General features: G+C 72.0%; 48 protein-coding genes (1 of these 48 cut by a window edge). 16 read left to right on the top strand and 32 right to left on the bottom strand.

The annotated features are described in order from the left end of the window. The 4 genes from IG78_RS51670 to IG78_RS0128010 all read left to right on the top strand — a co-directional run. Nucleotides 1-460, top strand: partial view of a phosphatidate cytidylyltransferase gene (locus IG78_RS51670; protein ID WP_030568062.1) — the 3' portion only. The gene continues 440 nt to the left of window position 1, outside the view; the window shows 460 of its 900 coding nt (coding positions 441-900); its start codon lies off the left edge, out of view; the stop codon is at nt 458-460. After that, entirely contained in the window at nt 457-1,323 is an 867-nt protein-coding gene (locus IG78_RS0128020) for a lysophospholipid acyltransferase family protein (RefSeq protein WP_030568060.1), read from the top strand. Before IG78_RS51670 ends, IG78_RS0128020 begins: the two co-directional genes overlap by 4 nt. Nucleotides 1,324-1,514: 191 nt before the next feature. Next, nucleotides 1,515-2,141, top strand: coding sequence for a nitroreductase family protein (locus IG78_RS0128015; RefSeq protein ID WP_037686558.1), 627 nt, complete (start codon nt 1,515-1,517; stop codon nt 2,139-2,141). Between the two features lie 131 nt (nt 2,142-2,272). Further along, a complete protein-coding gene (locus IG78_RS0128010) occupies nt 2,273-3,274 on the top strand; it encodes an alpha/beta fold hydrolase (RefSeq protein WP_078965656.1) in 1,002 nt (333 codons plus the stop codon). On the opposite strand, the gene pruA is transcribed toward IG78_RS0128010, so the two are convergent. Next, nucleotides 3,222-4,862 carry an L-glutamate gamma-semialdehyde dehydrogenase gene (gene pruA, locus IG78_RS0128005; protein ID WP_030568054.1) on the bottom strand — a complete coding sequence of 547 codons (1,641 nt, stop codon included), beginning with the start codon at nt 4,860-4,862 and terminating at the stop codon, nt 3,222-3,224. The two genes, IG78_RS0128010 and pruA, sit on opposite strands and share 53 nt — an antisense overlap. Before the next feature lie 48 nt (nt 4,863-4,910). Continuing rightward, complete coding sequence (locus IG78_RS0128000; RefSeq protein ID WP_030568052.1) at nt 4,911-5,837, bottom strand: proline dehydrogenase family protein; 927 nt, start codon at nt 5,835-5,837, stop codon at nt 4,911-4,913. Between the two features lie 235 nt (nt 5,838-6,072). Here IG78_RS0128000 and IG78_RS0127995 point away from each other — a divergent pair, with 235 nt between their 5' ends. Beyond that, nucleotides 6,073-7,242, top strand: a complete 1,170-nt coding sequence (locus IG78_RS0127995; RefSeq protein ID WP_030568050.1) for a helix-turn-helix domain-containing protein — start codon at nt 6,073-6,075, stop codon at nt 7,240-7,242. 147 nt (nt 7,243-7,389) lie between these two features. On the opposite strand, the gene serA is transcribed toward IG78_RS0127995, so the two are convergent. The 6 genes from serA to IG78_RS0127965 all read right to left on the bottom strand — a co-directional run bounded on the left by serA (nt 7,390) and on the right by IG78_RS0127965 (nt 18,159). Beyond that, nucleotides 7,390-8,994 carry a phosphoglycerate dehydrogenase gene (gene serA, locus IG78_RS0127990; RefSeq protein WP_030568045.1) on the bottom strand — a complete coding sequence of 535 codons (1,605 nt, stop codon included), beginning with the start codon at nt 8,992-8,994 and terminating at the stop codon, nt 7,390-7,392. 398 nt (nt 8,995-9,392) lie between these two features. Continuing rightward, nucleotides 9,393-10,391, bottom strand: coding sequence for a ketol-acid reductoisomerase (gene ilvC / locus IG78_RS0127985; RefSeq protein WP_030568043.1), 999 nt, complete (start codon nt 10,389-10,391; stop codon nt 9,393-9,395). Nucleotides 10,392-10,609: 218 nt separating this feature from the next. After that, the gene (ilvN, locus tag IG78_RS0127980; protein ID WP_030568041.1) at nt 10,610-11,134 is read right to left on the bottom strand and encodes an acetolactate synthase small subunit; all 525 of its coding nucleotides are present in this window, start codon (nt 11,132-11,134) and stop codon (nt 10,610-10,612) included. 45 nt (nt 11,135-11,179) lie between these two features. Continuing rightward, complete coding sequence (locus IG78_RS0127975; RefSeq protein ID WP_030568039.1) at nt 11,180-13,051, bottom strand: acetolactate synthase large subunit; 1,872 nt, start codon at nt 13,049-13,051, stop codon at nt 11,180-11,182. Between the two features lie 241 nt (nt 13,052-13,292). Then, on the bottom strand, nt 13,293-16,589 hold the full coding sequence (locus tag IG78_RS51665; RefSeq protein WP_037686555.1) for an EAL domain-containing protein: 3,297 nt from the start codon (nt 16,587-16,589) through the stop codon (nt 13,293-13,295). A gap of 619 nt (nt 16,590-17,208) precedes the next feature. Next, nucleotides 17,209-18,159, bottom strand: coding sequence for a 2-hydroxyacid dehydrogenase (locus IG78_RS0127965; RefSeq protein ID WP_199813317.1), 951 nt, complete (start codon nt 18,157-18,159; stop codon nt 17,209-17,211). Between the two features lie 106 nt (nt 18,160-18,265). Between IG78_RS0127965 and IG78_RS0127960 the strand changes: the two genes are divergently transcribed. Next, nucleotides 18,266-19,276: an aldo/keto reductase gene (locus IG78_RS0127960; protein ID WP_030568032.1), complete on the top strand. Its 1,011-nt coding sequence runs from the start codon at nt 18,266-18,268 to the stop codon at nt 19,274-19,276. Between the two features lie 258 nt (nt 19,277-19,534). After that, on the top strand, nt 19,535-20,689 hold the full coding sequence (locus IG78_RS0127955; protein WP_030568030.1) for a PQQ-dependent sugar dehydrogenase: 1,155 nt from the start codon (nt 19,535-19,537) through the stop codon (nt 20,687-20,689). Between the two features lie 36 nt (nt 20,690-20,725). Here IG78_RS0127955 and IG78_RS42770 read toward each other — a convergent pair whose 3' ends face one another. Together IG78_RS42770 and IG78_RS0127945 are read right to left on the bottom strand one after the other, a co-directional pair. Next, nucleotides 20,726-20,962, bottom strand: a complete 237-nt coding sequence (locus IG78_RS42770) for a DUF6191 domain-containing protein (protein WP_037686546.1) — start codon at nt 20,960-20,962, stop codon at nt 20,726-20,728. A gap of 265 nt (nt 20,963-21,227) precedes the next feature. Beyond that, nucleotides 21,228-24,344 (bottom strand): helix-turn-helix transcriptional regulator, encoded by a 3,117-nt coding sequence (locus IG78_RS0127945; RefSeq protein ID WP_030568028.1) that lies wholly within the window; start codon nt 24,342-24,344, stop codon nt 21,228-21,230. Between IG78_RS0127945 and IG78_RS49455 the strand changes: the two genes are divergently transcribed. Continuing rightward, nucleotides 24,343-24,624, top strand: a complete 282-nt coding sequence (locus IG78_RS49455; RefSeq protein WP_157855885.1) for a hypothetical protein — start codon at nt 24,343-24,345, stop codon at nt 24,622-24,624. The genes IG78_RS0127945 and IG78_RS49455 overlap by 2 nt on opposite strands. Here the strand turns inward: IG78_RS49455 and IG78_RS0127940 are convergent. The 14 genes from IG78_RS0127940 to IG78_RS0127865 all read right to left on the bottom strand — a co-directional run bounded on the left by IG78_RS0127940 (nt 24,608) and on the right by IG78_RS0127865 (nt 43,629). Continuing rightward, a complete protein-coding gene (locus tag IG78_RS0127940; RefSeq protein WP_030568026.1) occupies nt 24,608-24,787 on the bottom strand; it encodes a hypothetical protein in 180 nt (59 codons plus the stop codon). The two genes, IG78_RS49455 and IG78_RS0127940, sit on opposite strands and share 17 nt — an antisense overlap. A 226-nt stretch (nt 24,788-25,013) precedes the next feature. Further along, on the bottom strand, nt 25,014-25,715 hold the full coding sequence (locus IG78_RS0127935) for a hypothetical protein (protein ID WP_030568024.1): 702 nt from the start codon (nt 25,713-25,715) through the stop codon (nt 25,014-25,016). Between the two features lie 66 nt (nt 25,716-25,781). Then, a complete protein-coding gene (locus tag IG78_RS0127930; protein ID WP_051852992.1) occupies nt 25,782-26,393 on the bottom strand; it encodes a GNAT family N-acetyltransferase in 612 nt (203 codons plus the stop codon). Nucleotides 26,394-26,458: 65 nt separating this feature from the next. Next, entirely contained in the window at nt 26,459-28,702 is a 2,244-nt protein-coding gene (locus IG78_RS0127925; protein ID WP_037686545.1) for an MMPL family transporter, read from the bottom strand. A 273-nt stretch (nt 28,703-28,975) separates the two neighbouring features. Next, nucleotides 28,976-31,036, bottom strand: a complete 2,061-nt coding sequence (locus IG78_RS0127915; RefSeq protein WP_030568019.1) for a phosphocholine-specific phospholipase C — start codon at nt 31,034-31,036, stop codon at nt 28,976-28,978. A 216-nt stretch (nt 31,037-31,252) separates the two neighbouring features. After that, the gene (gene gatB / locus IG78_RS0127910; protein ID WP_030568017.1) at nt 31,253-32,770 is read right to left on the bottom strand and encodes an Asp-tRNA(Asn)/Glu-tRNA(Gln) amidotransferase subunit GatB; all 1,518 of its coding nucleotides are present in this window, start codon (nt 32,768-32,770) and stop codon (nt 31,253-31,255) included. Nucleotides 32,771-32,788: 18 nt separating this feature from the next. Then, nucleotides 32,789-33,034: a membrane protein gene (locus tag IG78_RS0127905; protein ID WP_030568015.1), complete on the bottom strand. Its 246-nt coding sequence runs from the start codon at nt 33,032-33,034 to the stop codon at nt 32,789-32,791. After that, nucleotides 33,031-34,530, bottom strand: a complete 1,500-nt coding sequence (gatA, locus tag IG78_RS0127900; protein ID WP_030568013.1) for an Asp-tRNA(Asn)/Glu-tRNA(Gln) amidotransferase subunit GatA — start codon at nt 34,528-34,530, stop codon at nt 33,031-33,033. The genes IG78_RS0127905 and gatA overlap by 4 nt, the downstream gene beginning before the upstream one ends. 6 nt (nt 34,531-34,536) lie before the next feature. Then, nucleotides 34,537-34,833 (bottom strand): Asp-tRNA(Asn)/Glu-tRNA(Gln) amidotransferase subunit GatC, encoded by a 297-nt coding sequence (gene gatC, locus IG78_RS0127895; RefSeq protein WP_030568011.1) that lies wholly within the window; start codon nt 34,831-34,833, stop codon nt 34,537-34,539. Between the two features lie 132 nt (nt 34,834-34,965). After that, entirely contained in the window at nt 34,966-37,494 is a 2,529-nt protein-coding gene (locus IG78_RS0127890) for a putative bifunctional diguanylate cyclase/phosphodiesterase (RefSeq protein WP_404827769.1), read from the bottom strand. A gap of 1,581 nt (nt 37,495-39,075) precedes the next feature. Continuing rightward, the gene (gene ligA, locus IG78_RS0127880) at nt 39,076-41,256 is read right to left on the bottom strand and encodes an NAD-dependent DNA ligase LigA (protein WP_030568007.1); all 2,181 of its coding nucleotides are present in this window, start codon (nt 41,254-41,256) and stop codon (nt 39,076-39,078) included. A 30-nt stretch (nt 41,257-41,286) separates the two neighbouring features. Then, the gene (locus IG78_RS0127875; protein WP_404827768.1) at nt 41,287-42,312 is read right to left on the bottom strand and encodes a methionine synthase; all 1,026 of its coding nucleotides are present in this window, start codon (nt 42,310-42,312) and stop codon (nt 41,287-41,289) included. Nucleotides 42,313-42,320: 8 nt separating this feature from the next. Further along, a complete protein-coding gene (locus IG78_RS0127870; RefSeq protein ID WP_030568003.1) occupies nt 42,321-43,010 on the bottom strand; it encodes an SDR family oxidoreductase in 690 nt (229 codons plus the stop codon). Nucleotides 43,011-43,089: 79 nt separating this feature from the next. Then, the gene (locus IG78_RS0127865) at nt 43,090-43,629 is read right to left on the bottom strand and encodes an LOG family protein (RefSeq protein WP_030568001.1); all 540 of its coding nucleotides are present in this window, start codon (nt 43,627-43,629) and stop codon (nt 43,090-43,092) included. Nucleotides 43,630-43,712: 83 nt separating this feature from the next. On the opposite strand from IG78_RS0127865, the gene IG78_RS0127860 reads away from it, so the two are divergent. Next, entirely contained in the window at nt 43,713-44,045 is a 333-nt protein-coding gene (locus tag IG78_RS0127860; RefSeq protein ID WP_030567999.1) for a DUF427 domain-containing protein, read from the top strand. Here IG78_RS0127860 and IG78_RS0127855 read toward each other — a convergent pair. Then, nucleotides 44,015-45,052 (bottom strand): GlxA family transcriptional regulator, encoded by a 1,038-nt coding sequence (locus tag IG78_RS0127855; RefSeq protein WP_051852991.1) that lies wholly within the window; start codon nt 45,050-45,052, stop codon nt 44,015-44,017. The two genes, IG78_RS0127860 and IG78_RS0127855, sit on opposite strands and share 31 nt — an antisense overlap. 155 nt (nt 45,053-45,207) lie before the next feature. Between IG78_RS0127855 and IG78_RS0127850 the strand changes: the two genes are divergently transcribed. Next, nucleotides 45,208-46,170, top strand: coding sequence for an NADP-dependent oxidoreductase (locus tag IG78_RS0127850; RefSeq protein WP_030567995.1), 963 nt, complete (start codon nt 45,208-45,210; stop codon nt 46,168-46,170). Between the two features lie 96 nt (nt 46,171-46,266). Here IG78_RS0127850 and mnmA read toward each other — a convergent pair whose 3' ends face one another. Continuing rightward, nucleotides 46,267-47,412 carry a tRNA 2-thiouridine(34) synthase MnmA gene (gene mnmA, locus IG78_RS0127845; protein WP_030567992.1) on the bottom strand — a complete coding sequence of 382 codons (1,146 nt, stop codon included), beginning with the start codon at nt 47,410-47,412 and terminating at the stop codon, nt 46,267-46,269. Nucleotides 47,413-47,473: 61 nt separating this feature from the next. Between mnmA and IG78_RS0127840 the strand changes: the two genes are divergently transcribed. Then, nucleotides 47,474-48,190 (top strand): N-acetylmuramoyl-L-alanine amidase, encoded by a 717-nt coding sequence (locus IG78_RS0127840; RefSeq protein WP_030567991.1) that lies wholly within the window; start codon nt 47,474-47,476, stop codon nt 48,188-48,190. Nucleotides 48,191-48,363: 173 nt separating this feature from the next. Here IG78_RS0127840 and IG78_RS0127835 read toward each other — a convergent pair whose 3' ends face one another. The 3 genes from IG78_RS0127835 to IG78_RS0127825 all read right to left on the bottom strand — a co-directional run bounded on the left by IG78_RS0127835 (nt 48,364) and on the right by IG78_RS0127825 (nt 50,216). Beyond that, nucleotides 48,364-49,542, bottom strand: a complete 1,179-nt coding sequence (locus IG78_RS0127835; RefSeq protein WP_030567990.1) for a cysteine desulfurase family protein — start codon at nt 49,540-49,542, stop codon at nt 48,364-48,366. A gap of 111 nt (nt 49,543-49,653) precedes the next feature. After that, nucleotides 49,654-49,989 (bottom strand): hypothetical protein, encoded by a 336-nt coding sequence (locus tag IG78_RS0127830; RefSeq protein ID WP_030567989.1) that lies wholly within the window; start codon nt 49,987-49,989, stop codon nt 49,654-49,656. Between the two features lie 47 nt (nt 49,990-50,036). Beyond that, nucleotides 50,037-50,216: a hypothetical protein gene (locus IG78_RS0127825; RefSeq protein WP_051852990.1), complete on the bottom strand. Its 180-nt coding sequence runs from the start codon at nt 50,214-50,216 to the stop codon at nt 50,037-50,039. 165 nt (nt 50,217-50,381) lie between these two features. On the opposite strand from IG78_RS0127825, the gene IG78_RS0127820 reads away from it, so the two are divergent. Both IG78_RS0127820 and IG78_RS0127815 read left to right on the top strand, forming a co-directional pair. Beyond that, nucleotides 50,382-51,038 carry a TetR family transcriptional regulator gene (locus IG78_RS0127820; RefSeq protein WP_030567987.1) on the top strand — a complete coding sequence of 219 codons (657 nt, stop codon included), beginning with the start codon at nt 50,382-50,384 and terminating at the stop codon, nt 51,036-51,038. 22 nt (nt 51,039-51,060) lie between these two features. After that, nucleotides 51,061-51,927 carry an alpha/beta fold hydrolase gene (locus IG78_RS0127815; RefSeq protein ID WP_030567986.1) on the top strand — a complete coding sequence of 289 codons (867 nt, stop codon included), beginning with the start codon at nt 51,061-51,063 and terminating at the stop codon, nt 51,925-51,927. Here IG78_RS0127815 and IG78_RS0127810 read toward each other — a convergent pair. After that, entirely contained in the window at nt 51,899-52,882 is a 984-nt protein-coding gene (locus IG78_RS0127810; protein ID WP_030567985.1) for a helix-turn-helix transcriptional regulator, read from the bottom strand. The two genes, IG78_RS0127815 and IG78_RS0127810, sit on opposite strands and share 29 nt — an antisense overlap. Before the next feature lie 84 nt (nt 52,883-52,966). Here IG78_RS0127810 and IG78_RS0127805 point away from each other — a divergent pair, with 84 nt between their 5' ends. From IG78_RS0127805 to IG78_RS0127795, 3 genes are all read left to right on the top strand, one after another. Then, nucleotides 52,967-53,872: a LysR family transcriptional regulator gene (locus IG78_RS0127805; protein WP_030567984.1), complete on the top strand. Its 906-nt coding sequence runs from the start codon at nt 52,967-52,969 to the stop codon at nt 53,870-53,872. Between the two features lie 108 nt (nt 53,873-53,980). Next, nucleotides 53,981-54,550: a cysteine dioxygenase family protein gene (locus IG78_RS0127800; RefSeq protein WP_030567982.1), complete on the top strand. Its 570-nt coding sequence runs from the start codon at nt 53,981-53,983 to the stop codon at nt 54,548-54,550. Beyond that, nucleotides 54,550-55,626, top strand: a complete 1,077-nt coding sequence (locus IG78_RS0127795; RefSeq protein ID WP_030567980.1) for a YeiH family protein — start codon at nt 54,550-54,552, stop codon at nt 55,624-55,626. The genes IG78_RS0127800 and IG78_RS0127795 overlap by 1 nt, the downstream gene beginning before the upstream one ends. A 32-nt stretch (nt 55,627-55,658) precedes the next feature. Here the strand turns inward: IG78_RS0127795 and IG78_RS0127790 are convergent, their stop codons facing one another. Beyond that, nucleotides 55,659-56,534 (bottom strand): thioesterase family protein, encoded by an 876-nt coding sequence (locus IG78_RS0127790; protein WP_030567978.1) that lies wholly within the window; start codon nt 56,532-56,534, stop codon nt 55,659-55,661. A gap of 25 nt (nt 56,535-56,559) precedes the next feature. Further along, nucleotides 56,560-57,237 (bottom strand): trimeric intracellular cation channel family protein, encoded by a 678-nt coding sequence (locus IG78_RS0127785; protein WP_030567975.1) that lies wholly within the window; start codon nt 57,235-57,237, stop codon nt 56,560-56,562. Nucleotides 57,238-57,463: the final 226 nt, after the last annotated feature.

The following is a 57,463-nucleotide window of genomic DNA, read 5'->3' as shown; positions in this document are numbered from 1 at the left end:
CTCCGCGCACGGTTTCACCCGGGCGAGCCGGGCGATCTTCGGGCTGCTGTGGATCCCGCTGTCCCTGACCGGCCTGGTGCTGCTCGGGGACACGGCGGTCGCGGTGGGCGTGGCGGTGGCGTTCGGCGACGTGGGCGCGTGGTGCGGCGGCACGGCCCTGGGCCGCCGCGGCCCCCTGGCCCGCCCCCTTTCCCCGCTGTCCCCGAACAAGACGTGGGCGGGCGTCCTCGGCTCGGCCGTCGCCACCGCCGCGGGGCTCGCCGCGGTCGGCGCCTGCACGCCCCCGCTGTGGGCGGCGGTGCTGACCGGCTGCGTCCTTGGCGACCTCCTGGAGTCCATGGTCAAGCGGGAGGCGGGCGTGAAGGACGCGGGCACCTGGCTGCCCGGCTTCGGAGGGCTCCTGGACCGGGTGGACTCCCTGCTCCTCGCGCTGCCGATGGCGATGGCGGTGACGCTGTGAGCACCCAACAGGTCCGGTACGGCGAACCGCGTACGCACACCCCGCGCCCACGGGCCGCCGGACGCGTCGCCGCCCGCCTCCGCCGAGCGCTGTGGTGGACGCTGCTCACCCTCACCGGAGGTGTGTCCCGCCGCGGCCGCCTTCCGCGCGGCGGCTGTGTGGTCGTGGCCAACCACACCTCCCACGCCGACACGGCGGCCCTCCTCGCCGCCCTCGACGCGGCCCACTCCCCCACGATCGCCGCGGCGGCGGACTACTGGTTCGCCTCACGCCGGCGCAGCCGCGTCTGCTCCCGCCTCGCCGCCGGGTTCCCCGTGCGCCGCACGGGCGGCGGCACGGACGACCTCCTGGCCAAGGCGGACGCGCTGCGCGCGGGCCGTGCGGTGGTGCTGTTCCCGGAGGGCACCCGGGCCCGCGCGGGCGACATCGGCACGTTCCACAAGGGCGCCCTGGTCCTGGCCCGGCGGGCGGACGTGCCCGTCGTCCCCGTCGGCATCGCGGGCACGGACCGCCTCCTGCCGAAGCACGGCAGGCTGCGCCCGGCCCTGGTGCGCGTCACCGTGGGCGAGCCGCTGCCGCCGACGGTGACGCCCGCCGAGGCCCGCGCGGCCGTGGTGGAACTCCACCGCCGTACCGCGGGAGAGCCCCTGCGCGACTCCCGTGCCCGGGCAGGGACCGCCACCCGCGACTGGCTGACCGAGTCGGCCCTCTCCCGCGGCTCCCGCACCCTCACCGTCGGCCTGATGTTCGGCGCTTCCGGCTTCCTCGCGCACCGGCTCCGCCGCTTCTACGGCACGTATCTGGTACTGCTGGGCAGCGGGTTCACGGCGGGCCTTGCGGTCGTCGTCGCGAACTGGCGCTGACGGACCGGGCGTTCGGCGCGCGGACATCGGTACGCACCATGGCGCTCCCGGGCCCGCCGCCCCAGAATCGCAGCATGCCTGATACCGAACAGAGCAAGCCGGAGACCGGACGCCCCGACGCACAGCCCGACGCGCCCTGGACCCCCATCCACGGGCAGCCCTACCGCTCCGTCCCCTACCGCCCCGCCCGCATGCCCACGAGCGAATCGCTCGCGCAGGCCGCCGAGTTGAAGTCCCGTATGCGTGAGCGGCGCACGGTACGGCAGTTCTCCACGGACCCGGTGCCCCCGCAGGTCGTGCGGGACGCCGTCGCCTGCGCGGCGACCGCGCCGTCGGGCGCGCACCAGCAGCCGTGGACGTTCGTCCTGGTACGGGACCCGCAGGTGCGCCGCCTGATACGGGAGGCGGCCGAGCACGAGGAGCAGATCTCCTACGACGGGCGGCTCGGCGAGGAGTGGCTGGCCGCGCTGCGCCCGCTCGGCACGGACGAGGTGAAGCCGCATCTGACGGACGCGCCCGCCCTGATCGTCGTCTTCCAGCAGCGGTACTGGCTCGGTCAGGACGGCACCAAGCACAAGCACTACTACGTGGACGAGTCCGTCGGCATCGCCGTCGGCATGCTGCTCTCCGCGCTGCATCTGTCGGGCCTCGCCGCCCTGGTGCACACGCCGAGCCCGATGCGGTTCCTGTCCGAGGTGCTCGGCCGCCCGGAGAACGAGAAGGCGTTCGCCGTGATCCCCGTCGGCTACCCGGCCCCGGACTGCGAGGTCCCCGACCTCGTGCGCAAGTCCCTGGACCAGGTCCTGGTGGAGGTGTGACCGGGCGGCGCGACCAGGAGGCGTGACCAGCCGAAGACAGCGTAACCAGTAAAAGGCGCTTGACTGGTTAGATGTAGGCATGCTCGAATCATCTCATCGTCAACCGCCAAAACGGCAATGAGGGGTTAGACATGAGCGCCCAGGTCCACTACCGGTCCGTCGGGGTCCGCGGCCACGAGGTCTGCTACCGCGAGGCGGGCCCCGCCGACGCCCCCGCCCTGCTGCTCCTGCACGGCTTCCCGACCAGCTCGCACATGTTCCGCGACCTGATCCCGCGCCTCGCCCACCGCTACCGCGTGCTCGCCCCCGACCACATCGGCTTCGGCCGCTCGTCGGCGCCCGCGGCCGACGCCTTTTCGTACACGTTCGCCGAACTCGCCGCCGTGACGGCCGAGTTCACCGAGGCGGTCGGCCTGGACCGGTTCGCGCTGTACGTCCAGGACTACGGCGCCCCGATCGGCCTGCGGCTCGCGCTCGCCCACCCCGAGCGCGTCACGGCGATCGTCACGCAGAACGGCAACGCGTACGAGGAAGGACTCGGCGAGGAGGCCTGGGCGCCCGTGTTCGCCCATACGGCCGCCCCGAGCGAGGAGACGGCGGCGCCCGTGCACGCGATCCGCTCCCCCGAGGGCATCAAGTGGCAGTACACGCACGGCGTCCCGGACCAGAGCCTGATCAGCCCGGACGCCTGGGAGCACGACGTGGCCCTGATGGCCCGCGAGGGCCAGGACGCGATCCAGTTCGCCCTCATCACCGACTACGGCAGCAACATCGCCCTCTACCCGGACTTCCACGCGTACTTCCGGGAGCGTCAGGTGCCGCTGCTCGCGGTGTGGGGCGGCCACGACGAGATCTTCGTCCCCGCCGGGGCGCTCGCCTTCCAGCGCGACCTGCCGGAGGCGGAGATCCACCTGCTGCCGACGGGACACTTCGCCCTGGAGACGCACGCCGAGCAGATCGCGGGCCTGATGGACGACTTCCTCGTACGGAAAGTGGCACAGGCGCACACAACACCGCCCCCGGCCGGGGTGGGGCCCAGGCCGGGGGCGGGATTCAGGGGGCAGGCACCCCGCGGGGGCGTCAGCCCATGTGCGGGTAGCCGTACTCGGTCGGCGGGACCAGCGTCTCCTTGATGGCGCGGGTCAGGGTCCAGCGCTGGAGGTTCTGCGGGGCGCCGGCCTTGTCGTTGGTGCCGGAGGCACGGCCGCCGCCGAAGGGCTGCTGGCCGACGACGGCGCCGGTCGACTTGTCGTTGATGTAGAAGTTGCCCGCGGCGTAGCGGAGCTTCTCCATCGTGTACGCGGCCGCGGCACGGTCGCCCGCGATGACCGAGCCGGTGAGCGCGTAGTCGGAGGCCGACTCCATCTGGGTCAGCATCTCCTCGTACGCGTCGGCCTTGCTGTCGTCGTACACGTGCACGGCGAGGAACGGGCCGAAGTACTCGGTCGAGAAGACCTCGTTGGCCGGGTCGGTGCACTCGACGACGGTCGGGCGCACGAAGTAGCCGACGGAGTCGTCGTAGGTGCCGCCCGCGACGATGGTGCAGGTCTCGTCGGCCTTGGCGCGGTCGATGGCCGCCTTGTTCTTGGCGAAGGCCCGCTCGTCGATGACGGCGCCGATGAAGTTCGACAGATCGGTGACGTCACCCATCTTGATGCCGTCGACCTCGGCCGCGAACTCCTCCTTGAAGCCGTCGTTCCAGATGGAGGCCGGGATGTACGCGCGTGAGGTCGCGGAGCACTTCTGGCCCTGGAACTCGAAGGAGCCGCGGGTCAGCGCGGTCTTCAGGATCGCGCGGTCGGCGCTCGGGTGCGCGACGACGAAGTCCTTGCCGCCCGTCTCACCGACGAGACGCGGGTAGGTGCGGTACTTGGCGATGTTCTCGCCGACCGTCTTCCACAGGTGCTGGAAGGTCGGGGTCGAACCGGTGAAGTGGATGCCGGCCAGGTCGCGGTGGTGCAGGGCGACCTTGGAGACCTCGATGCCGTCGCCGGTGACGAGGTTGATGACGCCCTTGGGCAGACCCGCCTCCTCCAGGAGCTGCATGAGGAGCACGGCGGCGTGCGTCTGCGTCGGGGACGGCTTCCACACGACGACGTTGCCCATCAGGGCCGGGGCGGTCGGGAGGTTGCCCGCGATGGCCGTGAAGTTGAACGGCGTGATCGCGTAGACGAAGCCTTCCAGCGGGCGGTGGTCCAGACGGTTCCACACTCCGGTGGAGTTCGCCGGGGGCTGCTCGGCGAGCAGGTCACGGGCGTACTTCACATTGAAGCGCCAGAAGTCGACGAGTTCACACGGGGTGTCGATCTCGGCCTGCTGGGCGGTCTTGGACTGGCCCAGCATGGTCGAGGCGGCCAGCGTCTCGCGCCATGTGGTGGACAGCAGCTCGGCGGCGCGCAGGATGATCGCGGCGCGGTCGTCGAAGGACATCGCACGCCAGGCCGGGGCGGCCGCGAGGGCGGCGTCCACGGCGTCCTGGGCGTCCTGCTGCGTGGCGTGGCGGCCGGTGCCGATGACGGCCTTGTGGTTGTGCGGCTGCACGACCTGGAAGGGCTCGCCGCCGCCGAGGCGCTTCACGCCGCCGATCGTCATCGGCAGCTCGATCGGGTTCTCGGACAGCTCCTTGAGCTTGGTCTCGAGCCGGGCGCGCTCCGGGGAGCCGGGGGCGTAGCCGTGGACCGGCTCGTTGACCGGGGCGGGGACCTGGGTCACAGCGTCCATGAGTTCCGTAACTCCTTAGTGCGGGGAAAATCTGGCGGCCGGGCGGGCTCAGCCCTTGGTGAGGACGGACCGTGCGAAGAACAGCAGGTTGGCCGGCTTCTCCGCGAGACGGCGCATGAAGTAGCCGTACCAGTCGGTGCCGTACGCGGTGTACACACGCATCCGGTGGCCCTCGGCGGCGAGCCGCAGGTGCTCGTCGCTGCGGATGCCGTACAGCATCTGGAATTCGTACTCGTCCAGTTTGCGCCCGGCGCGGCGCGCGAGCTCCTGGGTGATGGCGATGAGCCGCGGGTCGTGGGACCCGATCATCGGGTACCCCGAGCCCTCCATCAGGATCCTCAGGATACGGACGTACGCCTTGTCGGTCTCGGCCTTGTCCTGGTACGCGACGGAGGCGGGCTCCTTGTAGGCGCCCTTCACGATGCGTACGCGGCTGCCGTTCGCGGCGAGGCGGCGGGCGTCGTCCTCGGTGCGGAAGAGGTAGGCCTGGATGACGCAGCCCGTCTTCGGGAAGTCCTTCCGCAGCTCCTCGTGGATGGCGAACATCGAGTCGAGGGTGGTGTGGTCCTCGGCGTCGAGGGTGACGGTGGTGCCGATCTCGGCCGCCGCCTCGACGACGGGGCGGACATTGGCGAGGGCCAGCTCGTGGCCGTTCTCCAGCGCCTGGCCGAACATGGACAGCTTCACGGACATCTCGGCGCGCTCGCCGAGACCGAGGTCCTTCAGGCGCCCCACCAGCTCCAGATAGGCGTCGCGGGCGGCGGTGGCCTGCTCCGGGGTCGTGATGTCCTCACCGACGACGTCGAGGGTGACCTCAAGGCCCTTGTCGGCGGAGTCCACGATCACCGGAACCACCTGGTCGACGGTCTCACCGGCGATGAACCGGGCCACGACCTGCTTGGTGCCCGGCGCCGCCGACACGAAACGGCGCATCTTGTCACTGCGCGACGCGGCAAGGATCACGGGACCCAGCACGGGCACCTCCACGGGAGTACGAACGAGTGTCGCACCTGCGTCGTTTTGCGACTAAACCGGTACGGCACGGAGAACCACCGTGAAACTTATGGATCCCGCCGATCCTGGGCCATCGACACCTGTCACGCATTCGTGCGCTGGATCTCAGACAGATGTATGAACCCGGTCCCGGACTGCGCGACAATGGACCTGCCACGGCGCGATACAGCACGGCACGAGCGAAGGGCCACGACGGGTGAAGGGCGACTACCAGGAACTGGTCGACGAGATCTCCGCCCTGCTCGGCGCGCCCGCGACGCTGGAGAACCGGGACTTCGAGCTGATCGCCTTCGGCGCGCACGACGGCGGCGACGGCCTCGACGCCCCCGACCTCGACCCGGTCCGCACCCGCTCGATCCTCACGCGCCGCTCGACCGCCCAGGTCCGCTCCTGGTTCGAGAGCTTCGGCATCACCCGCGCCACCACCCCCGTCCGCATCCCGCCCACCCCGGAGGCGGGCGTGCACCGCGGCCGGATCTGCCTACCGGTACGGCACCGGGGGTACGCCCTCGGTTACGTGTGGCTGCTCGACGACGAGCCGGGGCCGACGGACGCGAAGCTGGCCGCCGCCATGGAGGTCGCCACCCGGATCGGGGCGCTGCTCGCGGACGAGGCGCAGGCGGGCGCGGACCTCACCAGGGAGTTCCGTGCCGTCCTGACGGCCGAGCGGGGCTGGCAGCGGGACATGGCGGTGGCGGAACTGCGCACGGCGCTCGGGACGCGTGGTGAGGGCCTGCACGCGGTGGTGTGCGTGGCGCCGTGGCCGGTGGCGAACCCCGAGGACGCGCCCGCGCTGCGCACCGTGCCGGGGGCGACGGCGCTGTGCATGGTGCCCTGGGCCATGGGGGCCGGCGCCGGGCAGTCGCTCGCGGTCCTTGTGCGGCTGCGGTCGGCGGATGCCCTGACCCCGGCGGTCACGACGGCGTCGCGGCTCGTGGACTCGGCGGGCCGGGGGGCGGCGGCGGGGGTCGCGGACGCCAGGGCAGGCCTGGAGGACCTGGGCGCGGCCTGGGGCGAGGCCGCGGCGGCGGCGCGGGCGGCACTCGCCGAGCCCCGGCTCGGACCGCTCGCCCGCTGGTCGGACATCGGTCCCTACCGCCTCCTGACGGCGCTGCCCGCGGAGGCCGCGCAGGACGCGGCGGCCCGCGCGCTCCTCACCCCGGCGCACCGCGAACTGGCCCGCACCGCGGAGGTCTTCCTGGACCTCGCGGGCCAGGCGGGCCGGACGGCGGCGGAGTTGGGCATCCACCGCCAGACCCTGTACTACCGCCTTTCCCGCGTGGAACAGCTCACCAAACTCGACCTGGACGAGGGCGAGGACCGGCTGCTCCTCCACATGATCCTGAAGGCAGCACGCCTGCGCTGAACGAGCGCCGCCGCCCGCCCCGTTCAGGGGCGGGCGGCGGCGCTCGTTCAGGGACGAGTGACGGCGTGCCCTTCAAGCCCGTCCGGCGTTTGAGGACGAGGCCGAAGGCCGATTCCCCCACAACGGACCCGAGGTCGCCACACAGCCCTAGTCGGCGAGATTGACGGAGCGGGCGGAGGTGGCGCCGATCTCCTCGGCGAGCTCACCGAGCACAGGCTGCGGCACCGTGTCGTCGACCGTGAGGACGGCAAGCGCCTCCCCGCCCACGTCAGCACGAGCGACCTGCATCCCGGCGATGTTGATCCCGGCCTCGCCGAGGACCCGGCCCACGGTGCCGACGACGCCGGGCCGGTCCGCGTACCGCAGGACGACCATGTGGTCGGCGAGCGCCAGATCGACGTCGTACTCACCGACGGCCACGATCTTCTGGTGGTTCTTGGGCCCGGCCAGGGTGCCGGACACGGCGATCTCCTCGCCGTCGCCGAGCGTGCCGCGCACGGTGACCACGTTGCGGTGGTCGGGCGACTCCGAGGACGTGGTGAGCCGCACCTCGACACCGCGCTCCTGGGCGAACAGCGGGGCGTTCACATAGCTGACGGTCTCGTCGACGACATCCTCGAACACACCCTTGAGGGCGGACAGTTCGAGCACCTTCACGTCGTGCTGGGTGATCTCGCCGTACACCTCGACGTCGAGCCGGGCCGCGACCTCGCCCGCGAGGGCGGTGAAGATCCGGCCGAGCTTCTCGGCGAGCGGAAGACCGGGGCGCACGTCCTCGGCGATGACACCGCCCTGCACGTTCACGGCGTCCGGCACCAGCTCACCGGCGAGGGCGAGCCGCACCGACTTGGCGACGGAGATGCCCGCCTTCTCCTGGGCCTCGTCGGTGGAGGCGCCGAGGTGGGGGGTGCACACGACCTGGTCGAGCTCGAAGAGCGGGGAGTCGGTGCAGGGCTCCTTCGCGTACACGTCCAGGCCCGCGCCCGCGACGCGGCCCTCCTTCAGGGCCGAGTACAGCGCCTCCTCGTCGACGATGCCGCCGCGGGCGGCGTTGACGACGCGCACGGACGGCTTGACCTTGTGCAGCGCCTCGTCACCGATGAGACCGAGGGTCTCGGGCGTCTTGGGCAGATGCACGGTGATGAAGTCGGAGGCCTCGAGGAGTTCGTCGAGGGAGAGGACCTTCACGCCCATCTGGGCGGCGCGCGCGGGCTGTACATACGGGTCGTAGGCCACGACCTTCATGCCGAACGCCGACATGCGCTGCGCGACGAGCGCGCCGATCCGGCCGAGGCCGACGACGCCGAGCGTCTTCTCGGCGAGCTCCACGCCGGTGTACTTGGAGCGCTTCCACTCGCCGTTCTTCAGGGCCGTGTTGGCCTGCGGAATGTTGCGCGCGGTGGCGACGATCAGGCCGCAGGCCAGTTCGGCGGCGGTGACGATGTTCGAGGTGGGGGCGTTGACGACCATCACCCCTGCCTTGGTGGCGGCGGAGACGTCGACGTTGTCGAGCCCGACGCCCGCGCGGGCGACGACCTTCAGCTTGCGTGCGGCGGCGACGGCCTCGGCGTCCACCTTGGTCGCGGAGCGGACCAGGATGGCGTCGACGTCGGCGATGGCGGGCAGCAGCTCGGCGCGGTCCGCGCCGTTGCAGTGCCGGATCTCGAAGTCCGGGCCCAGGGCGTCGACAGTCGCGGGCGACAGCTCTTCAGCGATGAGTACGACCGGTTTGCCGTTGGCAGCAGTGCTCACGTGAGTCCTCACAAGTCCAATGCGGACGGCCGTCCCGACGGCCGCAGGCGGTGGAGGGCAGCGGCACCGGGGATGTGCCTGCTCCTCCTCGGTGTCGCTTTGCCGCGTGGAAGACGCACGACGCTGTGGGCCTGACGCGTATGTGGTGCGCAGTCTAGTGGCGCGTCGGGGCCCCGCTTGCGCCTGACCGGAAGGATCACCCGGACGTGGCTGGCCACCGCGGACAAAGCGAAGTGCGGGAGATCGGGCCCGGCCCTGGCAGGATCAAGCCCGGGCCCGGCAGGATCAAGCCCCTCCGGCGATCGAGGAGCCGGGTCCGGGGCAGCGCCCCGGAAACCCACGACGACGGCGCGGACACGGCACCGGCAACCCCGGCACCGTACCCGCGCCGCGAAGGCCTACGCCTCGTCGTCGACCCACGACATGAGCTTGCGCAGCTCCTTGCCGGTGGACTCCAGGAGGCTGTCCTCGTCCTGCTTCTTGTACTCGTTGTACTTCTTCAGACCGCCGTGGTACTCGTCCATCCAGTTCTTGGCGAAGGTGCCGTCCTGGATCTCGGCGAGGACCTTCTTCATCTCGGCCTTGGTGGCGTCGGTGATGATGCGGGGGCCGGTGACGTAGTCGCCCCACTCGGCGGTCTCGGAGACCGACCAGCGCATCTTCTCCAGGCCGCCCTCGTACATCAGGTCGACGATGAGCTTCAGCTCGTGCAGGCACTCGAAGTAGGCGATCTCCGGCTGGTAGCCCGCCTCGACCAGGGTCTCGAAGCCGGCCTTGACCAGGGCGGCGGTGCCGCCGCAGAGCACGGCCTGCTCGCCGAAGAGGTCGGTCTCGGTCTCCTCGGTGAAGGTCGTCTTGATGACGCCCGCGCGGGTGCCGCCGATGCCCTTGGCGTAGGACAGGGCCAGCTCGAAGCCCTTACCCGTGGCGTCCTGCTCGACCGCCGCGATACACGGGACGCCACGGCCCTCCTCGTACTGGCGGCGCACCAGGTGACCCGGGCCCTTGGGGGCGACCATGGCGACATCGACGCCCTGAGGGGGCTTGATGAAGCCGAAGCGGATGTTCAGGCCGTGACCGAAGAACAGCGCGTCGCCGTCCTTCAGGTTGTCCTTGATGGACTCCTCGTAGACCTGGGCCTGGATCGGGTCCGGGACCAGGATCATGATGACGTCGGCCTCCTGGGCGGCCGCCGCCGGCGTGACCACACGCAGGCCCTGCTCCTCGGCCTTCGCCTTGGACTTGGAGCCCTCGTGCAGGCCGACCCGCACGTCCACACCGGAGTCGCGCAGCGAGAGGGCGTGGGCGTGGCCCTGGCTGCCGTATCCGATGACCGCGACCTTGCGGCCCTGGATGATGGACAGGTCGGCGTCGGCGTCGTAGAACAGCTCGGCCACTGGGAATCTCCTATGTGTGCTGGTGTTGCGTCCCACCGTACGGCGGGCTGGATGAGGGAAGTTGTCGGGTCTCGCCATCCGGGACCGTCTCGCCGTCCGGGACCGTCTCACCGTTCCGGAGCGTCTCGCCGTCCGGGACCGGCCCCGGGCGCGTAACGGGAGCCAGGTGCTGCTCCCGCACGCACAGGGTCAGTGTGGCGCGGTCCGGTGGAGCGCGGTCACGCGGAGCGGTCGAGCGCGCGCAGACTGCGGTCGGTGATGGAGCGCGAGCCACGGCCGATGGCGATGGTGCCGGACTGCACCAGCTCCTTGATGCCGAAGGGCTCCAGCATCTTGAGCATGGCCTCCAGCTTGTCGCTGCTGCCCGTGGCCTCGATGGTGACGGCCTCCGGGGAGACGTCCACGGTCTTGGCGCGGAACAACTGGACGATCTCGACGATCTGCGAGCGGGTCTCGTTGTCGGCGCGCACCTTGGCGAGGACGAGTTCGCGCTGCACGGCCGAGCCCTGTTCGAGTTCGACGATCTTCAGGACGTTGACCAGCTTGTTGAGCTGCTTGGTGACCTGTTCGAGCGGCAGGCCCTCGACATTCACGACGATGGTGATGCGGGAGATGTCGGGGTGCTCGGTGACGCCGACGGCGAGGGAGTCGATGTTGAAGCCGCGGCGGGAGAAGAGGGCGGCGATCCTGGCGAGGATGCCGGGGGTGTTCTCGACGAGGACCGAGAGCGTGTGCTTGGACATGGGCGTCATGGCGGGGTGGTACCTCTCCTGGGCTCTCGGTGGCTCTCAGTCGTCTTCGTTGTCGCCGAAGTCGGGGCGCACACCCCGGGCGGCCATGACCTCGTCGTTGGAGGTGCCGGCGGCGACCATGGGCCAGACCTGGGCGTCCTCGTGGACGATGAAGTCGATCACGACGGGGCGATCGTTGACGGCGTTGGCCTCTTCGATGACCTTGTCGAGGTCGGCCGGGTCCTCACAGCGGATCGCGTAGCAGCCCATGGCCTCGGACAGCTTCACGAAGTCCGGGATGCGGGTGCCGGCGCTCGGCTGCTTGCCGTCCGCGTCCGGGCCGCTGTGCAGCACGGTGTTGGAGTAGCGCTGGTTGTAGAAGAGCGCCTGCCACTGGCGGACCATCCCGAGCGCGCCGTTGTTGATGATGGCGACCTTGATCGGGATGTTGTTCAGGGCGCAGGTGGTCAGTTCCTGATTGGTCATCTGGAAGCAGCCGTCGCCGTCGATCGCCCAGACCGTACGCTCGGGCCGGCCGGCCTTGGCGCCCATCGCGGCGGGGACCGCGTAGCCCATGGTCCCCGCGCCGCCGGAGTTGAGCCAGGTGGCGGGGTGCTCGTACTGGATGAAGTGCGCGGCCCACATCTGGTGCTGGCCGACGCCCGCGGCGAAGATGGTGCCCTCCGGCGCCAGTTGGCCGACCCGCTCGATGACCTGCTGGGGCGAGAGCTGGCCGTTGTCCGGGTGGTCGTAGCCGAGCGGGTACGTCTCGCGCCACCGGTTCAGATCGGTCCACCAGGCTGCGTACCTGGACCGGGCGGCCTCGCCGGTGTGGCCCGCCGTGTGCTCGGCCTGGATGGCCTGGACGAGGTCGGCGATGACCTCGCGGGCGTCACCGACGATCGGGACGTCCGCGGCGCGGTTCTTGCCGATCTCGGCGGGATCGATGTCGGCGTGCACGATCTTGGCGTACGGGGCGAAGCTGTCCAGCTTGCCGGTGACGCGGTCGTCGAAGCGGGCTCCGAGGGCGACGATCAGGTCGGCCTTCTGCAGCGCGGTGACGGCGGTGACCGCTCCGTGCATGCCCGGCATTCCCACGTGCAGCGGGTGGCTGTCGGGGAACGCGCCGAGCGCCATCAGGGTGGTGGTGACGGGCGCCCCGGTGAGTTCGGCGAGGACCTTCAGCTCGGCGGTGGCCCCGGCCTTGATGACGCCGCCGCCGACGTACAGGACCGGCCGCCTGGCGGCGGTGATCAGCTTGGCGGCCTCGCGGATCTGCTTGGCGTGCGGCTTGGTCACCGGGCGGTAGCCGGGCAGCTCCTGCTGCGGCGGCCAGGAGAAGGTGGTGCGGGCCTGGAGCGCGTCCTTGGCGATGTCCACAAGCACCGGACCCGGGCGCCCGGTGGACGCGATGTGGAAGGCCTCCGCGATGGTGCGCGGGATGTCCTCCGCCTTGGTGACCAGGAAGTTGTGCTTGGTGATCGGCATCGTGATGCCGACGATGTCCGCTTCCTGGAAGGCGTCGGTGCCGATCGCCTTGGAGGCCACCTGGCCGGTGATCGCGACGAGCGGGACGGAGTCCATGTGGGCGTCCGCGATGGGCGTGACCAGATTGGTGGCACCGGGGCCGCTGGTCGCCATGCACACCCCGACCTTGCCGGTGGCCTGCGCGTACCCGGTGGCCGCGTGACCCGCGCCCTGCTCGTGGCGGACCAGGACGTGCCGCACCCGGGTGGAGTCCATCATCGGGTCGTACGCGGGCAGGATCGCGCCCCCGGGAATGCCGAACACCGTGTCGGCCCCGACTTCCTCGAGAGAACGGATCAGGGACTGCGCGCCCGTGACGTGCTCGACGGGGGCGGACTGCGGTCCAGAGGATCGGGGCCGCGGCTGCGGATGGGCCCCGGTGGCCTGCTCGGTCATCGGCATTCTCTTCTCGAAGCTGAGGGTCTTTGCGGGGGTGTCGCGGGGTTTTTGCCAGGGTTTGGCAGGTTCCGGTGCAACAAAAAACCCCTCGTGCCGTGAGGCAAGCGAGGGGAGCGCGCCGGGTGCGGTCGCTGGTGGTCTCCGGTGTCCGGACCGGGGCGTCCCAGCTTCAGCCGACGCGCTTTCCAAGTACGAGAATTCGGGTGCGCATGGCTCTGACCTTCCCTCCGGCCCGCCACACCTGTCAAGTAGGTGGGACGGGCGTCTCATTATGTGAGCGCGCGTAGGACGTGGAACCGGCCGCCGACCCAGCCACGCAGGTGCCCGCGCCACCGAAGGCCGTGGTGGGCCCGACGAACTGCGCCGCCGACTCTCCGTACGCTACCGAGGCCGCCTTGAGGATCGGTGCACCGTCGCGGTAGCCCACGCTTTCGGCCAGGGACGCGCCCACCCGGACGGCCCCGACGGGACCAACCGGAATGGGATATTCCGCCACCGTCAGAGCGCGCCGCAGCCGGTACTCGTCGAGCGGTCCCGAGAACGCCATGCCCTGGCCGTGCGTGCAGCCCATCCCGCGCAGGGCCGTGACCTGCTCGGGCAGATCGACGCCCTCCGCCACCGAGCGGAGGCCGAGGTCGCCCGCGATCCGCAGCAGCCCGGACGTGATCTTGTGCAGACGCGCGGACTCCACGACGCCCTCGACGAGTCCGCGGTCGAGTTTGAGTACGTCGACGGGGAGCCTGCGCAGCGCGCCGATCGCCGCGCAGCCGCTGCCGAAGCCGTCGAGCGCGATGCGGACGCCGAGTCTCCGCAAGGACGCGAGACGGCGCTCCAGATCGTCCAGGGGGACGCTCGGGTCGCTGTCCGCCAGCTCGATGATGAGGCCGCCGGAGGGCAGGCCGTGCCGGGTCAGCAGCGCTTCGACGGAGCCGAGCGGCAGCGAGCGGTCCACCAGACGGCGCGCGCTGACCCGCACGCTGACGGGCACGGCGTGGCCGGTCCTGCCGCGCTCGGCCGCCTGCTTCACGGCTTCCTCGAAGAGCCAGCGGCCGAGCTCGGCGGCGCGGTCGCCGCCGTCCGCGGTGCGCAGGAACTCGGCGGGCGTGAAAAGGATGCCCTGGGCCGAGCGCCAGCGGGCCTGGGCGGCGACCGAGGTGATCCTGCCTGTCTCCAGGGAGACCACGGGCTGGTGGAGCAGCACGAACTCGCCGTCGTGCAGGGCGCTGCGCAGCCGGGTCGCCAGTTCCGCCTTGCGGGCGACGTCGGCCTGCATCTGGGGCGCGTACAACTCGACGCGGCCCTTGCCCGCGGCTTTCGCGCGGTACATCGCGAGGTCGGCGTTGCGGAGCAGCTCGCCCGCGCCGACGCCCGGTTCGGCGAAGGCTACGCCGATGGACGCGGCGACCCGGACGTCGTTGCCGCCGATCTCATAGGGCTGGGAGAGCCGGATCCGCAGCCGGTCGGCGAGCTCGAAGATGTGCTTCTCGCGCGCGGCCTGGTCGCGGGTGCCGTCGCCGACGATGAGGGCGGCGAACTCGTCACCGCCGAGCCGGGACGCGGTGTCCGAGGTGCGGACGGCCTCCTGGAGGCGCTGAGCGGCCTGGATGAGCAGCTCGTCGCCCGCCTGGTGCCCGATCGTGTCGTTGACGGCCTTGAATCCGTCGAGGTCGATGAAGAGGACCGCCGTGCCCCGGTCGGTGACTCTGCGACCGCCGAGCGCGGCGGCGACCCGGCGGGTGAAGAGTGCCCGGTTGGGCAGGTCGGTGAGGGGGTCGTGCTCGGCGTTGTGCTGCAACTGGGCTTGCAGGCGGACGCGTTCGGTGACGTCACGGCTGTTGAAGATGAGGCCGCCGTGGTGTCGGTTGACCGTGGACTCCACGTTCAGCCAGTCGCCGGTGCCGGACTTGAAGCGGCACTCGATGCGGGTCGTCGGCTCCTCCACCGGGTTGGCGGTGAGGAAGCGCCGCACCTCGTGGACGACGCGGCCGAGGTCCTCCGGGTGGATGAGCGTGGCGAGTTCGGAGCCGATGAGTTCGTCGGCCTCGCGGCCGTAGACTCCGGCGGCGGCGGGGCTGACGTACCGCAGGATGCCGCTCGGCGCGGCGATCATGATGACGTCACTCGACCCCTGCACCAGGGAGCGGAAGTGGTTCTCCTTCTGGGCCAGTTCCTGGGTGAGCGTGATGTTGTCGAGCAGCATGATGCCCTGGCGCACGACGAGGGCGAGGACGACCGTGCCTGCCGTGAGCAGTACCACCTCGTCGACGCTGCGGCCGTTGAGGACGTTGTAGAGGATCCCCAGCGTGCAGACGGCGGCGGCCAGGTAGGGCGTGAGGGCGGCGAGCGATCCGGCGATGGGCCGGGTGGTCGCGTACCGTCCGCGGCCGTCGCCGTGCTCCGCCGGGCGTTCGCTCTGCCGCTCGCCCGGCCGCGCGCCACGTCCGTCGTGCTCGCGGCCGCGTCCGGTGGGCATGGCGGTGGGGAGCCCGGTGGGCATGTCGCGGCTGTGTCCGCCCGTGACATCACGGCCGCGTCCGTCCGGGGTGTCATGGCCGCGTCCGTCCGAGATCTCATGGCCGCGTCCGCCCGGGATGTCACGGTCGCGGCCGGGGGCGAGCTCGCGGCCCCGTACGTCGGTGAGCCCTCGGACCCGTACGTCCCGGAGGCGTTCCTGCGCGTACGTCCGGTATGCCTGGCGCGTGGTGCTCTCGCCGCCGCGGGTGTGCCCGGACGTCGCCCATGGCGCGTACGCGAGCAGCAGTGAGCCCGCGAACCAGCCTGCGTCGAGGAGCTGTCCCGAGCGGTAGCTGGAGTGCAGCAGCGGCGAGGTGAACAGCGCGTCGCACATCACCGTGAGGGCGAGGGCGCCGACTGCGGTGTTCACGGCCGTGCGGTTCGCCGACGAGCGCTTGAAGTGCAGCGCGAGGACCATGCTGACGAGCGCGATGTCCAGGAGCGGATACGCGAGCGACAGGGCGGCGTGCGCGACGCTCGGGCCTTCGAACTGCGCGTTGTGCGCGAGGGCGAGGCTCCACGACAGGGTGAGCAGCGAGCCGCCGATGAGCCAGGCGTCGAGTCCGAGGCACACCCAGCCGGCCCTGGTGACCGGCCGCTTGGCGAGGACAAGCAGCCCGATGATGGCGGGCGGCGCGAAGCACAGGAAGAACAGGTCCGCGTAGCCCGGGCTGGGCACGGGCTTGCCGAGGACGACCTCGTACCATCCCCAGACGCCGTTGCCGCAGGCCGCCATCGCGGAGGAGAGCGCGAACAGCAGCCATGCGGGCCGAAAGCGGCTGCGCCGGGTGCGGGAGTACCGGAAGCAGGAGACGGCGGCGGTCGCGGCGGCGGCGCTGAGGCCGAAGTCGCCCATGATGAGCGCGAGTCGGTCCGAGCCCCAGCCGAGCGCGGATCCGGTGGCGTACGCGCCGCAGACGAACAGGAGCATGACCTGCGAGAGGAGTCCGCCGCCGGCACCGGGGGCCGGGCGTCGGGCCATCGGCGTCCCCGGCGCCGGCAGCGGCGACCTGAGTCCGCTCTCCATGACGGTCACGGAGACCGACTGCCCGCTCACCGACCCGCTCCGCTCCGTGCGAAGGTCCGTACGAAGGTTTGCGCGAGGGTCGCCGCGAAGGCCGGTGTGGTGGCGCGGCGCGGTGCGGGGCCGCGGCAGGGCGGGCTCACCGTACGGTAGGCGTTGATCCGCCTTGCGGTCCTTCGGCGGGACGCACACGGTGAGTTCGCAGGCGGCACGCTCGGGCACGCTCCGTGGCCGAGCACTCCGCCCGCGCCCGGCGGTCGCCGGCTCTGCGGGTGTGTGTCCCGTCGGCCGGACCGGCACAGGAGGTGACGGCGCCGGACACGTGGCCGGTGTCTGCGGGTCGGTGTGCGCGAGAGTCGTCGGCGGTCGTCCCGCCGCGTCGGATCGTTCACCCATAGGCCGTGCATCGCCCGTCGCCCCCCTACGCAGTTCTGTTGCTCAATCCCCAGCGCCGGACGATGTCCCGGCGCAGCCCCTTGCCGGGGACGATACACCAGTCTCGTCACTCAGGGACAGGGTCGCTCTACTCTGCGTGACTGTCGGCGTCAATACAGACACGCGGCGCACGCGGGCGGCTGCGGAGCGTACGGAAACCGGTCCCCACCGTTTCCGCGCCCCTTGGCTATGAGGTGGTCAGGACGACGTTGGCGAGGGGTTCTCCGGCGGCGTAGCGGTTCACCTGAGCGGCCAGGAGGCGCCTGGTCCGTGGGGCGAAAGCCGAGGTGGGACCGCCGACGTGCGGACTGATGAGGACGCCGGGGGCCTGCCACAGCGGGTGCCCCGGAGGCAGCGGTTCCGGGTCGGTCACGTCCAGGGCGGCGGTGATGCGGCCGGTCTCCAGTTCGGCGAGGAGCGCCTTGGTGTCGACCACCGGACCGCGGGCCACGTTGACAAGGAGTGCGCCGTCCTTCATATGGCCCAGGAAACCGGCGTTGACCAGGCCACGAGTCCCTTCGGTGAGGGGCGTGGACAGGATGACGACGTCGCTTTCGGACAGCAGTCGAGGCAACTCGGCGAGCGGGTGCACCAGACCGCGCTCCGTTGTGCGCTCGGAGCGCGCGACGCGCGCCACCCGCGCACACTCAAAACCCGCGAGCCGGTCCTCGATCGCCGAACCGATCGCTCCGTAGCCGACGATGAGAACGGACTTGTCGGCGAGCGCAGGATAGAACCCCTGTCGCCACTCCTGCACCCGCTGCCCCTCCACGAAGCGCGGAATGCCCCGCAAGGAGGCGAGTGTCAGCGTCAGCGCCAGTTCGGCGGTGCTCGCCTCGTGCACCCCGCGGGCGTTGCACAGACTCACTCCCGGAGCGAGCCTCTGCACCGCGGGCAGCACGTGGTCGACGCCCGCCGTCTGCGTCTGTACTACGCGCAGTGAGGTCATCCTGGACAGCGGGCGTACGCAGATCTCGGGGTCGATCAGGTACGGAACGCCGTAGAAGACACAGTCGGCGGGGTCGGCGGGGTAGTCCGCGCCGCCGTTCCAGAAGCGGTAGGTCAGGCCCGCTGCGGAGGCGTCGGGCAGCCCGTCCACGTCGGATGGTTCCACTGGCAGCCACACGTCTGTCGTCATGGTCAGGAGGCTAGTGCGCACAGGCCGCACGCGGCGCGCGCGGGCGCAGAGGTTACGTTGGGGGCCGCCCGGACGAAGATCACCGGACAGGGGAGGGTACGGCCAGGTGGAGCGCAGGACGATCGGCGCCGGGGCGCTCGGGGTGGGTGCCGTCGGACTCGGCTGTATGCCGATGCACTGGGCGTACACCGGCTCGCGGCAGCGCGGCGACGACTCGCTGCGGACCGTGCACGCGGCGCTCGACCTCGGCTCCTCGCTCCTGGACACGGCGGACATGTACGGCCCTTTCACCAATGAGCTGCTGCTCGGCCGCGTCCTCAAGGAGCGCCGCGCGGAGGCCTTCGTGTCGACGAAGTGCGGACTGCTCGTCGGTGAGCAGCACATCGTCGCCAACGGCCGCCCCGGCTATGTGAAACGGGCCTGCCACGCCTCGTTGCGGCGCCTGCAGACCGACACCATCGACCTCTACCAGTTGCACCGCGCCGACCCCGAAGTGCCGGTCGAGGAGACATGGGGTGCGATGGCCGACCTGGTGACGGCCGGCAAGGTGCGGGCGCTCGGGCTGTGCGCGGTGGGGGCGCGGGCGGGCCGCAGGGCAGGACAGCGCGCCGGGGCGCGCGCCGGCCTGTACGACGCGACGATCCGGCAGTTGGAACGCGTCCAGCAGGTCTTTCCGGTGACGGCGGTGCAGGCCGAGCTCTCGGTGTGGTCTCCGGAGGCACTGGAGTCACTGCTCCCGTGGTGCGCCGCGCGCGGCGTGGGGCTGCTCGCGGCGATGCCGCTGGGGAACGGTTTCCTCACCGGCACGCTGACTCCGGGGCAGGGCTTCGAGCCGGACGATCTGCGGGCCAGGCACCCCCGGTTCACCGCCGAGATGATGGCCGCCAACCAGCCGCTCGTGGTGGGCCTGCGCCGGGTGGCCGAACGGCACGGCGCGACTCCCGCGCAGGTGGCCCTCGCGTGGGTGCTGGGGCAGGGGCCGCAGGTGGTGCCGGTGCCCGGAGCCAAGCGGGAGCGGTGGGCACGGGAGAACGCGGCTGCGGCGGGGCTTCGGCTCACGGCCGAGGACTGGGCGGAGCTCGCGGCGTTGCCGCCGGCACGGGGGTCGTGGGACTGAGGTCGGCGGCGCCGGCGCACGGTGCCCGGACACTCCGTTGCCGTTTCGCTGAGCCGACCGGGGGCGCACGGGGCCGATCCGGGAGCGGATCGCGGGCGGATCGGAATTGCGGATCCAAATTGGGCGCGGTGGTGGGGAACCTGAGGGGCGGCTGCGGTGTATGAACAGGAGAAGCGCCGCGTCGAAGGGATCCTGACCGTGCTGAGTTCTGTCCTTACCCACCGTGTCCGCCGTTCACAACGTGCCGCCGTCACCGCTGTGTTGGCCGTCGCCGCGCTCCTGGCCACCGGATGCTCGTCCGACGACGACGGCGACGGGCCCTGGAGCGGCAAGAGCGCGGAGTCCGGCTCCGCCGAGTCCGGGGCGTCCCCTTCGGGTGAAAGCCCGGGTGACGGTGCCGGGGCACCACCGGAGAAGGGCTCGGCCGAGGTCACCAAGACGCTCGCCACGGACCTGAAGTCCCCCTGGGGCCTGGCCCCGCTGCCCGGCGGCGATCTCCTGGTGTCCTCGCGCGACGAGGGCACGATCACCCGTGTCGACGGCGGGACCGGCAAGAAGACGAAGGTCGGCTCGGTCCCCGGGGTCGCGGCCGCCGGTGAGGGCGGCCTGATGGGCCTCGCGCTCTCCCCGACGTACGCCTCCGACCACCAGGTGTACGCGTACTTCACCACCGAGTCCGACAACCGCATCGCCCGGATGCTGTACGACGAGAAGAAGCCCTCCGGACAGCAACTCGGCGCTCCCGACACGGTGTTCAAGGGCATCCCCAAGGGTGTGATCCACAACGGCGGCCGGATCGCCTTCGGACCGGACAAGATGCTGTACGCGGGCACGGGCGAGACCGGCGAGACGGACCTCGCACAGGACAAGAAGTCTCTCGGCGGCAAGATCCTCCGCCTGACCCCGGACGGCGAGCCCGCCCCGGACAACCCCTTCGGCAACTCCCCCGTGTATTCGTACGGCCACCGCAACGTCCAGGGCCTGGACTGGGACGAGGACAAGCGCCTGTGGGCCGCGGAGTTCGGCCAGGACACCTGGGACGAGCTGAACGAGATCACGCCCGGCGACAATTACGGCTGGCCGGAGGTCGAGGGCAAGGGCGACGGCGACTCGGGGGACTTCCACGCCCCGGTTGCTCAGTGGAAGACCTCCGAGGCCTCGCCCAGCGGCATCGCCTACGCCGAGGGCTCGGTCTGGATGGCGGGCCTGCGCGGGCAGCGCCTCTGGCGTATCCCCGTACGCGGTGTGAGCGGCGAGCCCGAGACGGAGGCCTTCCTCACCGAGAAGCACGGCCGCCTTCGCACGGTGGTCGCCGCGGGCGGCGACAAGCTGTGGCTGGTCACGAACGAGACGGATTCCCGGGGGACGCCGGAGAAGGGCGACGACAAGATCTTGGAGGTACGGGTGAAGTAGCGCTGCGCTGTGCTGTGCTGTGCTGTGCTGGGAGGGCTATGCGTCGCCGTCTTCCGGATCGTGCCGCTCCTCCGGGCCGTCCTCCCGGGGCTCGGCGTCCTCCGTGGTGCTCTGCCGGGGTACCCGGACGACGACTGTGCCGGAGGTGAGGTCGATCGGGCCGCGGCCAGGGTCGCCGTCGTCGACGTCGACCCTGGACAGTTCGAGGCGTTTGTTCTCGTCGTCCGTGTGTTTGCGCCCCGGCGCGAAGAGCTGCTCGAACACGTTGAACACTGCGCCTCCAAAGGCCGGACGGTGGGTCCTGCCCTTCCTAGCGTAAGCGAGCCCGCGGGAAACGGGCCGCGGTGCGGCGCCCCGTCAGGGGCGCGGGGCTGTTTCGATCTGCGGCTCCGCCGCGAGGGCGCCCGTCAGGGGCGCGGGGAACTGCGCGCTCAGCCCAAGAACAGCCGCAGACCCGTCTGCCTGCTCACTCGGCAGACGCGTCTGCGGCTTGACCGTGGCTGGTCGCGCAGTTCCCCGCGCCCCTGACGGGGCGTCCCTACGGGGCACGGAAGAGTTGGAGGCGGTGGGCGAGGGCCGCGGCTTCGCCGCGGCCGGATACGCCGAGTTTGGCGAGGATGTTGGAGACGTGGACGCTCGCGGTCTTCGGGGAGATGAAGAGTTCCTCGGCGATCTGGCGGTTGGTGCGACCCGCGGCGACCAGACGCAGGACGTCCCGCTCACGGGAGGTGAGGCCGAGCGCCTCGACGGGGTCGGCGGGCATGGGCGGCGGCGCGCCGGTGAGGGAGAGGCGGGCCCGCCGGGCGAGCCGGGCAACGGCCTCGGAAAGGGGCCGGGCGCCCAGGTGCTCGGCGACGGCACCGGCCTGCCGGAGCAGTTCCGCGGCCCGGTCGCGGTCGGCGTCACCCCCGCCGGAGGCGGAGCCCGACGCGGAGCCCGACGCGGAGCCCGACGCGGAGCCCGACGCGGAGCCCGACGCAGTCGCAAGCAGCGACTCCGCGAGCCGGTGGCGCACCCGGGCGAGGTCGTAGGGCCGCTCCAGGGGACCGGTGGCGGTGAGGACCGCCAGCCAGTCCTCGGGGGTGGTGCGACCTTCGGCACGCAGGAGTTCGGCGCGTACCCAGAGTTCGTACGCCTGCCAGACGGGAACGTTCGCGGGCAGCGCCTTGGCGGTGGAGCGGATGAGGCGCAGGGTGTCGGCGCGCCCGGGCTCGGCGACGGCCAGACCGCGGGCGTCGGCCTCAGCGGTCGCGGCGGCGAGAAGCAGCGGCCAGCCGTAGCGCTGGGTGCCGGGCGGGAAGCCTTCGGCGACGGCCTGTTCAAGCTCGGCACGGGCGTCGAGGATGCGGCCCTCGCCCGCGGCGACACCGATGGCGACCCGGTGCAGCGGCAGTGAGTTCTGCGGTGTCGGAACGTGGGTGCCGAAGTGCTTGCGGGCCTCGGCGAGCCGCCCGCCCGCCTCGGCTGTGTCACCGCGGGCCAGCGCCAGATGGGCCAGGCGCAGACAGGCGCTGCCGCGCGGCTTGGCGCTCAGTCCGGCGCGGCGGGCCGACTCGACGGCCTCCTGCCAGCGGCCGAGGGCGTAGAGCGACTCGGCGTGGTTGGCCCACATCCAGGGCTCGGCCTCAAGGAGCCCGTACCGCTGGGCGAGCTGGACGCCCTCGTCAAGGAGCTCGGCGGCCTCACGGGAGCGCCCCGCGCCTTCGAGTGCGGAGGGCAGGTTGATGTAGGTGCGGCCGAGCTGGCCGATGCTGCCGCTCGCGACGACCTGCTCCCGGACGTCGAACAGCTCGGCGAAACCGGCGTCGATGTCGCCCGCGTCGACCATCAGGCCGCCGAGGGTGAGGCGGGCGGTCAGTTCGATGTCGCGGGCGCCGACCATGCGCGCGTACTCCAAGGCCTGTTCGGCGGCGGCGAAGGCCTCGGGCCCCGGCTCGTGGAGCATCCACCAGCCGGCGACCACGGCGAGCACCTCGGCGTGCACGACCGAAGGCGGGAGGCCGCGCACCAGGTCCTGGGCGGTGGCGAGCTCCTTCCAGCCGTCGCCGCGGGCGAGGCTCTGCACGAGCCGGGACCGCTGCACCCAGAACCAGGCGGCGCGCAGCGCGTCCGGCTCGTCGGGCTCGTCCTCCAGGATCCGCAGCGCCCGCTTGGTGATCTTCAGGGCGCGTTCGCGCTCGCCGCAAAGACGACCGGCGACGGCGGCCTCCGCCATCAGGTCCAGATAGCGCAGCGGTGTGGTCTCGGGGTCGCAGCCGCACGGCGGGTAGACCTCGGTGTAGTCGACGGGGCGGAGCTGGACACGGACGTCGTCGGGGGCGCCGTCCCAGATCTCCATCGCGCGTTCCAGGAGCCGTAGTTGCTCGGCGTAGGCGTGCCTGCGGCGGGCCTCGACGGAGGCGTTGAGGACGGCGGGCAGGGCCTTGGCGGCGTCGTGGGCGTGGTACCAGTAGCTGGCGAGGCGGGTGGCGCGCTGGTCGGGGGCGACAAGCGTGGGGTCGGCCTCCAGGGCGGTGGCGAAGCGGCGGTTGATGCGGGAGCGCTCGCCGGGCAGCAGGTCGTCACCGACGGCCTCGCGGACGAGGGAGTGCCGGAAGCGGTAGCCGCCCCCGTCGCGCGAGGGGATCAGGATGTTGGCGCCGACGGCGTCCCGCAACGCGTCGAGCAGGTCGTCCTCGCTGAGCTGCGCGACCTCGGCGAGCAGGCCGTACTCGACGGTCGAGCCGCCCTCGGCGACGATGCGCGCCACCCGCTGGGCGTTCTCGGGCAGTTCCTCCACGCGTACGAGAAGCAGGTCGCGCAGCGAGTCGGTGAGGCCCGCGCAACTGCCGCCGTGCGAGGCGACGGCGAGTTCCTCGACGAAGAAGGCGTTGCCGTCGGAGCGCTCGAAGATGTCGTCCACCAGGGACGGTCGGGGCTCGGCCGCGAGGATGCCCGCCATTTGCCGGCCGACCTCGTCGCGGTTGAACCGGCCCACCTCGACGCGGCGGACCGTGCGCAGTCGGTCGAGTTCGGCGAGCAGGGGGCGCAGGGGGTGGCGGCGGTGGACGTCGTCGGCGCGGTAGGTGGCGAGGACGACGAGGCGGCCGCGGCGCAGCGTGCGGAAGAGGTACGACAGGAGGTGGCGGGTGGAGGCGTCAGCCCAGTGCAGGTCCTCGATGGCGAGGACGACGGTGTGTTCGGCGGCTGCCGCCTCCAGGAGACGGGCGGTCAGCTCGAAGAGGCGGGCCATGGCCTCCTCGCCGTGCCGGCCGCCGGTGCCGGGGCGCGGGAACCCGTCGCACAGTTCGGGCAACAGCCGGGCCAGTTCCTCCTCCTGGCCGGACGCGGCGGCGGCGAACTGCTCGGGCAGCTTCTGGCGCAGCGTGCGCAGGGCCGTCGAGAACGGGGCGAAGGGCAGCCCGTCGGCGCCGATCTCCACACAGCCGCCGACGGCGACGATCGCCCCGCGGGCGCAGGCCCCGGCGGCGAACTCCTCGAGGAGGCGGGTCTTGCCGACGCCCGCCTCCCCACCGATCAGCAATGCCTGCGGCTCGCCGGCCGGGCCCGCGGTAGGGGCTGCGGCGCGGGCGAGCGCGTCGTTGAGTGCGCCCAGTTCGCCGGCTCGGCCGACGAACACCGGGCTGACGGACCTGGTTTCCACGGTCGTGAGCATGGCACAGACCTGCGGCTTCACGGCAGCGCGTTTTCCGGCGGGCGAATCGGGGGCGGGATCCGGAGCCGGGGCCGGGGCCGAAGCCTGGGCCGGGACCGGAGCCGGGGCCGGGGCCGGAGCCTGGGCCGGGACCGGAGCCGGGGCCGGAGCCGGAGCCGGAGCCTGGGCCTGGGCCGGGGTGCCGTCAGGTGCCGTACGCGGCACACCCGACGGCGCCCCCGGCCGTGTCCCCGGTCGCGTCCCCGACGACACCCCCGCGGTCGTCATGCCGCGCGCGTGAAGCGGTCCACTACCCGCGTCGCGCTCACCCGCCCCCCGGCTTCGTGGCCGCCATTGCGGCGGGAGGCACGGCGGGCCCGGCGTGCCTCCCGTACGAGGCGGTCGCGCTGGGCCTGCCGGGCCAGCTCGGCGGTGCGGATCTGGTGCAGTTCGTACTCGAACATGTCGTTCCCCTGGTTTCTCTGTGGTGTGTTCCGTGATCGCTTGCTGCGATGGGTCCACTGTCGTCCGTGAGGGGGGTGCGACACATCGGGAGCCTGCCGCATCTTGGGGCGGGCGGGGGCCTTAGGGGTGGGGCCGCACAGCCTTAGGCCCCGGTCCTCGGGGTCTGAGGTGCCGGGGCCGGGGGTCGGGGCCGGGGTCGGGGTCCTTAGGGTACGGCGGTTTCCGTCAACTCGTCGACGGGAGCCCGAGCAGCAGGTCGGTGTACTTCGCTGTCGCGAGGACGAGACCGATCACGCCGAGCGCGACACCGCCCCACGCCACCGACTTGATCCACGGAGCCTGTACCCGCTGCGGGTCGCCGAACGCCGGGCGCAGCAGCACGCCGACGCCGACCACCAGGGCCGCGAGCGCGAAGAACCCGCCGATCAGCGCGGTCGTCTTCCAGGAGTCGCCGTACACCTGCTGGACCTGGTCGGCCACGCTCGCGCTCTGCGAGGTCTTGAGCTGGCCGATGAGGGACTCGCGCGCGGACGCGACGGTGCCGAGCCAGCCGCCGGAGAGACCGACGACGCCGAGGCCCGCGGCGACCACGGCACCGGCGCCCTGGCCGACCCCGGCGGACGCGGCGGCCGACGTACCGGCACCGGCCACCACGTCGTCCACGTCGTCGTCCACGTCGTCGTCATCGACCTCGCCATCGAGCCCGCCATCGACCCCGTCGGCGCCATCGGCGCCATCGGCGGCGTCATCGGCGGCGTCCGTCCCAGTGACCCCATCGGCTCCGTCGACCCCACCCGCACGCACGGGTGACGCCTTGCCGTCGCCCTCCGCGGCGTCCTGCGCGCCCGCCTCGCGGGCCTCCTCGGCGCCGACCTTCACGTCGGCCTCAGAGGTGTCCGCGGTCTCGTCAACTGCCTTGGTTCCCATGCCCCGCACCGTACGGACGGAGTCTGAGAACTCCCTTACCGCGACCGCCCCATTCTGAGAACCGCCTTAACGCGGCGACCGAGCCCCCTCGGCCCCCGGGGTCCCCTGAGCCTCTTCGGCCTCCCGAGCAGCCCGAGCCGCCCGCCACTCCGGCGCGAGCACCGACCACACCTCCATGTCGTGCCGGATCCCCTGCCAGGGGAAGCTCTCCCGCAGCACCCCGTCCCGCACGAAGCCGAGCCGCTTCGCCAGGTTCTTGCTGCGTTCGTTGCGCGAGGACGCCAGCCACTCCACGCGGTGCATGCCGCGCTGGTCGACCGCCCAGTCGACGATGACGCGCGTGGCGTTGGTGATCAGGCCGCGGCCCGCGGCGGACGGCTCCAGCCACACGCCGACCTCGCACGACTCGCTGACGGTGTCGAAGATGCGGAACAGCACCCCGCCCACCAGCGTGCCGTCGAGCCAGATGCCGTAGAAGCGGCCGGTGTCCGCGGCCTGCCGTTCGGCGAAGTGCTGAAGGTGGGCCCGCGCCGACTCCAGGTCCGTGACCTTCACGGTGAACGGGACCCAGGGGCCCGCGTACTCGCGCGCCCGCTCCACATGGGCCAGGAGCTCCTCGGCCTGCCAGGGCTCGATGGGCCGCAGCTCGGCCCCTTCTCCCACGGATATCGCGAACATCCCCGCTCCTCACGCGTTCCGGCACGCCCGCGCGCCCTACCGGGCGCCCCCGTGCCGCTCGACGGTCACATCGACAGGCGCGAGGGTTCGTCCTGCCGATCGCGCCGCCCGGGGATCCTCGCACGCGGCCGGGTTTCGGGCACCTCGATACTGATGCGCGGCAGCCAGCGGTCCAGGCGCTCGGGGAGCCACCAGTTGGCGCCGCCGAGCAGATGCATCAGGGCCGGGACCAGGAGCGTACGCAGTACGAAGGCGTCGAGGGCCACGGCTGCCGCGAGGGCGATGCCGAACATCGCGATCACCCGGTCCCCGCTGAGCACGAACGCGAGGAAGACCGAAATCATGATCACGGCCGCGGAGTTGATGACGCGGCTGGTCTCGGCGAGGCCCACCCGGACCGCGACGCGGTTGTCACCGGTCTCCAGCCACTCCTCGTACATCCGGCTGACCAGGAACACCTGGTAGTCCATGGACAGGCCGAAGAGGACCGACACCATGATCACAGGGAGGAAGGGCTCGATCGGTCCAGCCCTGCCGAGCCCCATCAGCTCGCTCCCCCAGCCCCACTGGAACACCGCGACGACGACCCCGAACGACGCCGCCACGGCCGCCACGTTCATCACGGCCGCCTTGAGCGGGATACCTACGGAGCGGAACGCGAGCAGCAGCAGGACACAGCCGAGGCCGATCACGACGCCGACGAACAGCGGGAGCTTGCCGACGATGATCTCCGCGAAGTCGTCGTAGCCCGCGGTCACACCGCCCACGTGCACATCGAGTGAGGTGCCGGTCTCGGCCCGGGGCAGCACGTCGGAGCGCAGTTGGTCGACGAGGTCGCTGGTCCGCTGCGACTGCGGCGCCGAGTCCGGCACGACGGTGAGGAAGGCCGCGCCGTCGCCGCCCGCGTACGTCACGGGGCTCACGGAGTCGACGCCCGGCGTGGACTTCAGGGTGGCGCCGAGGTTGTCGAGGGCGAGACGGTCCGCGGCGCCGTTGATCTCGGTGACGAGGGTGAGGGGGCCGTTCACGCCGGGGCCGAAGCCGGCGGCGAGGAGGTCGTAGGCCTGCCGGGTGGTGGCGGCGGACGGGTTGTTGCCCTGGTCGGAGGTGCCGAGGTGAAGGGAGAAGGTGGGCACGGCGAGCAGCGCCATCACGGCGACGGCGAGCCCGCCGAGCGCCTTCGGATGCCGCTCCACGAACGCCGACCAGCGGGCCGCGAGCCCGGTCGGCACCTCGGGTTCGGGGCCGCGCTCGGCGAGCCTGCGCCGCTCGCGGCGGCTGAGGGCGCGCGGGCCGATGAAGGAGAGCAGCGCGGGGAGCAGCGTCACGGACGCGGCGACGGTCAGGATCACGGTGAGCGACGCCGCGATGGCGACGCCGTTGAGGAAGCTCAGGCGCAGGATCAGCATGCCGAGCAGGGCGATGCATACGGTGGCGCCCGCGAAGACCACGGCTCGGCCGGTGGTGGCGACGGCCCTTTCGGCCGCCTCGGCCACCGGCAGGCCGCGTTTGAGGCCCTTGCGGTGCCGGGTCACTATGAACAGGGCGTAGTCGATGCCGACGCCGAGCCCGATGAGGGTGCCGAGCATCGGGGCGAAGTCCGCGACCGTCATGACGTGCCCGAGCAGCACGATGCCCGCGTACGCCGTGCCGACGGAGACGACCGCCGTCGCGATGGGCAGGAGCGAGGCGGCCAGGGAGCCGAAGGCGAGGAAGAGGACGACCGCGGCGACGGCCACGCCGACGATCTCGGCGGTCTTGGCGCTCTTGGTCTCGGTGAGGCCGATCGCGCCGCCGCCGAGCTCGACGTCGAGACCGTCGGTCGCGGCCGACCTCGCGGTGTCGACGAGGGCCTTGGCCTGTGCCGGTTCGACCGAGTCGAGCTGTTCGCGGAAGGTGACGGTGGCGTAGGCGGTGCGGCCGTCCGCGCTGATCCGGGCGGCGCCCCCGGCACCGTCCGCGCCCCCGTCCGCGCCCCCGTCCGCGTAGGGGCTGGCGACGGACGCGATCCCGGGCAGCTCCGCGATCCGGTCGAGGGTCTCGGTCATGGTCTGCTCGACGGCGGCGGCACGCACCGACTGGTCCGTGCCGGTGTGCCAGACGACGAGGTCACCGTCCCCGCCGAGGTCGGGGAAGCCCTCGGCCAGGAGCCGGGACGCGCGGTCGGACTCCGTACCCGGAACTTCGTAGTTGTTCGAGTAGGCGGAGCCGACCGCGGCGGCAGCGGCGGCGGTGGAGCCGAGGGCGAGGAGCCAGAGCAGTACGGCGACAAGGCGGTGCCGGACGCACCACCGGGCTAGTGCTGCCACGAACTGGCTCCCTGGGTGATTCGCGGATCTTCAGCGGGAGCAACCGGGGAAGCGTCGGATTGGCCCGTGAAGAACGCAGGAGAAACATGAGCGGGGAAATGGGTCGTGATATTCACTTATGCCGCGATCTTCATGAAGATCTTCGCTTATGCCGCGATCTTCACCGAAGTGGACATGACCCATGCGCAGACACTTTGACAGCCCGTGGAGATCCTTGGTCCCTTTCGTGTCCTTACTCACAAGGTCACAAGGCGTGTCGCGCGCCCCGGGAGATCAGCCCGATACGCTCGCGCGCCCGTTCTCGATGTGTCCCATCAGACGGCGCCTGAAGCCCTTGTCGCCCTCGGCGGTCACCTCGATGTCGTACCAGCCGCGCTCGTCACCGGTCGCCCAGGCGATGGTGCGGCTGCTGCCCGCCTTGATCCGTACCGTGCGGGTCCGCCGCCGGACGTCCGCCTCCTCCACATAGCCGAGCGGCCGGACCGTGAAGACCAGCGGCGCCTTGCCACGGTTGGCCAGCGTGAGGTGGATCTCGCGCCGGGTGATCGCCGAGGAGAGTGCCGCCGCGCCTTCCCGCTGTCCTACGAATTCGCGGCGGAATCCGTTCGGCCCGGTGACGGTGAAGTGGTAGGCGTCACTCTTCTCGGGCAGGGCCCAGGAGCCCTCGTGCGCCACGTCCTGATGCTGCGGTACGGGGAACTCCGCCGCGTACGGGTACAGCGCGAAGTGCGCGCTGCGGCGGCCGCCGTTGCGCAGGCGCACCTTCAGGGTGCCGTCCTTGGCCCGCTTGAGGTCGGCATCCGGCTGGTACGGCAGCGGGCGGGCCCGGCGCAGCCCCGGCTCCTGGACCGGCATCGACTGCTTCTCCGGCGGCTTCGGCTGCCAGCGGCCGCTGAACACCGGGATCTCGCCGGGCTGCTCCACCTCCGGCTGGCGGTATCCGCGGTGGAAGTCGAAGGCACTGGTGAGGTCGCCGGCGACGGTGCGGCGCCAGTCGCCGATGTTGGGCTCGCGCACGCCCGTCCACTTCTCCAGGAAGCGCACGACGGAGGTGTGGTCGAAGACCTCGGAGCACACATAGCCGCCGACGGTCCACGGCGACACGACGAGCATCGGCACCCGGGCGCCGAGGCCGGTCGGCCGTCCCTCCCAGTACTCCTCCTGGTTGCCCGCCGCGGGCACGGGCGGCGGCACATGGTCGAAGAAGCCGTCGTTCTCGTCGTAGTTGATGAAGACGGCGGTACGCCGCCACACCTCGGGGTGCGAGGCGAGCGCGTCGAGGATCTTGTAGACGATGGTGGCGCTGTGGACGGGCGAGGACACCGAGGGGTGCTCGGAGTCCAGGGCGGACGGCACCAGATAGCTGACCCGGGGGAGCTTTCCGTCCGCGACGTCGGCGGCGAACGTCTCGGCCAGCTTGCCGGTGGGCACCCGGCGCAGGCCCCGCTCGAACAGGGACCGCTCGCGCCTGCTCAACGTCTTCACGCCGTCGTCGAGCGCGGCGAGCAGCCTGCCGCGCTCCGCCTCGTCCTTGGCGTCGCGGACCTTGGCGTAGAAGGCCTCCATATAGGTGTGGCCGGTCCTGGCGAGGACCTTGCGCGCGATGGCCTTGAAGGTGGCGAAGAACTCGATCTGGTTGTCGGTGAAGTTCTCCCACTCGGTGTACGTCTGCCAGCTCACCCCGGCCTTCTCCAGGCGCTCCGCGTAGGTGCTCCAGCCGTACCCGGGGTGCCTGCCCTCGTCGTACGCGTCGTTGTCGACGGCCCGCTTGCCGTTCGCCTCGAAGCCTGTCTTGCCGCTCCACAGGTGGTTGCGGTTGGGGCTGGTGGAGGTGTGGATGGAGGAGTGGTAGGCGTCGCAGACGGTGAAGGTGTCGGCGAGCTCGTAGTGCAGCGGGATGTCCTCGCGCGTGTAGTACGCCATCGTGGCCGCGGTCTTGGCGGTGACCCAGCCGTCCATCCAGCCGTCGTGCCAGGCCTTGGCTCCGCCGCTCCAGGAGTGGTCGAGGGCGCCGATGTACTGGATGTCCTTGCGCTGCGCGGCGGCGGCCTCGCGGACCGGGAAGGGCAGCACGGTGCGCGGTCCGGCGGGCTGCTCGAAGACGCTTCTGCCGCTGGGAAGTCGCAGGGCGTTGCGGTCGGAGAAGCCGCGCACGCCGCGCAGGGACCCGAAGTAGTGGTCGAAGGACCGGTTCTCCTGCATCAGGATCACCACGTGCTCGATCGCGCCGAGCCCGCCCTTCGGCGGCGTCCTGGCGAGCGCCTCCTGGAGGGACGGGGGCAGGAAGGACCCCACCGCGGCGGCCCCGAGAGCACCACCGCCCACAGCCATCATTCGCCTGCGCGATATCTCCGCCACGCCCAACCTCCAGTCGACACCCAATGGTTGTCCATTGACCCATTGGCTTCTTGAGCTGGGACGGTAGTGACTCCCGATGGCACAGGGAAGGCCGCGGACCGAAGTCGCGGTGAACGCCTTCCGCTTGCGCGAGAGGGGCCCCGCGACGTCGAAGTCGCGGGGCCCCTCTCGGCTGCGGAAAAGCTCCGGGCGTCAGCCCTCGACGCCGAGCTGCTGAAGGATCAGCTCCTTGACGCGGGCCGCGTCGGCCTGGCCGCGGGTGGCCTTCATGACCGCGCCGACCAGCGCGCCGACCGCCGCGACCTTGCCGCCGCGGATCTTGTCCGCGATGGCCGGGTTGCCCGCGATGGCCTCCTCGACGGCGGTGGTCAGCGCACCCTCGTCGGAGACGACCTTCAGGCCGCGCTTCTCGACGACCTCGTCGGGCGTGCCCTCACCCTTGAGGACGCCGTCGATGACCTGACGGGCCAGCTTGTCGTTCAGCTCACCGGCGGCGACGAGCGCCGAGACGCGCGCCACGTGCTCCGGCGTGATCGGCAGCGAACCGAGGTCCACACCCTGCTCGTTGGCGTTGCGCGCCAGCTCGCCCATCCACCACTTGCGGGCGGACACGGCGTCCGCGCCCGCGTTGATGGTGGCGACGATCGGGCCGATCGCACCGGCGTTGAGGATCGACTGCATGTCGTGGGCGGAGACGCCCCACTCCTCGCGCAGCCGGTTGCGCTGGGTCAGCGGCAGCTCCGGCAGCTCCGCGCGCAGGGCCTCGACCCACTCGCGGGACGGGGCGACCGGGACCAGGTCGGGCTCGGGGAAGTAGCGGTAGTCCTCCGCCTCCTCCTTGACCCGGCCTGACGTGGTGGAGCCGTCGTCCTCGTGGAAGTGCCGGGTCTCCTGCACGATCGTGCCGCCCGCGCCGAGAACCGCGGCGTGCCGCTGGATCTCGAAGCGGGCGGCGCGCTCCACGGAACGCAGCGAGTTGACGTTCTTCGTCTCGGAGCGCGTGCCGAACTTCTCCCGGCCGTGCGGGCGCAGCGAGAGGTTCACGTCGCAGCGCATCTGGCCCTGCTCCATACGGGCCTCGGACACGCCGAGCGCCCTGATGAGCTCGCGCAGCTCGGCGACGTAGGCCTTGGCGACCTCGGGGGCGCGCTCACCGGCACCGACGATCGGCTTGGTGACGATCTCGATGAGCGGGATGCCCGCGCGGTTGTAGTCGAGCAGGGAGTGCGAGGCGCCGTGGATACGGCCGGTGGCGCCGCCGACGTGCGTCGACTTGCCGGTGTCCTCCTCCATGTGGGCGCGCTCGATCTCCACGCGGAAGACCTCGCCGTCCTCCAGTTGGACGTCCAGATAGCCGTTGAAGGCGATCGGCTCGTCGTACTGGGAGGTCTGGAAGTTCTTCGGCATGTCCGGATAGAAGTAGTTCTTCCGGGCGAAACGGCACCACTCGGCGATCTCGCAGTGCAGCGCGAGGCCGATCTTGATGGCGGATTCCACGCCGACCTCGTTGACGACCGGCAGGGCGCCGGGCAGGCCGAGGCAGGTGGGACAGGTCTGCGTGTTGGCGTCCGCGCCGAGCGCGGTCGAGCAGCCGCAGAACATCTTCGTCTTGGTGCCGAGCTCGACATGGACCTCAAGGCCCATGACCGGGTCGTACGTCGCGAGCGCGTCCTCGTACGGCACCAGATCGGGGGTGGTCGTGACAGTCACGGTGTTGGAACTTCCCTCTCAGCCGAGCAGAACGTCGTCGTCGCCGATGCGCCTCAGCTCACGCACCAGGATGGCGATGCCCGTGACGATGGCGGCGGCGGAGACGACCGCGTCGACGAGCTTGAGCGCGTCGTTCTCGGCGCGGGCCTTCTTGACCTGCTTGAGCGTGCTCAGCGCGCCGAACGCGGTGGTGCCGATGGACAGATACGTGCCGGTCCTGGACTTCCTGAAGCCCTTGGCCTTGGACAGTGCCTTGTTGCTCATAGCGACGGTGCCTCCTCATGCAGCGGGTGGCCCCACTTTTCCACGAAGGCGGCCTCGACGGCCGCACCCACCTTGTAAAGACGCTCGTCCTTCATGGCGGGGGCGATGATCTGGAGTCCGACGGGCAGACCGTCCTCCGGCGCGAGGCCGCAGGGCAGCGACATGGCGGCGTTGCCCGCCAGGTTGGTCGGGATGGTGCACAGGTCCGCCAGGTACATCGCCATCGGGTCGTCGGCGCGCTCGCCGATCGGGAAGGCGGTGGTGGGCGTCGTCGGCGAGACGATCACGTCGACCTGCTCGAAGGCCTTCTCGAAGTCCCGCGTGATGAGCGTGCGGACCTTCTGGGCACTGCCGTAGTACGCGTCGTAGTAGCCGGAGCTGAGTGCGTACGTACCGAGCATCACGCGGCGCTTGACCTCGTCGCCGAAGCCGGCCTCGCGGGTGAGCGCGGTGACGTCCTCGGCGGACTTCGTGCCGTCGTCACCGACGCGCAGGCCGTAGCGCATGGCGTCGAACCGGGCGAGGTTCGACGAGCACTCGGAGGGCGCGATCAGGTAGTACGCCGAAAGGGCCAGGTCGAAGGAGGGGCAGTCCAGCTCGACGATCTCCGCGCCGAGCCCCTTGAGGAGCTCGACCGACTCGTCGAAGCGCTGCACGACACCGGCCTGGTAGCCCTCGCCGCGGAACTGCTTGACGACGCCGACGCGCATCCCGGCGACCGAGCCGTTGCGGGCGGCCTCCACGACCGGTGGCACCGGGGCGTCCACGGACGTCGAGTCCAGCGGGTCGTGCCCGGCGATGACCTCGTGCAGCAGGGCCGCGTCCAGGACGCTGCGGGCGCAGGGCCCGCCCTGGTCCAGGGAGGAGGAGAACGCCACCATGCCGTACCGCGAGACGCCGCCGTACGTCGGCTTGACGCCGACCGTGCCGGTGACGGCCGCGGGCTGGCGGATGGAGCCGCCGGTGTCCGTGCCGATGGCGAGCGGGGTCTCGTACGCGGCGAGCGCGGCGCTCGAACCGCCGCCGGAGCCGCCGGGGATCCTGGTCAGGTCCCAGGGGTTGCCGGTGGGGCCGTAGGCGCTGTTCTCGGTGCTCGACCCCATGGCGAACTCGTCCATGTTGGTCTTGCCGAGGATGACCACGTCGGCGGCCTTCAGGCGCTTGGTGACCGTCGCGTCGTACGGCGGGATCCAGCCCTCGAGGATCTTGGAGCCGACCGTGGTCGGGACGCCCTCGGTGGTGAAGATGTCCTTCAGGGCGAGCGGGACACCGGCGAGCGGGCCGAGCTTCTCGCCCCGCGCGCGCTTCTCGTCGACGGCGCGGGCCTGCGCGAGCGCGCCCTCGCGGTCGACGTGCAGGAAGGCGTGCACCTTCTCGTCGACGGCGTCGATCCGGGCCAGATGGGCCTCGGTGACCTCCACGGCCGTCAGCTCGCCCGCGGCGATCTTCGCGGCGATCTCGGCCGCGCCCAGCTTGATGATGTTGCTGTCCGTCATGACTTGTTAGTCCTCCCCCAGGATCTGCGGCACCTTGAAACGCTGCTGCTCCTGGGCCGGGGCTCCGGAGAGCGCCTGCTCGGGGGTGAGCGACGGACGGACCTCGTCCGCGCGCATGACATTCGTCAGCGGCAGCGGGTGGGAGGTCGGCGGTACGTCTTGGTCGGCGACCTCCGAGACGCGGGCGACCGCGCCGATGATGTCGTCGAGCTGACCGGAGAAGTGATCGAGCTCCTCCTCCTTCAGCTCCAGACGTGCAAGGCGGGCGAGGTGTGCGACCTCCTCGCGCGTAATGCCAGGCATGCAGCGATCCTCAGGGGTGAGTGTGATGGGTTCACCCCCAATCCTATGGGGCGGCCCGCACTGCCCGCGCCCGACTTCTTCGCGGGGCGGGGTGGGGGCGGTCCGTGACCGAGGGTCCTGCGCCGGTGCGGGCTACGGGATGGCGCGGCTCGGGGAGGAGGGGGCGGGGTCCGGGGGCTGCGGCGCGGGGGCGCCGTCGGGCGGGTCGACGGGGCGGTGCCAGCCGCGCTCACCGCGCGTGCGCAGCCACGCCGTCATCTCGCTCGGCGGCATCGCGGCGGCGACCAGCCAGCCCTGGACTGCGTCGCAGCCCATGTCCCGCAGGCGCTCCCAGGTCTCGTCGTCCTCGACGCCCTCGGCGACCACGAGCAGACCGAGGGAGTGCGCGAGGTCGACCGTACAGCGCACGATCTCGGCGTCCTCGTTGTCGACGGCGAGCCGGGCCACGAACGACCGGTCGATCTTCAGCTCGCTGACGGGCAGACGGCGCAGGTGGACCAGCGAGGAGTAGCCGGTGCCGAAGTCGTCGAGGGACATCTTCACGCCGTGCCCGGTGAGACCGGCGAGGGTGTCGGCGGCGCGCTGCGGGTCCTCCAGGAGTACGTGCTCCGTTATCTCCAGTTGGAGCGCGCCCGGCGGCACCCCGTGACGGGCGAGCCGCGCGGCCACGGATCCCGCGAAACCGGGGGTGTGCACGTCACGCGGCGACACGTTCACCGCGACCGGCACGTACAGACCCTGCGCACGCCACTTCGCGACCTGGGCGAGGGCGGACTCCAGGACGTACTCCGTGAGGTGCGGCATCAGGCCGGACGACTCGGCGATGGCGATGAACTCGTCCGGCGGCACCTTGCCGCGCTCGGGGTGCACCCAGCGCACGAGCGCCTCCAGGCCGGCCACCTGCCCGTCGAAGCGGACCTTCGGCTGGTAGTGCAGCTCCACGTCGCCGGCGTCCAGGGCGCGGCGCAGATCGCCGAGGAGGCCGAGCCGGTCGGGGGTGTTGGAGTCCCGCTTGGACTCGTACACCTCGACGCCCGTACGGTCCCGCTTGGCCTGGTACATCGCCACGTCCGCGCGGCGCAGCAGCCCTTCGGCGTCCAGGGCGTGGTCGGGGAAGACGGCGAGCCCGGCGCTTGCCTCCAGGACGAGGGTGAGGCCGTCCAGGTCGAGGGGCGAGCCGAGGGCGGCGACCAGGGAGCGGGCGACGCGCGTGGCCGACGTCGTGGAGTCCGCGACCGGGAGCAGCACCGCGAACTCGTCGCCGCCGAGCCGGGCCGCCTCCGCGCCGCGCGGCAGCGCGAGCCGCAGCCGGTCGGCGATCTGCAGGAGCAGCCGGTCACCGGCGAGATGGCCGAGGGTGTCGTTGACCGAACGGAAACGGTCCATGTCGATCAGCATCAGGGCGGAGCGCGCGCCGATGCGTTCCGCGTCGTCTAGGGCCGTCCAGGTGCGCTCAAGGAGCCACTGCCGGTTGGGCAGTCCGGTCAGCGGGTCGCGGAGCTGCTCCTCGGCTCTGGCCCGTGCGATCCACAGCGTGGAGTCCAGGGCGACGAGCGGGATCGTGAACAGCGGCAGGAGCAGCGGCAGGGACATCGCGACGACACAGATCAGCGGGGCGATGCCGAGCAGGGCCACACCGAGCAGACTCTGCCGGACCAGGGCGGTCCTGGTGACCGTGGGCAGGGCGCCGGTGCGCGGGGCGTGCACGTACCAGAGCAGGACCCGGGTGACGGCGAGATACGCGACCGCGACGAGGGCGACCTCGGGCGCCGTGTAGAGGTCCCAGCTCTCCGGGTTCCAGGGGGAGTCGGCGGACGGTGCGGTGCCGAACGCGGCCATCGTGAGGGCGCCCGCGCCGATGCCGAGGATGTCCACGGCGCCGTGCAGCACTCCCTGGCGCCAGCGGTGGCGGCGGGCGACGCCCACCAGGACGACGACGGTGAGGCTGACCATGCCCGCGGGCATCCAGCCGTACAGGAGCAGTACCGCCACGGTCAGTGCGCCGCCGGAGCCGGTGCCGCCCCACCAGCGGTCGCGGCCGAGCGCGACGAGATGGCCGACGATGAGGCCGGTCAGGATGGCCAGGGACCAGCCGACCGTGCCGGCGGGGAAGAGCGCGTGGCCGCCGGTGAACGCGTGGAAGAAGCCGGTGCCGAGGACGACCGCGGCTGCCGCGACGACGGCCGTCGGCAGCAACTGCCAGCTTCCGCGGCCGCCCTCGTCGTCGCCGTCCACGCCGCCGCCGTCCAGGCCCGGGGTCCGGGTGTCCGTACCTCGTGCGTCCGCCGCCCTGGCTCCGCGCCACAGTCCGCGTCGCGCTCCACCACCCGCGGCGCCCGCCCCCGCCCCGGCCCGCACCGCACCCCGCCCCACCACGCCGTCCCCGACACCGGCCACCACACCCCGGCCCACCGCGCCGTCCCCGGCACCACCGACACCGGTCCGTGCCGCACCCCGGCCCGCCGCGCCGTTCCCGGCACCACCGACACCAGTCCGTGCCGCACCCGGGTCCTCCGCGCCGCCCCCGGCACCAGCCCGTGCCGCACCCCGACCCGCCACGCCGTCCCCGGCACCACCGACACCGGTCCATGCCGAGCCCTGGTCCACCGCGCCGTTCCCGGCACCACCGGCACCGGTCCGTGCCGCACCCCGACCCGGCATGCCGTCCCCGGCACCAGTCCGTGCCGCACCCCGGTCCTTCGCGCCGCCCCCGGCACCAGTCCGTGCCGCACCCCGGTCCTCCGCGCCGCCCCCGGCACCAGTCCGTGCCGCACCCCGACCCGCCATGCCGTCCCCGGCACCACTGACACCAGTCCGCGCCGCACCCCGACCCACCGCGCCGTCCCCGACACCACCGACACCGGTCCATGCCGAGCCCTGGTCCACCGCGCCGTTCCCGGCACCACCGGCACCAGTCCGTGCCGCACCCCGACCCGCCACGCCGTCCCCGACACCAGTCCGTGCCGCACCCCGACCCACCGCGCCGTTCCCGGCATCGCCGACACCGTTCACCACACCCCGTACGCCCGCAGCGCCCTCACCGCCTGCGGCTCCGCCGTCTCCCTGAACCGCACCTCGGCCGAGCGCGGCGTCCCCGCCGCCCCCGGCACCGGACGCGGCGGCCCGGACCGGGGCGGGGCCCGTCCCACCGTCGGCCGCACCGTGCTGGACACCACCCGAACCGGGCCCGGCTCCGGCCGTCGCACCACCGACGGCGCCCACGACCGCACCCGTCGCCATCCCGGCGACCGCGCCGGTCGCCATCCCGGTCACTGTTCCCGTCACCACACCGGTGGCCGATCCGGCGGCCAAACCGCCCGAGGCCACCCCGGCCGTCGCCACCCCGCCCGACGACGTCACCGCATCCACCAAAGGCGCCGCACCGCCCACAGAGACCGCACCCGCCAAAGGCGCCGCAGCGCCCGCATCGGCGGTCCCGCCGAACCCGGTGCCCGTCGCGGTGTCCGCGTTCGCGGCCCGTACCGCCGTCGTCGTGTCAACTGCCCCGCTCGGTAAGGGCGGTGCGGTGACCGGCCGCGCGGCGCTGTCAGTCTCGTCCTTGCCCGGCCACGGCGCACCGCGCCCGTCCGGGCCCCGTCGTTCCTCTTCGGCACTCGCCGTCACGCCAGCCTCCGCCGGGACCACCGTTTCGCGACATCCGGTTCCCCGCACGGGCACGCGTCGTCCGCCCGGCTCCGGTCCCTCACCAAGTGCCATACCCCGTGGAGCCGTTGCTTCCTCCTGTACGACGTCATCGGGGCCAAAAACGGCCGTCCCACCCGGCCAGAGGCCCTCGTTCAGGCCAACGCCCGAGGTCCAGGCGCGCTCACGGGGCCGGAGCCCGGGCGGCCCACCGGCCGGCGCGACCCGCACGTCCCCGGGGCCGCGAACGGCGTCGCCCGGGCGGCCCCGCCGTCCGCCGAGCAGGCGACGCAGGCGCGACCGCAGCCATGAGTCCGGGGCGACGCTCTCGGTCGGTTCCATTCCCGTCCCTCTCACAGCCGGCGATGCCCACGCCACGCGGCAGCACGCGGACTTGAAGATCCTTGGACAGCCACGTCCGAAACCCTCCCCGGCTCTCGGCAAGCAGGGGATACCCCATCCGCAGCGGGGCACGGCAGGCGCACACCTCAACAGTAGGCCGCAGAGGGCTTCCACGGGCAGCGGTCGCCTATGGTTGCCCGAATGCGCCCCGGCCACCCGTATGCATCTGATATGCGCTGAACGGGTGGCCTTCAACCGCTATTCTTCGGTCGGAAGTGCGACCTCCCGAGCGGCCTCCGCCCCTTGTTCGAGCAGGACCGCGAAGCCGTCCTCATCGAGGACGGGAACCTTCACTTGCATGGCCTTGTCGTACTTCGAACCGGGGTTGTCACCCACTACGACGAATCCCGTCTTCTTCGAAACGGAACCGGTGACTTTCGCTCCGCGGCTCTGCAGCGCCTCTTTCGCGCCGTCCCGCGTGTGGTTCTGGAGCGTGCCGGTGACCACGACGGTGAGGCCCTCCAGGGGGCGGGGGCCCTCGTCCTCTCCCCCGACCTCCTCCATACGGACACCGGCGGCGCGCCACTTACGGATGATCTCCTGGTGCCAGTCCTCGGCGAACCACTCCTTGAGGGACTTCGCGACGATCTCACCGACGCCGTCGGTGTTCGACAGCTCCTTCTCCGTGGCCTGCTCGATGCGGTCGACGGAGCGGAATTCACGGGCAAGGGCCTCGGCCGCGACGGGACCCACATGGCGGATGGACAGGCCGGTGAGGACACGGGCCAGCGGGCGCTCCTTGGCCGCGGCGATGTTCTCCAGCATGGCGAGGGTGTTCTTCTTCGGCTCGCCCTTCTGGTTGGCGAAGAAGAACACCACCTTTTCCTCGCCGGTCTTCGGGTCGCGCTTGGGCAGGCCCGAGTTCTGGTCGAGGACGTAGGACTTGATGGGGAGGAGGTCCTCCACCTTCAGGTCGAAGATGTCGCCCTCGTCGACGATGGGCGGGGTGGCGGGCTCCAGCGGCGCGGTGAGGGCGGCGGCGGCGACATAGCCGAAGTTCTCGATGTCCAGGCATTTGCGGCCCGCCAGATAGAACAGGCGCTCGCGCAACTGTGCGGGGCAGGTCTGTCCGTTCGGGCAGCGGAGGTCGATGTCGCCCTCCTTCATGGCCCGCAGCGCCGTGCCGCACTCGGGGCACTCGGTGGGCATCTCGAAGTCGCGCTCGCTGCCGTCGCGCAGATCGACGACGGGGCCGAGGATCTCGGGGATGACGTCGCCCGCCTTGCGCAGCACGACCGTGTCGCCGATGAGGACGCCCTTGGCCTTGACCACCTCCTGGTTGTGCAGCGTGGCGAACTCGACCTCCGAGCCCGCGACGGTGACGGGCTCCACCACGGCGTACGGCGTGACGCGGCCGGTGCGGCCGACGCCGACCCTGATGTCGACGAGCTTGCTGTTGACCTCCTCAGGCGCGTACTTCCACGCGATGGCCCAGCGGGGGGCGCGTGAGGTGGAGCCGAGGCGGCCCTGGAGGGGGATCTCGTCGAGCTTGACGACGACTCCGTCGATCTCGTGCTCCACGGAGTGGCGGTTCTCGCCGTAGTAGGTGATGAACTCGCGGACGCCGTCGAGGCCGTCGACCACCTTGTTGTGCTTGGCGGTGGGCAGGCCCCACTCGCGCAGCAGTTCGTACGCGTGCGACAGGCAGTCGATGTCGAGGCCCCTGCGGGCGCCGATGCCGTGCACCACCATGTGCAGGGGGCGGGTGGCCGTGATCCGCGGGTCCTTCTGGCGCAGGGAGCCCGCCGCGGCGTTGCGCGGGTTGGCGAAGGGCTTGTCGCCCGCCTCCACCAGGCGGGCGTTGAGGCCCTCGAACTTCTCCATCGGGAAGAAGACCTCGCCGCGGATCTCCACGAGCTCCGGGACGCGGTCGCCGCGCAGGCGCTCGGGGATGTCCGCGATCGTGCGGACATTGGGCGTGATGTCCTCGCCCGTGCGGCCGTCGCCGCGGGTCGCCGCACGGGTCAGCCTGCCGTTCTCGTACGTCAGGTTGACCGCGAGGCCGTCGATCTTCAGTTCGCACAGGAAGTGGTGCTCGCCGGTGCCCACTTCCTTGGCCACGCGCTCGGCCCAGGCGGCCAGTTCCTCGTCGTCGAAGGCGTTGTCGAGGGACAGCATCCGCTCGCGGTGCTCGACGGGGGTGAATTCCGTCTCGTACGCCCCGGCGACCTTCTGGGTCGGGGAGTCCGGCGTGCGCAGCTCCGAATACCGCTCCTCCAGGGCCTCCAGCGAGCGCAGCAGCTTGTCGAACTCGGCGTCGCTGACGACCGGCTGGTCCTTCACGTAGTACCGGAAGCGGTGCTCCTCGATCTGCTCGGCCAGTTGGGCGTGCTCGTCGCGTGCCTCGGCGGGCACCGTGCCTTCCTGTTCGACAGCCACCGTCTCGTCCTCCCGTTGCCTTCAGACCCGTTACTCAGGGTTGTCCGCGAGTGATCTCGCCGCCCGGGCGCAGTGGGCGAGCGCCGCGCGGGCGTACGCCGGCGACGCGCCCGCGAGACCGCACGACGGGGTGATCGTGACCGACTCCGCGAGTGTCCCCGGATCCAGCCCCAACCTGCGCCACAGCGTCCTGACACCCATGACGCTACCGGCAGGGTCTGACAACGGGCCCTCGGTGCCGGGTACGACACCGGCGAACAGCTTCGTGCCTGCTTCGACCGCCTCACCGATCACCTCGTCGTCACGCTCGGTGAGCAGGGCGAAATCGAACGACACGGCGTCCGCGCCCGCCCGGCGCAGCAGCGCGAAGGGGACGTCGGGCGCGCAGGAGTGCACGGCCACCGGCCCTTCGTGGACGGCCATGACGTCGCGCAGCGCGCTCTCGACCAACTGGCGGTCCACGGCGCGGTGCGTGCGGTACTGGCTCGCGGTCCTGATCTGCCCGCGCAGCACGGCGGTCAGAGAGGGCTCGTCGAGCTGGAGGACGAGCTGGGCGCCCGGTACCCGCCTCGCGACCTCGGCGAGGTGGGCGCGCAGGCCTTCGGCGAGCGATCCGGTCAGGTCGCGGCAGGCGCCGGGGTCCGAGAGCGCGGCCTCGCCGTTCCGCAGCTCAAGGGCGGCCGCGAGCGTCCACGGGCCCACTGCCTGGACCTTGAGCGGGCCCTCGTACCCCTGGGTGAACTCCTCCAGGGCATCGAGGTCCTCGCCGAGCCAGGACGCCGCGCGGCGCGTGTCGCGTCCCGGCCGGTCGCCGATGCGCCAGCCGCTCGGCTCCACGCGCGCGTACACCTCGACGAGCAGCCCCGCGGTGCGGCCGATCATGTCGGCGCCGGGTCCGCGCGCGGGCAGCTCCGCCAGGTACGGCATGCCGTGCCCGGCTCCGGCGGGGCCCGCGGGCCCTTCGAAGGTGCCGGTGACGGTCCTCGCGGTCTCGCGTGCGTCGCCGCCGGGCATCGATCCGACGCCGGTGGCACCGCCCCACACAAACGTGCTCACAGCCTCGCTCACCGTCCTGGCCGCACCGACAGGTCGTTGACCTCGGCGTCGCGCGGCAGGTCGAGGGCCATCAGGATCGTCGTCGCCACCGACTCGGGGTCGATCCACTGTCCCGCGTCGTACTCCTTGCCCTCCTGCTGGTGCACCTTGACCTGCATGGGGCTCGCGGTGCGGCCGGGGTACACGGAGGTGACGCGCACGCCGTTGCCGTGCTCCTCGTTGCGCAGGGAGTCCGCGAGGGCCTTCAGGCCGTGCTTGGAGGCGGCGTACGCGGACCAGTCGGCGCTCGCGCGCAGCCCGGCGCCGGAGTTCACAAAGATCACGTGGCCCTGGGCGGCGCGGAGTTGGGGCAGGAAGTGCCGGGTCAGCTCGGCGGGCGCGATCAGGTTGACGTTCAGTTGGTGGCGCCAGGTCTTGGGGGTGAGCTCGCCGACGGGTCCGAGGTCGACGACGCCCGCGATGTGCAGCAGCGAGTCGACGCGGTCGGGGAGCGTCTGGTGCGAGAAGGCCCAGGAGAGCTTGTCCGGGTCCGCGAGGTCGCCGACGAGGGTGCTCGCGCCGGGGTACTCGGCGGCGAGCTCCTTGGCGCGGCCCGCGTCGCGCGCGTGCAGCACGAGCGCGTCGCCGCGCGCGTGGAGGCGGCGGGCGAGGGCCGCGCCGATGCCGGAGCCCGCCCCGGTGATCACATGAGTTGCCATGCGCCCATGGTCGCATTCCGGCAGGTGACGCGGGCGCCTCGGGCGGCGCGGGCGGTGCGCCGGCCGACCCGCCCGGCGGTCAGCGCGTGCCCATCGCCTCCTCCAGATGGGCCAGGGCGCCCACCGGCTCCTCGGCGAAGAAGACCAGATCGGTCAGGGGCACCGGCAGGAATCCCTCGTCCTCCATGCGGCGGAACTGCTCCTTCAATCCGTCGTAGAACCCGGCCGAGTTGAGGAGCACCACCGGCTTGGTGGTCCTGCCGTGCTTTTTCAGCTCCAGGATCTCGGTGGCCTCGTCGAGGGTGCCGGTGCCGCCGACCATGATCACTACGGCGTCGGCCTTCTCCAGGAGCAGTGCCTTGCGCTCGGCGAGGTCCCCCGCGATCACCATGTCGTCCACGCCCGGCCGGGCCTTGGCGGCGAGGAAGTCGACCGTCACTCCCACGAGGCAGCCGCCGGCCTCCTGCACGCCGTCCGCCACGACCTTCATCAGGCCTACGTCCGAGCCGCCCCACACCAGCGTGTGACCACCCTTGCCGAGCAGCTCGGCGAACTCCCGGGCGGGGCGCGTATAGGTCTCGGGCAGGTCGGCGGCGGAGAGGAAGACGCAGATGTTCATGGCCCCACGGTACGTTCCGGCACCGACACTGTAGGAAGGAGAGCGGCAGCAGCCGTAACAGGATCTCCGGAAGGGGCAGCGTCATGGTCCAGGGACACCGCATCACGGTCGAGCAGGGCACGCAGCACGTGCGCGTGGAGCACGGCGGCCAGGTGGTCGCCGAGTCCACGCGTCCGCTGCTGCTGCGCGAGACCGGTTACCCGGTGCGCTACTACCTGCCTCCGGAGGATGTGCGCACGGACCTGCTGACGCCGTCCGCCACGCACACGTACTGCCCCTTCAAGGGCACCGCGTCCTACTGGTCGCTGCCGGGCGCCGAGGACACCGTGTGGGGGTACCCCGAGCCGAAGCCCGCCGTGGTCTCGATCAAGGACCACTTCTGCTTCTACGAGGCGCGGGAGATCCCGGCGGCATAGGGCCCCTCCGGTGCGTCGGGCAGGCCCTGGGCGGCCGTCGCGGCGAACGTTCTGCGGTAGGCGGCGGGTGACACGCCGATGACGGAACGCATGTGCTGGCGCAGCGAGTTGGCGGTGCCGAAGCCCGCGCGGTGGGCGACCAGGTCGATGGGCAGGTCGCTGGTCTCCAGGAGGTGGCGGGCCAGTTCGAGGCGCTGGGCGGTGAGCCAGCGGCCCGGTGTGGTGCCCACCTCGTCGCGGAAGCGGCGCGTGAACGTGCGCAGGCTCATGCGGGCGTGCCCGGCGAGTTCCCCGAGGGTCAGCGGTTCCTGGAGCCGTTCCAGGGCCCACGCGCGCGTGGCCGCCGTCGTGGCGAGCGTGGGCTCCGGGACGGGGCGTTCGATGTACTGGGCCTGTCCGCCGTCCCGCCAGGGCGGCACCACGCAGGCGCGGGCGACCTGGTTGGCGACGGCGCTCCCGTGGTCGCGGCGTACGAGGTGCAGGCACAGGTCGATGCCCGCGGCGACACCGGCCGAGGTGAGCACGTCGCCGTCGTCCACGAACAGCACGTCCTCGTCGACGCGCACGCGTGGGTAGGTGCGCTGGAAGTGCGGGGCGAGGTGCCAGTGGGTCGTCGCGGGGCGCCCGTCGAGGAGCCCCGCGGCAGCCAGGACGTACGAGGCGCTGCAGAACGACACCAGGCGCGCCCCGGTCTTGATCCGGCCGAGCGCGCCGGCCACCGCCTCCGGGAGCGCGCCGCCGGTCAGCCCCTGGTCGAGGACACGGGTGGGCGGGATCACGACGGTGTCGGCGCCCTCCAGGGCCTTTGGGCCCGTCCCGCCGGTGAGGGAGAAGCCCGCGTCGGTGCGTACGGGGCCGCCGTCCACCGTGCACACGACGACGTCATAGAGCGGGCGCCCCGCGCCGTCCTCGGCGGCGCCGAAGACGCGCGAGGGGATGCCCAGCTCGAAGGCGTACACGCCGTCCAGGGCGAGGACGACGACGCGGTGCGCACTACGGGAGGCCATGGCCAGATCCTGTCACATCATGGCCAAACTGCCAGCACCACGAGGCGGCCCGCGGGCACACGCTGGTGGTCGCCCAGCAGAGCCCGCCTGAACCCGGCAGCGGTCAGCGGCAGCCGGCGGAACCCAGCGGAACCCAGCAGTAAGGACAAGATCGAATGAACTCCCGTACGACCACGACCATGCGTGCCGTCAGCCCGCGCGCGTGGGGCGCCCCCGACGTCCTGGTCCCCGTGGAGGTGGACCGCCCCGAGCCGGGTCTCACCGAGATCCTGGTCAAGGTGCACGCCGCCGGTGTGAACCCGGTCGACTGGAAGACGCGGGCCGCGGGGGAGTTCGGCACGTGGGGCGACACGCCGATCCTCGGGTACGACGTGTCCGGCACGGTCGAGGCCGTCGGCCCCGGTGTGACGCTCTTCGAGCCCGGCGACGAGGTGTTCGGCATGCCGCGCTTCCCGGAGCAGGCGGGCGGCTACGCCGAGTACGTCACCGCTCCCGCGCGGCGCTTCGCCCGCAAGCCCGAGAACATCGACCACGTGGGCGCCGCCGCGCTGCCCCTGGCCGCGCTCACGGCCTGGCAGGGCCTGGTCGAGACGGCGGGCCTGCGCTCCGGTCAGCGCGTGCTGATCCACGCGGCCGCGGGCGGCGTCGGCCACCTCGCCGTGCAGATCGCGAAGGCGCGGGGCGCGTACGTCATCGGGACGGCGCGCGCCGACAAGCACGACTTCCTGCGCTCGCTCGGTGCGGACGAGCTGATCGACTACACGGCGACGGACTTCGCGGCGGCCGTGCGCGACGTGGACGTGGTCCTGGACGGCGTCGGCGGCGCGTACGGCGACCGCTCGCTGCCCGTGCTCCGCCGCGGCGGCCACCTGGTCACGCTCCCCGACCCCGGCGGCCTGCCGGACCCCGACCGGGCGCGGGAGCTCGGCATCCACACCGGCTGGACCGTCGTGGAGCCGGACCGGCACGGCATGCTGGAGATCGCCCGCCTGGTCACCGAGGGCAGTCTCCGCCCGGAGATCGCCGCGACACTGCCCCTCGTACAGGCCGCGAAGGCCCACGAACTCGGCGAACGGGGCCGCACCCAGGGCAAGATCGTGCTCACGGTCGCCGAGTAGCGGGCGCCTTGCCCGAAAGCACCTGCCCCGAAGGCACCTGCCCGAGGGCACCTGCCCCGAGGGCACCTGCTCCGAAGGCATCTGCCCCGCAGGTGCCTACGCGAGCGCCGTCGCGGCCCGCTGGGTGGTGGCGATCGTCGCCGAGCCCACCACGCGCGAGCCGTCGTACAGGACGATCGCCTGGCCGGGGGCCACGCCGCGCACCGGCTCGGTGAACGTGACGTGCAGGCCACCGTCGACCGGTTCGGCGGTCACCTCGGTCTCGCCGCCGTGGGCGCGCAACTGGGCGGTGTAGGTGCCCGCTCCGGTGGGGGCGGCGCCGCACCAGCGGGGCCTGACGGCTGTCAGGGCGGTCACGTCGAGGCCTGCGGCGGGGCCGACGGTGACGGTGTTGTCCACCGGGGAGATGTCCAGGACGTAGCGCGGCTTGCCGTCGGGCGCGGGCGTGCCGATGCGCAGGCCCTTGCGCTGGCCGATCGTGAAGCCGTACGCGCCCTCGTGCGTGCCCAGCCTGTTGCCGTCGGCGTCGACGATGTCGCCCTCCGCCTTGCCGAGGCGTGCGGCGAGGAAGCCCTGGGTGTCGCCGTCCGCGATGAAGCAGATGTCGTGGCTGTCGGGCTTCTTGGCGACGGCGAGCCCGCGGCGCTCGGCCTCCGCGCGGATCTCGTCCTTCGTGGTGACCGTGTCGCCGAGCGGGAACATCGCGTGCGCGAGCTGCCGGTCGTCCAGGACGCCGAGGACATAGCTCTGGTCCTTGGCCATGTCCGATGCGCGGTGCAGCTCGCGCGTGCCGTCCTCGTTCACGATCACCTGGGCGTAGTGGCCGGTGCAGACCGCGTCGAAGCCTAGGGCCAGGGCCTTGTCCAGGAGCGCCGCGAACTTGATCTTCTCGTTGCAGCGCAGGCACGGGTTCGGGGTGCGCCCCGCCTCGTACTCGGCGACGAAGTCCTCGACGACGTCCTCGCGGAAGCGCTCGGCGAGGTCCCACACGTAGAACGGGATGCCGATCACGTCCGCCGCGCGGCGGGCGTCGCGCGAGTCCTCGATGGTGCAGCAGCCGCGCGCGCCCGTGCGGAACGACTGCGGGTTCGCCGAGAGCGCCAGATGCACACCGGTCACGTCGTGCCCGGCCTCGGCGGCTCGGGCGGCGGCGACGGCGGAGTCCACGCCGCCGGACATGGCGGCGAGGACGCGGAGCGGGCGGCTGGTGCGCGGCGGGGCCGACGGGGTCTGCGAAGTCATAGCCCTAACAGGGTACGGGTCCGTGGGAACCGGACGCGCGTGCGTAAGCGTTGAGGATCACATGGGGGAACAGGACACCTCGAACGCAGCCGACGCCGGGAGCACACCGGACTCCGGGAGCGCGGGACCCGGCCCGGCCAGGCGCGCCCTGCTGCTCGGCACCGTGGCCGCGGGCGTCGGAGCCGTCGTGCTCGCCCACGACGAGCTCGGCGACCTGTGGGGGCGCAGACCGCGGGTCTCGAGGCCGCGCGAGGACGGCGTGGTCGACGCCCGCGGCGCCCAGTGGATAGCGGCGTCGGGGGCGAACTGGCGCCGGGCCGACCGCCCCGCCGACTACGACATCGACCGCGTCGTCATCCACGTCGTCCAGGGCGGGTACCGCACGGCGCTGCGCGTCTTCAGGGACCCCGGGCACGGCGCGGCCACGCACTACGTGGTCCGCAAGGACGGGCACGTCGCCCAGATGATCCGCGAGCTCGACGTGGCCTTCCACGCGGGGAACCGCTCGATGAACGAGCGCAGCGTGGGCATCGAGCACGAGGGGTTCGTCGACGAGAAGTCGTCGTTCACGGACGCGATGTACGCCTCTTCGGCGGTGCTCACCGCCGGGATCTGTCGGCGGTACGAGATTCCGGTGGACCGGGAGCACATCATCGGGCATGTGGAGGTGGAGGGGACGGATCACACGGATCCGGGGCCGCACTGGGACTGGGGGCGGTATATGCGCCTTGTGCGGCGGGAGCGGGACAGACCGGTTCGCACCGGTACGCCTGCTTAGCCCCCTGCCGAGGCGGGTGTGCTGCCCGGCTGGGAGCCCCCATGCCCGCCCCTTCCCGATCCTGGGGCTCCGCCCCAGACCCCGCTCCTCAAACGCCGGAGGGGCTGGAAATACCAACTGCCGGAGGGGCTGGAAATACCAACTGCCGGAGGGGCTGGGGCTCGGGAAGTGGGCTAGCTCAGGCCCGCCGACCGTGCGCGCTCCACCGCCGGGCCGATCGCCTTCGCCACCGCGTCCACGTCCGCCCGCGTCGACGTGTGGCCGAGCGAGAAGCGCAGGGTGCCGCGGGCCAGGTCGGGGGCGGTGCCGGTGGCGAGGAGGACGTGGCTCGGCTGGGCGACGCCCGCGGTGCACGCGGAGCCCGTGGAGCACTCGATGCCCTGAGCGTCGAGGAGGAGCAGCAGCGAGTCGCCCTCGCAGCCGGGGAAGGTGAAGTGGGCGTTGGCCGGAAGGCGTCCCGCCGGGTCCGGGTCGCCGCCGAGGAGCGCGTCGGGGACGGCGGCGCGCACCGCGGCGACCAGTTCGTCGCGCAGCGCGCCGATCTCGCGCGCGAACCACTCCCGCTGCTCGGCGGCGACCCGCCCGGCGACGGCGAACGCGGCGACGGCGGGCACGTCCAGGGTGCCGGAGCGCACATGGCGCTCCTGGCCGCCGCCGTGCAGCACGGGCACGGGACTGTGGGAACGGCCGAGGAGCAGCGCGCCGATGCCGTACGGACCGCCGATCTTGTGTCCGGACACGGTCATGGCGGCGAGCCCGGAGGCGGCGAAGTCGACGGGTACCTGCCCGAAGGCCTGAACGGCGTCCGCGTGCAGCGGTACGTCGAACTCGGCGCAGACGTCGGCCAGTTCGCGTACCGGCTGTAGGGTGCCGATCTCGTTGTTGGCCCACATGACGGTGGCGAGCGCCACGTCGCCGGGGTCGCGGGCGATGGCCTCGCGCAGCGCTTCGGGGTGCACGCGGCCGTGCGCGTCGACGGGGAGGTACTCGACGGTGGCGCCCTCGTGCTCGCCCAGCCAGTCCACCGCGTCGAGCACGGCGTGGTGCTCGACGGGGCTGGCCAGGACCCGGGTGCGGGGCGGTCCGCCGTCCTTGCCCGCGCGCCGCGCCCAGTACAGGCCCTTCACGGCGAGGTTGTCGGCCTCGGTGCCGCCGGAGGTGAGGACCACCTCGCTGGGGCGGGCGCCGAGTGATTCGGCCAGCGTCTCGCGGGCCTCCTCGACGGTGCGCCGCGCCCGGCGGCCCGCCGCGTGCAGCGAGGAGGCGTTGCCGGTGACGGCGAGCTTGGCGGTCATCGCCGAGATCGCGTCCGGGAGCATCGGAGTGGTCGCGGCGTGGTCGAGGTAGGCCATGGTGGCCACGATTCTACGAGCCGTGGCCAGGGGGCCCGACCTCACGGTCGGAGTGCGGGGCTGTCCCGGAGCTTCGCGGTCGGAGCGCGAGGCGGTCCTGGAGGCGCCCGGTCAGAGCGAGAGGCTCCAGGACACCGTGTCGTCCATCGCCATCAGGGTGCCGAGGACGACGAGGTCGGCCACACCGAGACCGAGGCCGAGGAGCGCGCGGCCGCGGCGTGCGGTGCCGCGCCACAGGGCGATCGACGCCAGGACGATGGCGATCGGGCCGAGGACGATGTTCAGGACGAGCAGTCCGAGGAGGCCGAGTACGAAGGAGGCCACGGCCATGCCGTCGGTGTCCCTGCGCCCCGTGGGGCGCTCGGCCGTGGGGCGCTCGGCCGTGGGGCGCTCGGCCGTGGGGCGCTCGGCCGTGGACCGGTCTGTTGCCGTTGCGGTGAGTTCCATGGCGCGACTCCTCAAGAGTGGATCGGGCGTCGTACGGAACGGACGTGTCAGCGGTGGCGTGCGTGGCGCTCCCGCACCGTGAAGATCAGCAGCCAGGCACCGATGACGGTGGCCATGACGAGCGTGACGGGCAGCGGTGCGTGCGCCACGGTCCCCATGGCGACGCCCAGAAGCAGCAGTGCGGCGACGAGGAACAGCATGGTGCGGATGCCTCCCGTGTAGGTCACATGAACGCGGCACATGAAAGCGTCACATGAACGCGTCACATGAACGCGCAACATGACCGCCGTGGACACTTCGGTGAACGACTGTGGTTACAACTGTTCACTGACTATGGAGTCTAGCCCGCCTACGGCTTCCAAAACTCGGAGAACAGTTGTTAACTGCATGGCATGAGTCACACTCTCGACGATCCGGCCCCGGCCCCGGGCGCCCGGCGGGCCCAGAAGCTGAGGACCCGGCAGGCGCTCCTCGACGCGGCCCTGCGCCTGCTTGAGGAGCAGAGCCTGTCCAGCCTCGGGCTCCGCGAGGTGACCCGCGCCGTGGGGGTGGCCCCCACGGCCTTCTACCGGCACTTCCGTGACACCGCCGACCTGGGCGTGGCCCTGGTCGAGGAGGCCCTCGGCAGCCTGCACACGACACTCGTCGCCACGCTCGCGGCGACCGGTGACGGCGAGGAACGCATCGCGGCCGCCGTCGAGTTGATCGTTGCCTACGTACGCGCGTACCCCGCACACGCCCGCTTCATCGCACGGGAACAGCACGGCGGCGTACGCCGGGTACGCGAGGCCATAGGCGCGCAACTTGCGCTGTTCGCGCGGGAGGTGGCGGCCCAGTTCGCCAGGGAGCCGGAGGCGGCGGGCTGGAGCGAGGACGATCTGCTGATGCTCGCCCGGATGTACGTGGACCACATGGTGATGACCGCGTCCGCGCTCCTGGAGACCGCCGACGCGGAGCCGGTGGCGGACACCGCGCGCAGACAGCTCCGCCTGGTGGGCCTGGGACGCCGACACTGGCTCGACACCACACCGGCCTCGACGGATCAGTAAGGGGCAACTAGCCTTTACGGTCATGACGAACCTCCCGATCGACTGGCAGCTCCCCGAGACGTTCGACTCCTCCTCGGGCGCCGTCCGCTGGGCCGCGCTCGGTCCGGCCGACGCGCCGCCGGTCGTCCTGGTGCACGGCACCCCGTTCTCGTCGTACGTCTGGCGCGGCGTCGCCAGGGCGCTGGCCCGCGACCACCGCGTGCACGTCTGGGACCTGCCCGGGTACGGCGCCTCGGAGATGCGGAACGGCCAGGACGTCTCGCTGGCCGCGCAGGCGCGGGTGTTCACCGAACTCCTCGCCCACTGGGGCCTGGACAGGCAGCGGCCCCCGGCCGTCGTCGCCCACGACTTCGGCGGCTGCGTGGCGCTGCGGGCCCACCTGCTGCACGACGCCCCCTACACCCGGCTCGCCCTCGTCGACCCGGTGGCCCTCGCACCCTGGGGCACGCCCACGTACGGGCTGCTCGGCGCGCACGCGGACGTCTTCGCCCAGTTGCCGCAGGCCCTGCACGAGGCCATGGTGCGGGAGTACGTCGGCTCGGCGAGCCACCACGGGCTGCACCCCGCCGTCCTCGACCGGCTCGTGGCGCCCTGGTGCACACCGGCGGGGCAACCCGCGTTCTACCGGCAGATCGCGCAGAACGACCAGCGCTTCACGGACGAGATCCAGGACAGGTACGGCGAGTTGGCGCTGCCGGTCCTCGTCTGCTGGGGCGCCGAGGACACCTGGCTCCCGGTCGCGCGCGGCCACGAGCTCACCGGTCTGATCCCCAGCGCCGAGCTGCGCCTGATCGAGGGCGCCGGTCATCTCGTACAGGAGGACGCACCCGCGGAACTCACGGCGGAGCTCGGTCGTTTCCTCACCGCGGGCCCTCGTACAGGTCACTGACGGCCGCGGCGGCCCGCGCCAGCTCTTCGCGTACCTCGGGCGGCGAGAGGACCTCGACGGCGTCGGAGAAGGCCAGCAGGACGCGGGCGGCGCGCACCTCCTCCCAGACGAGGCGCACGGTGACCCACTCCCCCGCACCGCCCCCGGCGCCGTCCTCGACGAGTTCCGTGAGCGCCCCCGCGTGCAGCCGCAGAAAGCGGCCGAAGCGGTCGCGGCGCACCCTGGCCGTGACCTCGATCCCGCCGGTGCGCCGCTCCACCTGCTGCTTCAGGAGCTCCCAGACGTCGGCGAGTTCGACGCCCGGGCGGCGGCGCACGGGCTCGTCCGTGAGCCGCGCCGCGCGCACCCGGTCGGCGCGGAAGAGCCGCGGCTCCCCGTCCCTGTCGGCCACGAGGTACCAGACACCGGCCTTGGACACGAGGCCGTAGGAGTCGAGGGTGTACTCCCGCTCGGCGTCCGTGCCGCTGTGCACATAGCGCACGCGCAGCCGCCGGTCGGCGAAGACCGCCTCCTGGAGCGTCTCCAGATGGTCCACGGGCAGTCCCGCGCCGGGCCCGCGCTCCCACCGCGTGGCATCGACGAGGATCCGCCGCCTGGTCAGCTCGGCGGCGGGCCGGTGCGGGGCGGGCAGCGCCGCCATCACCTTGCGCAGGGCGGAGCCGATCGCCGCGTCCAGGCCGAGGGCCGCGTGGGCGCCCTGCGCGGCGAGCACGAACAGGGCGCGGGACTCGTCGGCGGTCAGACCCGTGACGTCCGTGCGGTAACCGTCCAGGAGCGCGATACCGCCGTGCCTGCCGCGCTCGGCGTACACCGGGACACCGGACGCGGACAGCGCTTCGACGTCGCGGTAGATGGTGCGCACGGACACCTCGAGACGCTCGGCGAGTTCATGCGCGGGCACTCTGCCGCGGGTCTGGAGCAGCAGCAGGATGGAGAGCAGACGGTCGGACTTCACAAGGAACAGGATCGCGCGCGTCCGCATCCAGAAGCGACGGAAAAGGCTGGTCAGCTCTTCCCAAATTCTGCTTATGATTCGGACGTGTTCGACTCCCGGCACATCAGGTCCTTCCACGAAGTGGTCCGCACCGGTTCGTACTCCGCCGCGGCCCGCTCGCTCGGCTATACGCAACCCGCGATCACCCAGCAGATGAAGGCGCTCGAACGGTCCGTGGGGACAGTCCTGTTCACCCGGGTCGGCCGGCGCATGCGGCTCACGGAGGCGGGCGAGGCACTTTCCCGGCACGCCGGAGTGATCCTCGGCAATATCGACGCGGCCCAGCAGCAGATGAACGCGATCACGCGCCTGCGCACCGGCCGGGTGCGGCTCTGCGCCTTCCCGAGCGCCACCGCCACACTGATACCGGAGGCCCTGGCCCGCCTGGCCCGCGCCCACCGCGGCATCCGCGTCGAGCTCCAGGAGTACGAGCCGCCGGAGTCCCTGCAGCGCCTGGTGCACGGCGACGCGGACGTCACGCTCGCCTTCACCTACCCCGGCCTGCGCGAGGAGGTGCCGGACGAGGTCGTCGAGGTGCCGCTGATGGAGGACCAGCTCACGGTTTTGATGCCCACCCGGCATCCGATGGCGCGCCGCCGCTCGGTGCGGCTCGCCGATCTGTCCGACGAGCGCTGGATAGCGGGCTGTCTGCGCTGCCGCGCCAACTTCCTGCACGAGTGCGCCGAACAGGGCTTCGCCCCGGACATCGCCTTCACCACCGACGACAACCTCGTCATCCAGAGCCTCGTCTCGGAGGGGCTCGGCATCGCGATGATGCCCGGACTCGTCCTGAACTTCCTGTGCCACCGCTCCGTGACCGGCCGCCCGCTCGACCCGGCGTCCCGGCGGCAGGTGTCCGCGTACGTACTGCGGGAGCACCTGCGCATCCCGGCCACCACGCTGGTGCTCGACGAGTTGAAGGCGGTCGCGGCGAACCGGGTCGGCTGCTGACCCCGACCGGCCGCCCAAGGTCCACTCATCCGGCCATAAGCAATCTTTAGGGCTGCGCGAAGAAACTGTCGTTGGACGTGATGGATGATCCAGGTCGACGCTGCCCGTATGACCACCCCCACCGCGCACACCAGGACCCGCACCACGGAGCGCCTCGACGCGCTCGTCACCGACATCCGAGAGGCCGTCGGCCGCGGCCTGCCACCGGACCTGACCGCGTACCTGGTGGGCGAGCGCCTCGCCCCGCACCTGGGCGCCGCCGACCTGCTCACCCCCGAGCAGTGCGAGGGCGACCCCGAGCGCTACCGCCAGCACCTGCTGCACGCCGAGAGCGACGGCAGCTTCTCCCTCGTCGGCCTGGTCTGGCTGCCCGGTCAGCACACCTCGGTGCACGACCACGTGTCGTGGTGTGTGACGGGCGTGCACGAGGGCGAGGAGCACGAGCGGCGCTACCGGCTCGTCCCCGCGGCCGGGCCCGGCACCGCCGCGCACCTCGTCGCCACCGAGGACGTGGTGAACCCGCAGGGCGCGGTGTGCGGTTTCGCGCCGCCCGGGGACATCCACCGGGTGTGGAACGCGGGCGCGGGTCGCGCGATATCGCTGCACGTCTACGGCGCGGACATCTCGCGGCTCGGCAGCAGCGTACGACGCGTGTACGACCTGCCGGCCGACCGCTGATGGCACTGCTCGGGCACCGCCCGCCGAAGACTGCGCCGACGCCGGCGCGGGTCGCGCGCGTGCGCGTACGGGCCGCGGGGCCCTGGCCCGGTCTCGCACTGGCCGCTTCGGGTGTCGCCGTCGCCTGGGGGATCCACCGGCTGCTTCCCGGCGTGCCGATGCTGACGGTCGCCATCGTCCTCGGGCTCGCCGCCGCGCAACTGCCAGGGACCCAGGTGTGGGTACGAGGCTGGGCGCGGCCCGGACTCACCTTCGCGGCGAAGCGGCTGATGCGGGTGGGTGTGGTGCTGCTCGGCCTGAAGCTCAGCCTGCGCGATGTGCTCGGGGTGGGCTTGGGCACCGTCGCGATGGTCCTTGTGGTGGTCGCCGCGACGTTCTTCGGTACGTGGTGGCTCGGCCTGAAGCTCGGGCTCCCCGGCGACCAGCCGCTGCTCATCGCGACCGGCTACTCGATCTGCGGGGCGTCCGCGATCGGCGCGGTCAGCGACGTCTCCCGCAGCGAGGAGCGGGACACGGCCGCCTCCGTGGCCGTGGTGACGCTCTGCGGGACGCTGGCGATCGCCGTACTTCCGCTGCTCCAGGGGCCTTTGGGGCTCAGTGACGCGGAGTTCGGGCGCTGGGTCGGGGCGAGCGTGCACGACGTGGGGCAGGTGGTCGCCACCGCGCAGACCGCCGGGGGTGACGCCCTCGGGGAGGGTGTGCTCGTCAAGCTAATGCGGGTGGCGATGCTCGCGCCGCTGGTGGCGGGGGTGGCGCTTGCTGTGCGGGCCCGCAGTGCGCGGGGCGCCGGGAGTGCGGGGGTGCCGGGTGAGCGGCGGCCGCCGTTGGTGCCGTTGTTCGTGGCCGGATTTGTGGGGATGGTCGCCGTCCGCAGTACCGGGTGGCTGCCGGACGCCGCCCTCGACGGGGCCGGGGTGGCTCAGGAGTTGCTGCTCGCTGCGGCGCTTTTCGGGCTGGGCAGCGCGGTGGACCTCCGGTCCCTGGTGCGTACCGGGGGGCGGGTGGGGATTGTGGGGCTGTTTGCTTGGGTTGTGGTGGGCGGGGTTTCTTATGCGGGGGTCTGCCTGACCGGCTGAGGGGGCGGGGGCCGTGTCCGATGCGGTGCGCGTCAGGTGAGGCGGGCTCGGGCCAACTGGCGGGACTGGGCTATCAGGCGGTCGGTGGAGTCCCAGATCTCGGCGTCCTCCTCCAGGAAGCCGCCGGCGAGGTTGCGGGTGGTGATGGCGACACGCAGCGGCCCCGGCGCGGGCTTCGCGCGGACGTGCACGGTGAGTTCCACGGTCGGCACCCACCCCGTGAGCCCCATCTCGAACGCCGTCGGCGGCAGCGCGTCCACGGCGAGCAGCAGCGACAGCGGGTCCGCGGGGCGCCCGTCGGCTAGCCCGAACCACGCCCGCATCTCGCCCTTGCCGGAGGGCTGCCCGAGCGCCCAGCCCAGCGTCGCCGGGTCCAGCTTCAGCCACAGCCGGTCGGCGATCGCGGACGAGCCCGGCATGGGCCGCTGATCGGCAGGCGCGTCGTCGGCGCCGAAGCACTGCTCGGGCGGGGGCATCGCCGGGGGCTTCGCCGACGTGCGCACGTCGTCGGGCAGCGCGTCGAGGTCACCGTACGAGGCGAGCACCCGCAGCCGTTCGACCTCACCGCCGTCGGCGTCGAACTGCACGAGCGAGGCCTGCCCGGTGGAGAGACCGCGCCCGGTGCGCACGGTCTCGGTGCGCACGACGGCCGGTCCCGGTTCGGACGCGGTCAGATAGTGCGCGGTGATCGTGAACGGGTCGGGGTGCGGCAGCGCGTGCGCGAGGGCACGGCCGACGACCGCGAGGAGATAACCGCCGTTGACGGCGTTGACGATGGTCCAGCCCGCGGAGAGGTCGGTGTCGTAGACGCCGGGCTCCCGTCGGGTGACCGCCGTGTCGCGGTCGAACTCGCTGTCCCCCACCGTCGCGTGCGCCGTCGGGGCCGCGACTGTCTCCGTTTCCGCCATGGCAGCAACGTACAACAAGCAACTACTAAGCGGTAGCTTTTCTTTCGGCCGGTTCCTCCGCCGAGGAGCGGCGGTTCCAGGCGCGCGGCGCCCGCCAGTGGTAGTGCAGGGCGAGCAGCCGCAGGACGAACGCGGTGACGACGGCGAGCACCGTGGTGAGGCCGTTCAGGACCTCGAAGCGGATGGACAGGGCGACGATCGCCGCGCCGACGGCGGCGGGCACCGCGTACAGGTCACGGTCCCAGCGCACCAGGGAGGGCACCTCGTTGGCGATGATGTCGCGCAGCACACCGCCGCCCACCGCCGTGGCGAGGCCGAGGGTGGCGGACGCGGTGAGGCCGAGGCCGTAGTCGTACGCCTTCGTGGTGCCCGTCACACAGAACAGGCCGAGGCCCGCCGCGTCGAAGACGTTCACCGCGAACTGGGTGCGTTCGACCTGCGGGTGCAGGAAGAACACGAGGAGGGCGGCGAGCAGCGGGGTGAGGAAGTAGCCGAGGTCCGTGAAGGCGGCCGGTGGTACCGCGCCGATCACCAGGTCGCGGAAGAGGCCGCCGCCCAGGGCCGTGACCTCCGCGAGTACGGCGATGCCGAAGACGTCGAAGTTCTTGCGTACGGCCAGGAGGGCGCCGGAGATCGCGAAGACGAAGATGCCGACGATGTCCAGCGCGTGCTGGACCGACGGGCTGAACAGTTCCAGAAGCACGCACCATTGTCCCCCGGCCGGGGGCCGTCCCACCTCACCGGCTCCGGCACCCCGCCCTCAGCCGCCGAACAGCTTCTACTCCCCCACCCACCCGCCCTGCCACCGCACTGACGCACTCGCCCCCAACCACCGGCCAGGCTGTCCCCCACCGCCCGCCCTTCACCACGCTGACGCACTCGTCCGCAACACCGGCCAGGCTGTTCCCCGCCGCCGCCCTTCACCGCGC

Origin of the sequence: Streptomyces aureocirculatus, from assembly GCF_000720475.1 — a bacterium.
Classification (GTDB): Bacteria; Actinomycetota; Actinomycetes; order Streptomycetales; family Streptomycetaceae; genus Streptomyces; species Streptomyces aureocirculatus.
Note: the sequence above shows the minus strand (reverse complement) of the source record. Positions and strands in the feature narration are given on the sequence as shown.

What these genes read in the sequence shown, in the direction of transcription:
- IG78_RS0128015 (WP_037686558.1), top strand. Translation starts at nt 1,515, where the DNA reads ATGCCCACGAGCGAATCGCTCGCGCAGGCCGCCGAGTTGAAGTCCCGT.
- IG78_RS0128010 (WP_078965656.1), top strand. Translation starts at nt 2,273, where the DNA reads ATGAGCGCCCAGGTCCACTACCGGTCCGTCGGGGTCCGCGGCCACGAG.
- pruA (WP_030568054.1), bottom strand. Translation starts at nt 4,862, where the DNA reads ATGGACGCTGTGACCCAGGTCCCCGCCCCGGTCAACGAGCCGGTCCAC.
- ilvN (WP_030568041.1), bottom strand. Translation starts at nt 11,134, where the DNA reads ATGTCCAAGCACACGCTCTCGGTCCTCGTCGAGAACACCCCCGGCATC.
- IG78_RS0127975 (WP_030568039.1), bottom strand. Translation starts at nt 13,051, where the DNA reads ATGCCGATGACCGAGCAGGCCACCGGGGCCCATCCGCAGCCGCGGCCC.
- IG78_RS51665 (WP_037686555.1), bottom strand. Translation starts at nt 16,589, where the DNA reads ATGGAGAGCGGACTCAGGTCGCCGCTGCCGGCGCCGGGGACGCCGATG.
- IG78_RS0127965 (WP_199813317.1), bottom strand. Translation starts at nt 18,159, where the DNA reads ATGACGACAGACGTGTGGCTGCCAGTGGAACCATCCGACGTGGACGGG.
- IG78_RS49455 (WP_157855885.1), top strand. Translation starts at nt 24,343, where the DNA reads ATGGCACAGACCTGCGGCTTCACGGCAGCGCGTTTTCCGGCGGGCGAA.
- IG78_RS0127945 (WP_030568028.1), bottom strand. Translation starts at nt 24,344, where the DNA reads ATGCTCACGACCGTGGAAACCAGGTCCGTCAGCCCGGTGTTCGTCGGC.
- IG78_RS0127940 (WP_030568026.1), bottom strand. Translation starts at nt 24,787, where the DNA reads ATGTTCGAGTACGAACTGCACCAGATCCGCACCGCCGAGCTGGCCCGG.
- IG78_RS0127935 (WP_030568024.1), bottom strand. Translation starts at nt 25,715, where the DNA reads ATGGGAACCAAGGCAGTTGACGAGACCGCGGACACCTCTGAGGCCGAC.
- IG78_RS0127930 (WP_051852992.1), bottom strand. Translation starts at nt 26,393, where the DNA reads ATGTTCGCGATATCCGTGGGAGAAGGGGCCGAGCTGCGGCCCATCGAG.
- IG78_RS0127915 (WP_030568019.1), bottom strand. Translation starts at nt 31,036, where the DNA reads ATGATGGCTGTGGGCGGTGGTGCTCTCGGGGCCGCCGCGGTGGGGTCC.
- IG78_RS0127905 (WP_030568015.1), bottom strand. Translation starts at nt 33,034, where the DNA reads ATGAGCAACAAGGCACTGTCCAAGGCCAAGGGCTTCAGGAAGTCCAGG.
- gatA (WP_030568013.1), bottom strand. Translation starts at nt 34,530, where the DNA reads ATGACGGACAGCAACATCATCAAGCTGGGCGCGGCCGAGATCGCCGCG.
- gatC (WP_030568011.1), bottom strand. Translation starts at nt 34,833, where the DNA reads ATGCCTGGCATTACGCGCGAGGAGGTCGCACACCTCGCCCGCCTTGCA.
- IG78_RS0127890 (WP_404827769.1), bottom strand. Translation starts at nt 37,494, where the DNA reads ATGCCGGGTCGGGGTGCGGCACGGACCGGTGCCGGTGGTGCCGGGAAC.
- IG78_RS0127870 (WP_030568003.1), bottom strand. Translation starts at nt 43,010, where the DNA reads ATGGCAACTCATGTGATCACCGGGGCGGGCTCCGGCATCGGCGCGGCC.
- IG78_RS0127865 (WP_030568001.1), bottom strand. Translation starts at nt 43,629, where the DNA reads ATGAACATCTGCGTCTTCCTCTCCGCCGCCGACCTGCCCGAGACCTAT.
- IG78_RS0127860 (WP_030567999.1), top strand. Translation starts at nt 43,713, where the DNA reads ATGGTCCAGGGACACCGCATCACGGTCGAGCAGGGCACGCAGCACGTG.
- IG78_RS0127855 (WP_051852991.1), bottom strand. Translation starts at nt 45,052, where the DNA reads ATGGCCTCCCGTAGTGCGCACCGCGTCGTCGTCCTCGCCCTGGACGGC.
- IG78_RS0127850 (WP_030567995.1), top strand. Translation starts at nt 45,208, where the DNA reads ATGAACTCCCGTACGACCACGACCATGCGTGCCGTCAGCCCGCGCGCG.
- mnmA (WP_030567992.1), bottom strand. Translation starts at nt 47,412, where the DNA reads ATGACTTCGCAGACCCCGTCGGCCCCGCCGCGCACCAGCCGCCCGCTC.
- IG78_RS0127840 (WP_030567991.1), top strand. Translation starts at nt 47,474, where the DNA reads ATGGGGGAACAGGACACCTCGAACGCAGCCGACGCCGGGAGCACACCG.
- IG78_RS0127835 (WP_030567990.1), bottom strand. Translation starts at nt 49,542, where the DNA reads ATGGCCTACCTCGACCACGCCGCGACCACTCCGATGCTCCCGGACGCG.
- IG78_RS0127830 (WP_030567989.1), bottom strand. Translation starts at nt 49,989, where the DNA reads ATGGAACTCACCGCAACGGCAACAGACCGGTCCACGGCCGAGCGCCCC.
- IG78_RS0127820 (WP_030567987.1), top strand. Translation starts at nt 50,382, where the DNA reads ATGAGTCACACTCTCGACGATCCGGCCCCGGCCCCGGGCGCCCGGCGG.
- IG78_RS0127815 (WP_030567986.1), top strand. Translation starts at nt 51,061, where the DNA reads ATGACGAACCTCCCGATCGACTGGCAGCTCCCCGAGACGTTCGACTCC.
- IG78_RS0127800 (WP_030567982.1), top strand. Translation starts at nt 53,981, where the DNA reads ATGACCACCCCCACCGCGCACACCAGGACCCGCACCACGGAGCGCCTC.
- IG78_RS0127795 (WP_030567980.1), top strand. Translation starts at nt 54,550, where the DNA reads ATGGCACTGCTCGGGCACCGCCCGCCGAAGACTGCGCCGACGCCGGCG.
- IG78_RS0127790 (WP_030567978.1), bottom strand. Translation starts at nt 56,534, where the DNA reads ATGGCGGAAACGGAGACAGTCGCGGCCCCGACGGCGCACGCGACGGTG.